The following is a 57,671-nucleotide window of genomic DNA, read 5'->3' as shown; positions in this document are numbered from 1 at the left end:
TCTACCGGGTGATTCCCACGCTCTGAAAGCCCGTCAATCACTTCTTCATTCGACAACACGGTACCGAGTGCTGGACACCAGTTTACTGGCACTTCGTCAATGTAAGCGAGGCCCATTTTGTACATTTGAATGAAAATCCATTGCGTCCATTTGTAATATTCAGGATCTGTCGTATTAATTTCGCGGTCCCAATCGTAAGAAAAACCGAGCTCATTCATTTGGCGTTTGAACGTTTGAATGTTGCGCTCTGTAAATTCAGCAGGGTCGTTCCCTGTATCTAATGCATACTGTTCTGCTGGAAGACCGAATGCATCCCATCCCATCGGGTGAAGAACATTATAGCCTTTTTTGCGCTTATATGAACTTAAAATATCCGTCGCGATATACCCGAGCGGGTGACCGACGTGCAAACCTTGTCCTGACGGATAAGGAAACATATCTAACGCATAAAAATTCGGTTTATCTTCGTGTTGTGTCGTTTTGTATGTTTTGTTTTCTAACCAATAATTTTGCCATTTTTTCTCAATCTTCTTGTGATCATAAGCCATTGTGTAAAATCCTCCTTCAAATTAAAAAACTCCCGCCCCTTGACTACGCAAGGGGCGAGAGAGTTATCCCGCGGTACCACCCAAATTGACATCATTCATGTCCACTTCAAATCCTTAACGCGGATGAGACGTATTCGCTCCGTAGGTGAGTTCGTGAAGTTCATTTTACAGACTCGCACCGACCGTCTGCTCTCTACAAAAATGGCACTCCTTACTAGTCTACTTCATTGCGATGAATTATTTTGACTACTATGTAGTGTAACTGAATTTTTGACAATTGACAAGCTTTCACAGAATGTTTTTACTATTGTCGCAATTGTTCCGCTTTTCGCAAAGGACGATCATACACGACGGTCGTTATGAACGTAATGAGTAAGAGCGACGTTAACATTAAAATCATCGTATGCATATCGTACAAGTCGACAAATACTCCTCCTGCGACGGGACCGATCATTTTACCGATCGTTGCGGCTGAGTTGACGATTCCTTGATAGAACCCGTTGCGGCCTTTCGGTGCGAGTTGATTCGCAATCGTCGGAATGGCAGGCCATAATAAAATTTCACCGAATGTTAAGACGACCATCGCCATTAAAAATTGTCCGAACGTTTCAGCAAAGCTGACAAAAATAAAGGAACCGAAGAAAATGGTTAACCCGATGAGCATTTGCACTTTTAATTGATTTTCAAAACGTTTCACAATCGGTGCAATAATCGGCTGACCGAGTAAAATGACGACTCCGTTCACCGTCCAAATTAAACTATATTGCGTTAACGTCACACCGAGCGATAAAGCATGTGTCGAAATCGTCGTCGACCATTGTGAGTAAATGATCCACGTGACGAGATAACCGAGCGAAATGATGAGCAAAGCATAAAACGGCGCTTTTTGTCGAATTTCTTTTCGCTGATTAAGCACAGTTGCAGGTCCTGTATCTGCCACTAAATTGCGATAACCGAAAAAGGCGAGAAATAAAAAGCCGATGTAAAACGCTAAATTCGCACTGAAAATCGCATCGATATTACGTGCAGCGACAAGCCCCGCAACAGCAGGACCGATCGCGACACCGATATTGTTCGCTAAATACATCGCATTAAACGCTTTTCGTCCCCCTTCAGGCCAAACCGCTCCAATCATCGCGTACAAACTCGGAAAGACGATACCACTACTAAATCCGAGAATCGTTAAAAAAATCACATACGGTACGAAGTCGTGACGAAAAACGAGCACGATGAGTGCCAAAATCGAAATGACGCTCCCGAGCATCAACGTCCGATAACCCCCTAACTTATCGAACAACATGCCACCGAGTAAATTTCCGATCACTCCTGCCCCGGCATTCGCCATTAAAACGAAGCCGGCAACCGTCAATGTTTTTCCTAAATACTCGTGCATATAAATCGTATTGAGCGGCCATAAAAAAGAAGCCCCTACAATGTTAATAAACATCCCAAAAATTAAAAGCCACGCGCGCTTCGGCATTATTTCGCCTCCCTAACTAAAAAGATTCTTCAAACAGTTTAAACGTTCTATTCGAAAAGAAAAAGCCTTTCTGAAAATGTTCTTCATTTCAGACGATTTTCTGTGCAAATAATGATACAATTTTGTCGAGGAGTTGAAGAAAGTGAACGGATTATTCCCCTTTCCATCAGAAGGAAAACGGTATTATACATTATCGAAACATTTGAAAGAAGTGTTCGGTGAAAAAACATTTAAAGTGTCACTCGATGCAGGATTCGATTGCCCGAACCGAGACGGTACCGTCGCACACGGTGGGTGTACATTTTGCAGCGTAGCAGGGAGTGGAGATTTTGCGGGAGACCGTGTCGACCCGATCGACGTTCAGTTTCGCGAAATTGAAAACCGCATGCAAGATAAGTGGAAAGGTGGCAAAACGATCGCCTATTTCCAAGCGTATACGAATACGCACGCACCGCTTCCCGTTTTGAAAGAAAAATTTGAAGCTGCGCTCGCTCAACCCGGCGTCGTCGGATTATCGATTGCGACGCGTCCCGATTGCTTACCTCCTGACGTCGTCGACTATTTGGCAGAGCTCAATGAACGGACGTATTTATGGGTGGAACTCGGCTTGCAAACGGTCCACGAAGAAACCGCAACGCTCATTAACCGTGCGCACGATTTTGAAACGTATAAAGAAGGGCTCGACAGTCTTCGCAAACATGACATTCGAGTGTGCAGCCATATTATTAACGGATTGCCTGGCGAATCGCTCGACATGATGATGGAAACGGCACAAGAAGTCGCAAAGCTCGACATTCAAGGGTTGAAAATTCATTTGCTTCATTTATTGAAAGGGACGCCGATGGTGAAGCAATATGAAAAAGGAAAATTAAACTTTTTAACGGAAGAGGAATACGTCCGTCTCGTCGTCGATCAATTAGAAATCATCCCATCCGATGTCGTCATTCACCGCATTACAGGCGACGGTCCTGTCGAAGATTTGATCGGACCGATGTGGAGTGTGACGAAATGGGAAGTGCTCAATGCGATCGACCGCGAACTCGAAAGACGCAATAGTTATCAAGGAAAAGGAGTAAAACGATGAATCAAAACATTATCATCCATCGCGTTTTGCCGATGACGAAACGACTCATTCAACGCGTGACGAATGAAGGGGACGTCGTCGTCGATGCGACGGCAGGTAACGGCAATGATACGCAATTTTTAGCAGAAACCGTCGGACCGAATGGGCGCGTTTTTGCTTTCGATATTCAACAAGAAGCGCTCGATGCGACAAAAGAACGGCTCGAACAAAATGATTGTTTAACGCAAGTTCAACTCATTTGTGACAGTCACGCCAATGTGAAAAAATATGTCGAAGCCCCGATTAGTGGCGCGATGTTCAATCTCGGCTATTTACCGTACAGTGAAGACCTCTCTGTCGTCACACGAGCCGAATCGACAATCGCTGCGATCGACGCCTTGCTCGACTTATTAAAAAAAGACGGTATCATTACGGTCTCGGTATACGACGGACATCCAGGCGGCCCCGAAGAGCGCGACGCCTTGCTTGAATACGTGCGCACACTACACCAAAAAGACGTCCATGTCGCACGCTACGAACTAATCAATCAACGAAATAATCCACCGTTTATGCTCGCCTTTGAAAAAATGCGCGACTTTACGACACATGAACGAATTGAATGCTGACAAATTTGTCAGCATTTTTTTGTAACGAAAATGCATCCGTCGACACTAACTAATGAGTCAAATGGAAAAGGAGGGGTTATGTGAACACGTTAGAACGCGCGTATATGGACGTCCAACCGAAATTGTATCGCTATTTTCTCGCACAATTGTACGACCGAGAAATGGCGGAAGATTTAACACAAGATGTATTTTATACCGCTCTTAAACGACTCCACACATTTCGAGGAGAAGCTTCTTTGGAAACGTGGCTCTTTTCCATCGCCCGCTTTCATTTACTCAATTACATTCGTTCGAAAAAGAAAGATCCAATTTTACAAGAAGAATGGGCATTGCAATTAGCACGGGAAAGTACGGAAGAGGAATGGCTCGCCAAAGAAGAAACACGCACCATTCTCGCCTTCATTCAAACATTGCCCTCTCCACCTAAAGAAGTGATGACATTACGGTTATTCGGAGAACGCTCTTTTGCTGAAATTGGTCAACTGCTCGGAAAAAGTGAAACATACGCCCGCGTCACGTTTCATCGAACGAAACAAAAAATGCAACAACGATTGGAGGAGTAAAGATGAACCGATGTGCGATTGTGGAAGATTTACTTCCTTTATACGTCGACAACTTGTTACAAGAAGAAACGAAACAGTGGGTAGAAGAACATTTGCCACAATGTCCTTCTTGCCAAACCGCTTTAGCTCAAATGGAAGAAGTGATTACCGTCGACTTACCGAATCCGAATGAAGAAGCGGCGAAGACGATAAAAAAAGTGACACGTCAAATGAAACGGTATGAATTTATACTCGTCACACTCGCCTTTTTACTCGCGATGCGAACGACAATCATTCCGGAGCTGACCTTTAATGGCTTATGGGCATACGCTTTGCTCGGTGGCTTACTATACGCCTTTTACAGAACGTGGCTACCCCCGATTGTGCTAAGCTTCGTCCCTTCTTTCTTATATTACGTACAAGATGATTTCGGAGATGCTTCCTTTACAGAAATTATCATCAGTGTCGCAAGTATGGGGACCATTTACACGCTCCTCTCACTCATCGGCGCTTTTATCGCTTACGCTTGGATTCAAGCTTTACAAAAGGAGGAACAACGATGAAAAAGAAAATTTGGCTCGGCATCGCGATTACCGTTACACTCGTTTTCGCATTCATTGCCAATGCATTCACTGGCAATCCGCTTTCCAAAATGATTGCCAAACAAAATACGGAACAGTTTTTACAAAAGACGTACCCTGAAGAAACGTTTCATATTGAAAGAGGATGGTACAATTTTAAAACAGGAACGTATGACTTTATCGTAACAGGCAATCAACTGCCTCAAGAAGTGGAGATGATGCGCGCTGGATTTTTCGGTCAACACCCTCATTATGATGGGGTGCGAGATAGCCGTATGGATACGTCATTAAATCGTCGCCTGAACGAACAAGCAGGCGCTTATTTAGTGGAAGCCTTTCGGTCAGGTGCGCCAAATGTCCGCGGAGTCGACATGACGTTTTCCGTCATGCGAGGAGAATTGCCGACGCATACCGATTGGTCACCGACTTTATCTTTCGTTGAAGAGCCGTGGCTCATGATTATGATGGACGCGACGAATGTTTCGGTCGAGCAGTTTGAAGAAGAAGTGCAATTTATGCAACAAACACTCGAAGACCTCGGCATCCAATACCGCTCCGCTTCCGTCAATGCCCAACTATGGGACGAGGACACGTACGAACTGAACCGACAAGAAGCGGAAACGAACCCCGAACTCGAGATTGACCGCGACGACTTCTGGTACTTACGCTACTTCGCCTCATTCCATCCAAAAACGAAAAAAATCGAAACAGAAGTGTACGATCAATAACACACAAAAAAACGACCGCTCATCCATTCCATGAGCGATCGTTTTTATTTACTTTAAAATAGAAGGCTGAAGTTCAATGATGACGTATTCACTTTTCGTCCCGATGCGAATCGGGGGGCCCCAGAAGCCTGCACCAGATGAGACGATGGCGACGCTACTATTTTCTTTCTGCAACATGCCATAGTCAATCGGAAAGATTTTTTGCGTAATGAGATAAAAAGGCCACACTTGCCCGCGATGTGTATGCCCGGAGACGATCAAGTCGATGCGGTCGTCGTAATCGAGCACGGTCGACGGTTGATGGTCGAGCATAAATACCGGCTTTGACGAATCGATAGCATCGAGCGCTTGTGCAATGGAATGGCGCACGCCGCCTTGGTCACCGATTGGACGGACGTCTTTTCTTCCACCGACGACGAACGGTCCGACATCGACGACTTCATCTTCTAATAAATGAATGTTCGTCTGTAAAACGAGCGCTCTCATTTTATCAAAATTGTCGCCTGCATCGTGATTGCCCCACGCTAAAAATGTTCCGTATGTCGATTGAAAAGTTGAGAGTAATTCCTGAATGCGTTCAGGATGTCGTATCGCTTCAAAATTACTGTCAAATAAGTCACCCGCGAGCAATACGACATCCGGCTGTTCCTCATTCACACGTTGTACGATGCGCTCAAGTTTTCTAACCCCATTCACATAGCCTAGATGGATGTCGCTCAGCAAGGCGATGCGTACAGGTTGTTCTACCGGAATCGTCTCGACCTTGTAAGATGTCTTTTGCAGTCGTTCCGCTTGCCAAATGCCTCCCGCAAACAATAACACGATACATGTTGTACTCCACCAAAAAGAAGGAAACGGCAAAAAATGAAAGAGCGCATAAATGACGAATGCTAACAAGCCGAGTGCCATCCAATAACTCCCGAGCTGTCCGAAAAAGGAGCCGATACTTTTCGTCCGTACCGCTACGACAGCGATGCTCATCACCGTGAAGACGAAAATGATGCCATAAATCGGTAAAGCAAACCGTGGAAACTGTTTCGCTAACGTCCAAGCGACGAAGCCGTGCATACTTCCGTACAGCGCTAAAATGAGCGTGAGGACGACGTACATCATTACTCGACGTCTCGCACGTCAGCGATGACACGTTCATTCATCCATTCGCTACGCAAAAACGTAAGCAAGCGTGCTGCCGTTTCTTCAGGTGTCGCAAGTGCACCTGTTTCTTTATAGTCAATAAAGTGCTCTAAAAGAGGAAAATGCGATTCATCGCTCGAACGAATCACCTCTTGCATATTTGTATCGATAATCCCTGGCGCAATGGACACGATTTGTACAGGATGCGCTTGTTTTTTCTGTTCTTCATGAACGATCGTTGAAAAATGGTCAAGCGCTGCTTTCGTCGTTCCGTACACCCCCCAACCGTCATACTGTTTGCGCCCTGCACCCGATGAAATATTCATAATACGCTTTTCAACGTCTTCTTCTTGCAATGCGGAAATAAATGCATTCGCTAATTGAATCGGTGCTGTTACGTTCACCTCAATGGCACGCGCAATGGCTTCACGGTCTAATAAGCCGACAAGTCCAATCGGTTCGACGATCCCTGCATTATTAATTAACGTAAAGGACGTTGCTTCTTGAAGATGACGCTTGATGAATTTTTCCACTTCAATCGTGGCAACATCCGCTGTCACGTCGACTTTCACTAAATTACGTCGCGCTTTATCATTCGTGCGCGCTAAGCCATAAACGATATGCCCTTCATGCTCCAGTTGATCCATTAACGCTTTCCCAATCCCTTTTGATGCTCCTGTTACGATGTATACTTCCATTTCATTTCCTCCTTTTGTTGAAAAAGCCCCCTTCCACATAGCGCGGAAAGGGTACTTTTATTCTTCGTTAAACCAGAGGGGATCATTATTCTCTTCTTCCCCATTATAATTAATTAACACTTCTTCTCCCGCTTCAATATCCGTATATGCATAAAAATCGAATGTTTCGTTATCGAAATCAATCTCATATGTCACATTCGGTGTGTACGAATGGTTAAAGAGCATCCCGTATCCTAATAAAATCGCCGTACGGCCAATGCCGTATTCAAATGCGTAATCCGCGAGCAACGTTTTTTCAATATGTTCATGTTGTTCATTTGGATACGCAAGGACAGGAGCTTTATGCAAAAGTGTTCCTTTTTTAATATTTTCTGTCGCAAACACACCGCGTGTGTAATCTCCATTACTTAATGGAGAGTTTTTGATTTCGATCATCATTTCGCCTACTTACATTTTAGATTTATTGTCTCACTATACCATAGTTGAGAGCGACAATCTCTTAATTTGTAATGACGCGCAATTCACTATGACCATCTTTCGTCTTGTTCACTTCGATGCGAGACGGGATGGCCTGCTTCAATTCCTCGACGTGAGAAATGACACCAATCATACGTCCTGACTTTTGCAAGTCGATTAATACATCGATCGCTTGGCGTAACGATTCATCATCGAGAGAACCGAAGCCTTCGTCGATAAATAATGTTTCGACCGAGATTGCTCCTTGGAAACTTTGAATGACGTCACTCATGCCGAGCGATAGACAGAGAGAGGCCAAAAATTTCTCCCCCCCACTCATCGTTTTCACATCGCGCGCTTGCCCTGTGTAGCTATCATAAATATCTAAATCTAATCCACTTTGACGGTTATGTTTCGCTTTTTCTTCGCTGCGCACGAATTGATATTGCCCGCGCGACAATTGATGGAATCGGACATTCGCCGCTTGAATGACGCGTTCTAAATATTCGATTTGAATGTAACGTTCAAACGACAATTTTAAATGGTTTTGACCGCGTAATAAATCGTACATTTGAATGAGTTCGCCTACTTCTTTTTCTAATGCAACGAGTTTTTCCGCACGTTGTTCTACTTCTTTTACGGTCTCATCAATTAAGGCGATGCTTGAACGCATAAGTAAAACGAAAGCATTCATCTCTTTTAATTGTTCTCGCACTCGTGCGACATGATATTGCCATTCTGTTTCGTCTACTTTCTCTTTCCCTTTTAAACGCTCTTGAAGTTGTGCAATCAATGTTGTCGTCATATGACAATCCGTTTCATATTGCTGAATCGTTTTGCGCAACGATTCAATTTCAGGAACGTCTTGAAGCGCTCGTTCATAGTCTGCTTCATCTTGAAACTCTGCTATCCTTAATTGTTCATCGAAAATAGCACGCGCCTCTTTTCCTTCTTCGATTACACGGTGCCAACGCTTTTCTGTTTCCGTGACACGTTCTTGCGCTAATGATTTTTGTTCGCTCCATTTTTTCCACGCTTCTTCTGCTCGCTCGCGGTCTTTTTTCATCTGGTCATAGTTTAACTGCATGCGATGCAGTTCTGACGTGAATGCGCGAATGTCGCGTTGTTCTTCTCCAAGCGATTGCTCCACTTGTTGTAAAACGGCGCGTTGTTCAACGTACGCACCTTCACTTTGACGCGCCCTTTCTTCCGCTTGACGTACCGCCTGCTCCGCTTCTTCTACTCGCTTATGCAACGCTTCAACTTTCGGTTCCAATTGTTCGACTTTTTGACGCTCTTGTTCAATATGTTGTAATGCCGCTAATGTCGTTTCAAACATTTCTCTTAATTGAGGTAATGTCGCATGTACTTCTCGCTCTACCCGCGCCACTTCATAACGGTTGTACTCACTTACCGCATGTTGATATTGTTGTTCATATTGATAATACGTGCGCTCTGCTTCCTGCAACAATTTCCGCTCGCTTTGTACGACACGTTCATCGACCGATGTTTCTTCTTCTTCCGTAATGAAATGATCTAAACTTCCGCAAACTGGGCAAGGTTCGCCCCCTACTAAATGTTTACGCAAGCGAATCGCTTCATTGCCGAGCCATTCTTTTTCGAGTTTTTCCACTTGACGCGTCAATTGTTGCACTGCTTGGCGTTGCGTCACATAATCTGTTTCTAACGACTGTGCACGCGCTCTCCACTTTTCAAGTTGCTCTAACAATTCAATCTGCTTTTCATACGCTTGACGTTCGACCAGTTTCTTTTCATACGGACGCACTTCATGACGCGCTCGTTTTAACTCTTTTTCATACACTTTTCGTTCGTTCGTCAATTGTTCGAGTTTAGTTCGCGCTCGTTCTGCGACTGTTTTCGCTTCCATCCAATATTGTTTCGCTTGTTGTTTTGCTTGTGTCGTTTCTTCTACTTTTTCAAAGAGGGGGAGGCGTTCTTCCATTTGAACAATCGCACGGTGTAAATGCGCGAATTCTTCCTCTCGCGCACGCCACTCGTTCACCCGTTCCGCAGCATGACGTTCTTCTTCTGTCGCTCGCTCTAATTCGGCGCGTAATGTTTTGAGTCGTTGTTGTTCTTCTTTCGCTACTTCTCGTAAACGGTTGAGCTGATTGCGGTATTCATTTAACGGACGAGCTTTTTCCGCTCGTTGCAACCTCACACGTTGATCTTCAATCGTTTGTCTTTCCTGCTTCAGCTGTTCTTCTCGTTTCAACTGTTCGGCAAGCTTCGCAAAATCGGCATTTAAAGCTTCCGCTTCCGCTAAACGTTTCATCACTTCTTGTTCGCGCTTTTCTAACTCATGAACTTTCCCTTCCCCGCTCTTCAACTTTTCGACGTACATGCGACGTTCATTCGCCACGAGTTTCGTCCAATGGTTCACGTGCAATGTTGCCTGTTCGTGCAGTTGCTTCAATTCTTCATTCGGATAAGTGAGTTTTTCGACGCGGGAAGCGGTCATTAATAAATCGCGTTGGCTCGATTCATACGATTGTCTTCCCTCTTTCACTTCCTCTTTCATCACTTCAATTAACGCCTCGTACCGCTCCGTTTGGAATATTTTTCGCAACATCGCTTCTTTTTCATCCGTCGTCGACGTTAAAAACTTGCGAAACTCCCCTTGAGGCAGCATGACGAGTTGTTTAAATTGCGTTGCCGTAAAACCGATCAACTGCTCGATTTTATCGTTCACTTCCGTAATAATTTGACGATCCACCGCTTGGCGCAATTCTCCGTCTACCATTTCATACAGTTCCGCTTGCGCTTTCGTTTCATTTTTATTTCCTAGTTTCGTATACGGTAGTTGACGCGTCACTTCAAAGATTCGATTTTTAATCGAAAATCGCAATGTGACAATGGACGGTTCGTCACCTTTTGCGAAGTCGCTACGCAAACTGCGCGCATCATCTTTCCGGTCCTCTCCACTCGCTTCTCCGTAAAGCGCATACGTTAAAGCGTCAAAAATCGTCGTCTTACCTGCCCCTGTCGAACCGGCAATAACGAATAATTGCTGGGCAGCGAGTTTTGTGAAATCGATTTCTTCCGTCCCTTTATATGGGCCGAATCCCGTCATTTTTAAATAAAGTGGCTTCATCGTTCACGTTCCTCCTTTAAAACACGATCATTCAAACGTTCAAATAAAGCGAGCATCGTTTCTGTCGGCTCTTCGTCTGCAATATTGGAGAAAAAAGCCGTAAACAATTCAGTATCCGTCATCTTTTCCGCTTGCACGTATTCGAGTGCTCCTTCTGTCGGACGATAAAACAATTTACGTTCAACGTGCATCGCATTCGGGAATACTTCACGAATTTTTTCCATCGGTTGCAATACTGTCTCTTCATCAAGTAGCGTGACGAACATATAATCTTCTGAGCGCTCTTCTTTTAATAAATCCGCTAAATAACCTTCCACACTTCGCACATCACGTCGTATGTGAAACGAACGTTTTTCGATTATGCAGTTTCCTACTCCATCTAATTCAACGACGAGATAACCTTTTTGATGGTGTTGTTCAGATAATGAATATTTTAGCAATGAGCCGGAATAACGAATCGTTTCATCGCCGATATGATGCGCTTGATGTAAGTGACCAAGTGCCGTGTAATGGAATGCTTTAAAACGCTCACTGCTCACATATTCCGCGCCCCCAATCGATAATGGACGCTCAGAATCACTCCGCATCGTGTCGTCTTCTTCTCCAGTTTTCGTAACGAATGCATGACTGACTGCTACGTGGCGAGCTTGTTCGTCTAAAGTTGAGGTCAGTCGTTCAATAATCGCTCGCATCGCATCATCATGTGTGTTAATCGTTTCATCATCATAAGCAAGTCTTGCGATACTCGGGTCGACATACGGAATTAAATGAAAGTGAACCGCTCCATATTCATCTTCTAAGATGACAGGTTCTAATTCATCGTCAAGCGAGCCTGAAACGAAATAGCGTCCTCCTCTCATAAAAGAACGACCAAATTGCAAACGTGTCGGGCTGTCGTGATTCCCCGCAATCGCTAACACAGGAATACGTAAATCATAGGCGAGCGCAGTTAATACTTCGTCGAATAAATCGACTGCCTCTACCGGTGGAATCCCCCGATCATAAATATCTCCTGCAATAATAATCACATCGGGACGCTCTTCTTTCATCTCTTCAATAAATCGTTCTAACGCATAACGTTGATCTTCTGTCATGTAGACGCCTTGAACGAGTTTTCCTAAATGCCAATCAGCAGTATGTACTATTTTCATCATGAGTCACTCCTTTACGATCTTCCTTTCATTATACTATTTTACAAGTACATATTTATGTTTTTACACAAAAAGACAAAATGAGAAGCATAATGCCTCTCATTTTGTCTGTGTGTGTCCATCTCATTGAAATTATTTTGTGAGTCCTGCGTGAATCGTTTCAATGTTTGATTTTAAGAAACCTGTGTATGTTTCTCCTTCGCTACCTGGTTTCCCAAGCTCATCTGAATAAATTTCAGCGAAAATTTCTGCACCTGTTTCTTTCGCTACTGTCTCCATCGGACGTTTATCAACGTTCGATTCGACAAATAACGTATCGATATTATTTTCTTTAATGAATTCAACTAATGACTTAATTTGTTCAGGTGTACCGTTTTCTTCCGTATCAATTGCCCAAATGTATCCTTCTTTTAAGCCGTAACGATCTGTCATGTATTGGAATGCACGCTCACTCGTTACGAGAATACGTTTTTCTTCTGGAATTTCATTGATTTTTTCTTCGTACATTTTATCGATTGCTTTTAATTCTTCTAAAAACTTCGCACCATTTTCTTCATATGTCGCTTTATTATCTGGGTCGATCTCGATTAAACCTTTCATTACATTCTCCACCATTTGAATTCCGACTGCTGGTGATAAAAATGCGTGTGGGTTAATTTCTTCTTCTTGTCCATCATCTGAAGTTAAATACATCGGCTCTACGCCTTCCATCACTTCAAATACTTGGTCGTCTGATTTTTTCACAGTGCTCACTAATTTTGAGAACCAACCTGAGTCTCCACCTTCAAGATTTAAACCGTTATAAAATAATGCATCTGCGTCTGTCGCTTTTTTAATATCTTCTGGCAATGGCTCGTATTCATGTGGATCTGTACCGATTGGCACCATTGAGTGAACGTCTACTAACTCTCCACCGACTTCATTTAAAATATCATGAATGATTGAAAACGTTGCGACGAGTTGTAATTTTTCTTTATCATTAGAAGGTGTGTCCCCTTCTTCTTTTTCACTTGTTTGTCCTTTGTCATCATTGCTGCAAGCGGCGAGTAAAAATACTGCCATGATTGACATGAGACCGAACTTCCAAAACTTCTTCAACATGTTAAAACTCCTTTTCCTAAAAAATTATTGTCCAACTGCGGTTTTATTTTTTCGCACTTTTAACGTACGCCATACAATCCCGTGTTTCGGTGAAAAGAGTAAGGCCGTAACGAAAAAGGCTGTTGTGACTAAGACGATTGCAGCCCCTGAAGGCCAATTGTAAATAAAACTAATGTATAAACCAATGGTAGCCGATACTGCACCGAGCACCGACGAAATGAAAATCATATGCGATAAACGATTCGTTAATAAATACGCTGTCGCTGCTGGTGTGATGAGCATCGCGACGACTAAAATGATTCCGACCGTTTGCAAAGATGCTACTGTAACGAGGGTAAGTAATACCATTAACCCGTAATGAATCCATTTATTTGATAATCCGAACGATGCTGCCAATGTCGGATCAAATGTACTGATGAGAAACTCTTTAAAAAAGAGCGCGATGATCGATAAAACGAAAATACCGACACCGAGGGTAATCCACATATCGGAATCTCTTACAGCGAGCACATTTCCGAATAAAATACTCGTCAAATCTGTACTCGTATTCGCCTTCCCAATCAAAATAATTCCGACGGCGAAAAAGGCAGAAAATACAATACCGATGGATGTATCATTTTTAATTCGGCTATTTTGTGTGATGAACCCGATCCCGAAAGCCGTCATTAAACCGAAGACGACCGCTCCGTAAAAATAGCTAATGCCGAGCATGTACGAAATCGCGACACCAGGTAAAACAGCGTGACTAATCGCATCTCCCATTAAACTCATCCCACGCAAAATGATAAATGAGCCGAGTACGCCGCTAATGATGCCGACGATAATCGCTGTAAATAACGCTTTTTGTAAAAATTCGTAGTTTTGAATATCTTGAATAAAACTCATGAGCTCGCCACCTCTAAAGAATCCCATAATGAATATTGAGATTTGAATGCGCGCTTCATCGTTTCAGGCTGCATCACATTCTCAACAGTGCCCGCTCCGACAATTTCGCGGTTCACGATAATTAAATCGTCAAAATACGACTTCACTTTCGTCAAATCATGATGGACGACGAATGCTGTCTTCCCCTCATCTCGAAGCTCTTTCAATAAACCGATGATGAGCGCTTCACTCGTCACGTCAATCCCGACAAAAGGTTCGTCTAAGAAAAAGTATTCCGCTTGTTGAGCGAGTGCACGCGCTAAAAAAACGCGTTGTTGTTGCCCGCCTGAAAGCTCACCGATTTGGTGGTGAGCATAAGATTCCATGCCCACTTTTTCTAAACATTCATGTGCCCAAGCACGCTCTTTCTTACCGGGTCTTTTAAAGAGACCGAGTGACGGATATGTACCGAGGACGACAGTTTCAAGAACAGTGATTGGAAAATCCCAATCGATTGTCGCGCGTTGCGGAACGTATGCGATTGCTTTACGCATCGATCTCACGTTTTTCCCGTCGATCGTCACTGTTCCACAATCAGTCGGAATGAGGCCTAGCATCCCTTTCATCAACGTAGACTTCCCTGCGCCGTTCGGTCCGATAATTCCGATTAAGCGGCCGCTTTCCATGTTGAAGGACACTTTATTTAATATTTGATTGCCGTAATACGATACGGATAAATTGTTTACTTGTATGGCATTCCCCATACACTCACCTTCTCATTTAACATTTTTATTTTCATTTAGGAAAAACTGTTTCCTTAGCACAACTTCATTTCAAAAATAAAACTTGCGCTCATGCAACTCAAGAGCAAAAAAACAATCTTTCCCTCGAGCAACTATAACGCTATACTAAATCATTCTTTTTAAAAAGTAAAGGATAATTGATTATTTTTCTCAATCGCTTGCACTGTCAGTAGGAATATGTTGACATTCGTGGTAAACTATTCTCATATAACGACAGGAGGAATAACGATGGCTGAAAACGTATTCATTATTAAATTTGAAGAAGAAAGTAAATCGTATCAAACCTTTTCTGAATTAAAGCAAATGCATGCGACGAAACAAATTGTTGGAGAACAAATGGGCGTTATTTTAAACGATGCGGATGCTGGTATTCAAATAAAAGACTTTTTAGACTTTACAGGAACAGATAAAACAGCACGCGGAAGTATTATCGGAGCGCTCGTCGGAATTATCGGTGGACCGCTCGGCATTTTACTCGGCTGGATGGGTGGTACTTTTATCGGAGCGACAGGTGACGCACGCGAAATAAAAAACGCGATGAACGTCTTCGAACAAGTGACGTCATTTATCGCACATGGTCAAACGGGTGTCATTATACTCGCACGCGAAGAGGATTTCAAAACGATTCAAGATTACACGTACAATCTGGGTGGACAAGTCGTTCGTCTCAACGGAGAATATGTAAAAGACCAAATTAAACAAGCACAACTCGCACAGTTCGAACTCGAACGCGATGCGCGAAAACGTTGGAAAGATCAAAATAAATAAAATGAAAGACCATCCCACACAAATTAGCGGGATGGTCTTTTTTACTCTTGTAATTCTGCTTGAATGCGACGTAAATAGTCGCCGATTTTTTCATTTTTAATACAACGATCAGCGAAAGCATCGTACTGTGTTTCACCTTGATTGACGATAATTAATGTCGCATCATGTTCAACTGCAATAAGCGGGTATTGATTCGCTGGGGAGACGGTCAATGAAGAACCGAGCACGAGAAATACATCCGCTCCTTCGCTCACAAGTGCTGCTTCCATTAAAGCGCGCTCATCTAACATTTCGCCAAATAAGACGATCGATGGGCGTAGGGGACCGCCGCATTCACAGTAATATTGTTCGTCTTCATACCGTTTGTTGCTATATACTTTACCGCACGTTTCACAATGCACTTCTTTCAATGTTCCATGCAATTCAATGACGTGGCGTGAGCCCGCCTCTTGATGAAAGCCGTCGACATTTTGTGTAATGATCGATGTCACATACCCTTTTCGTTCCCAATCAGCCAAAATATAATGGCCTTCATGCGGTCCGTATTCATTCACCCCGATAACACGATTGCGATAAAATTCGATGAACGTATCAAATTGACTGTTCAATGCATCGACGGTCGCCACTTCTGACGGATCGTATTTCGTCCACATTCCATCTTTTGCTGAGCGAAAATCTGGTAAACCACTTTCCGTCGACATGCCCGCCCCAGTGAAAACGACAACCTTCTTTCCTTCTTTTATTAACTGTGCTAACATTTCATCACATCCTTATTTCCATTCCTCTATATAGTAGCACGAGCGAATGGACTTTTCGAACAATTGAAGGGAGAATGAATATGAGCAGAACGACGTATCAAAGTTTACTCGACCAAAAAGTGTATATCGGAGGAATCGATGCCGTTGAAACAGCGGATGCCCAGCACGATATCGATGCGTTTTTCGATTTGCGCGGCACACGTGACGGAGACGTTCACGAAAAAAGTGTGTACACGCCACTCATAGAAGGTGAAGAAACAACGAGTTTACAGCGCACAGTACGACAAATGAAAGAAGCGGTTGAATCAGGTAAAACGATTTACATGCATTGCAATACAGGACGCGGTCGCACAGGCGCAGCCGCTACCGCGTTACTGCTAGAGCTCGGTGTCGCATCTACCATTGAAGAAGCCGAACAGATGGTGAAGGAAACACGTGATGTGATCGATATCCGCCCAAATTTCCTTGAAGCACTACAACAGCTTTACAAATAACGAAAGAGCCGTATCCTTTAACATGAAAGGAACGGCTCTTTTGCTATTTTTTATCGCGCTGCTTTTGCGCTTCTTTCCTCACTTTTTCAAACTGACGAATATCTTCCGGTCTCACCGTAATCGGCTCTCTCCTTAATAATTTACCCATCGCAAACATTAAAATAACGAGAAATACCGTAAACGGCAATGCGGATACGAGCGATGCTGTTTGTAGCGCACTCAGTCCCCCTGCAAATAAAAGAACTGCAGCGATTGCCGACATGAGCACACCCCAGATTGTCTTGACAATCATCGGCGGTAATAAATTACCGCGCGTCGTCATACTCGCTAAAATATACGTCGCTGAATCCGCACTCGTCACTAAAAATGTAATGACGAGAATGATCGCTAGTACGGATAATACATTTGTAAATGGTAACTGTTCCATCGTGACAAATAAAGCGCTCGTCACATCGAGGTCAACCGCTTCCGCAATCGCTGTACCATTATTTAAATCGCTATATAAGGCAGTTCCGCCGAGCGTTGCCACCCACATCATCGCAAATACTGGAGGGATGATCATCACCCCTGTAATGAACTCACGAATCGTACGTCCTCTCGACACACGAGCGACGAAAGCTCCGACGAACGGGCTCCATGCAATCGCCCACGCCCAATAGAAAATTGTCCAATCGCTCACCCACGTTCCACCTTGATACGGCTGAAGGCGCAAACTATATTGAATGAAGTTCGTAATATAATCTCCGACTGCTACCGTAAACGACTCCATAATGAATACTTTAGGACCCATAATGAAGAAGAACACGAGCAACGCAATCGCGAGCGCTAAGTTAAAATTCCCTAAATAACGAATGCCTTTATTTAATCCAGTCGACGCAGATAACATGTAGGCACCAAAAACAAGCACGATAATCATGAGCTGAAGCTTGAAATTATTTTCCCATCCGAAAACAGATTCCAATCCTCCGCCCATCTGCATGACACCGAGTCCAATTGACGTCGCAATTCCCATCACAGTCGCAATGACCGCAAAAGAATCAATGCCACCTTTTAAATATTTATTCGATCCAACGACCGGTTCTAAAGCTGTCGAGATGAGACCGTCTTTCTTTTTTCTAAACTGCATAAATCCAATAACGAGTCCGACGAGTCCGAAAATCGCCCATTGTGAAATTCCCCAATGGAAAAAAGCATAGCCCATCGCAACGCGTGCAGATTCCGCTGATTGGTCAGGTACTCCTTGAAATGGCGCATTAAAATAATGGCTCATCGGCTCTGCGACTCCCCAGAACACGAGTCCAACACCGAATCCTGCTGAAAACAGCATCCCAATCCACGTAAAAAATGGATAATCCGGTTTCGCGTCGTCTGATCCGAGACGAATCGCACCATATTTACTAATCGCTAATGCAAATAGAAAAACAATTAAAATAAAGACAGTTAATAAATAAAACCACCCGAAGTTCACTTGCGTAAAATCATATAAAATTGTAGCGACACGTTCAAAACTTTCTTTCGCCACCGCTCCAAGTACGACGAGTACAAAAACTGTAATCGACGAAATTAAAAATACCGGGTTTTTCCAAAACCTGTCATCCAAACAAATCGACTCCCTAATGTTTTAAAGTATAAAGGTACTTACCCTTTATAAATACATTAAAACATAAAAGTGCGATTCATTACAATTTTATTATACAATCTTTACAAACGTGTCTCTTCTAATTGCCCATCTTTCGGTAAAAACAGACCGACCAACCCTAACAATGGTAAATAACTCGCGACGATCATCGTATCCATCACACCGATGCGGTCCATTAAATTTCCGATAAATACTGCGCCAACCGCTCCCATACCGAATGCAAGTCCAACTGTTAAACCCGCCATCGTTCCAATCTTACTCGGAATTAACTCTTGCGCATAGACGACTGTAACGGAGAAACTCAACATGATGAAAAATCCGATAATCGCTAAAAACACGCCGATCCAACTTGCTGAAATAAACGGTAATCCAAGCGCAAATGGCAATGGAACGAGCAATGATAAAATGATGACATTTTTCGTTCCGATACGATCGGCAATCGGCCCGCCGAAAAATGTTCCGATTGCACCGAATGCTAAAAACAAGAAAATGTAGAGCTGTCCTTTTTCAATCGTATAGTCATAGTTTTGGATAAGATGGAAGACATAAAAACTAGACATGCTCGTCACATAAAATGAACGAGCGAAAATGATAATCATTAGAAGTCCGAGTGCGATTCCGATTTTTTTCTTTGTTAAATGCCCGAGTGTTGAAATGAGCACTTTTTTCCGTTTCGACGTTCGCTCTTTTTCAAGTTGTTCACGATACCAAAACGACACACGCGTCAATAATAAGACAGCTGCGAATGCGACAAGTACGAAAATAGCTGCCCCTTTCTGCCCGAGACGGACTAAAACGAAGGCGCTAATTAAAGGAGCGAGCGCTTGACCTGTATTTCCCCCAACTTGATAAATCGATTGAGCAAGACCACGCTTCGAACCTGCTGATAAAAAGGATACTTTCGAGCCTTCCGGATGGAATACAGCAGACCCTAATCCGAGCAACGCCACCGATGCGATAATAAGTTCATAACTCGAAGCGAACGCAAGCCCTGCCATCCCAAACGCTGACAAAATCATCGCGAGAGGCAAAGCAAATGGACGCGGCTTTTTATCGCTCATATACCCGACGACCGGTTGCAAAAGTGCCGATACCATATTTAATGTAAAAGCAATAAATCCAAGTTTCGTATATGAAATGCCGTGCGACTTTTCTAAAATTGGAAACATCGCGGGAACGACTGCTTGAATCGCATCGTTAAATAAATGCGCAATCCCGATTGCGACCATGATCGCATACGTCGGTTTCGTAAAATATTGATTTTCCTTTGTCATAATCCACCTCTTTCTCTTCCATTCCGTTATTATAACAAAACAATTATGAATTGCGTGAAAATATGTATTTTATGTGAACATCAAACATCTATTTTTTATAATGTTTTCACAGTCTCTTTTCCGTTCATATAAATCATTTAAGCTTATAGTAGAGAAGGAGTTGGATGATACGATGAACGATGTATTAAAAGAAGCGATTCATTTTTTACACACATATTATGAAGAAAATAAATTACCGATAAATGAGCGAGATGCTCGTATTGAAGCTGTCACAAAAGAAATTGAGGAGACGAAAACGTACACTCATACGTTTGAAGAATTGAGTTACGGTGCTAAACTTGCATGGCGCAATAGCAATCGCTGTATCGGACGACTATTTTGGAATCAATTGCACGTCTTTGACGAGCGAGATACGACGAATTTAGAAGATGTGATGAACGCTTTATTTCGCCATATCGACTATGCGACGAACGACGGAAAAATCCGTTCCACAATTACAATTTTCCCTGCTAAACGCCCAGATGGCACTGAGCCTATCCGCTTACGCAATCATCAGTTATTACGCTACGCAGGCTATGATACGACGGGGGATCCGGCTTCTCGCACGTTCACGAAGTTTTGTGAATCTCTCGGGTGGCAAGGAGCTAAAACTCCCTTTGACATTTTACCGCTCGTCATTGAAAATGAACATGGGGACTGTTTATGGCGTAATATCCCTTCTTCCATCATTCGTGAAGTGCCGATTACACATCCTGAGTATGACTTCACATCACTTCAATTGCAATGGTATGCCGTCCCGATCATTTCAGATATGATTTTGGAAATCGGGGGGATTGAATATACAGCGGCTCCGTTCAACGGATGGTATATGGGGACAGAAATCGGCGCACGCAATTTTGCAGATACCGACCGTTACAATCAACTTCCTGCTGTCGCTCACTTACTCGGACTCGACACATCTTCAAACCGTGCGCTTTGGCAAGATCGCGCACTCGTCGAATTAAACATCGCCGTTTTACATTCGTATGAACAACATGGGGTCACACTCGTCGATCATCATACGGCAAGCAAACAGTTCGAAATTTTTGAAAAGACGGAAGAAAAAGCATGCCGACACATCACGGGCAACTGGACATGGCTCATTCCGCCACTGTCACCTGCAACGAGTCACATTTTTCACCGACCATTTGACAACACAACGCTAAAACCGAACTTCTTTTATCGGAAAAAAGAACAGACAGGATGTCCATTTCATACGAAATAAGCCGTCCATTTTTTAACAAAATGCCGACATTTCATCAAATTCAGTGCAAACCCTTTCCGAAACGTGTAAACTATGGCACATTAAAGTGAAACAAATTATGACAAAGGAGACACGGATTATGAAAATTGCAGAAATAGGAAACATCATTGAATTTAAAGAAGGGCTCCAAGGTGTTGTCGAAAAAGTAAATGAAAATTCGGTTATCGTTGATCTCACGTACATGAAAAATTTCGAAGAACTCGAAATGGAAGAAAAAACAGTCATCAATCATAAACGTTATAAAATTATCGCTGAATCGAAAGATGCAACGAAATAGTTTTTAAAACGTCTCTATGTATGTAAAGAAAGGATGAGATTTTGTATGAAAACTAAAGTAGCACTCGCCCTATTCGCTTCACTTCTCCTCGTTCTCGGAGCATGTGGAACAGAAAAGGAAGAAAAAGAACAAGAACAAGAGAAAGACAAAATTGAACTTGAAGAACAAAACGCTGCTCAATCTGATGAAATAGAGCAAGAAAAACCAGAAACTCCAGTAGAAGAGCCAAAAGAAGAGAAGCCAGCAACGAAACCAGCTGAAAAACCTGTTACTCAGCCGAACAAAGAAGAATCAAAACCAGCAGCTCCTGCCCCACAAGACGGTGAAGTGATTCAAACGGACCGCTATGCGATTACATTGTTAAAAGGGTATACATTTATGGAAGAAGAACCAGGACGTGATATCGTATCACTCTCAGCAGATGGTCAAACGTTCATGCGTTTAGAAGTGGAAAACTTCACACAAGATGCCTACGACTTCTATAAACAAAATGGCTTAGAATTAGCGCAAGCAATCGCTGGTGATGCAGAGATTAAAACGAATGATCCAGTGAGCTTACAAAATGCGAAACAAGCCGTGAGCTATCAAACGAAAATTAACGAATCGACTATTTCAATCTTCGTCTTTGAGATGAATGGCAAAGTCGTCCGTGCAACAATTTATGACGAACCGACAGAAAAGTATACGAATGAATTTACAGAAATGTTAACAACGATTAAATAATAAAAAAATGAGCGGCCGTATATGGCTCGCTCATTTTTTATTTTATTACAATTGTCGAATCGACAATCCGAGTTTTTTCGTTAAATGAATCAATGTATCCATTTCTTCATCCGATAACTCATTCATCAATTCTGCTAGTTGCCGCTCATGAGCGGGGAATATCTTTTCGATGAGCGCATGTCCTTCTTCTGTAATATTAATATGAATGACACGGCGATCTTCTGGACAACGCTCGCGACGTAGCAATTGCTTTTTCTCCAATTGATTAATCACATATGTCATCGAACCACTTTGCAACAATATTTTTTGTCCGATTTTTTGAATCGGCTGCGGGCCTTTATGATATAAGAGCTCTAATACAGCAAACTCCGTTGGATTCAAACCGTGCGCTTCGAACACACCGTTTGCCGACTCCATTAACACTTTACTCGCGCGTGATAAGACGACGAATAATTTCAATGATTTTTCAATTCGTGCTTCTTCCATATCACACTCTTCCTTTCTTAACCGATAATCACTCGCTCTTTCGGATAACGATAAGCGATTTTATTCTCTTTTCCACCTAATGTGTATAAAAATGAAATTAATCCGACACGACCGATAAACATGAGCAACATTAAGATGACTTTACCAATCATACTTAAATCACTCGTAATGCCGAGCGACATCCCACAGGTTCCGAACGCTGACGTAATTTCAAATAATAAAGCGACGACAGGTACATCTGGTTCTGTTAACAGCAATGTAATAAGCGCTGTAACGACCATAACTCCTGCTAAAATAATGACCGCATACGAGCGAAATACATCGACTAATTTAATTTGACGCTTAAATACGTGAATGACATCATTTCCTTTTGCGAAATTAATTAAAAACAAAATCGCAATCGCTAATGTCGTCGTACGAATACCGCCTCCGACTGAGCTTGGGGAAGCACCGATAAACATGAGCGTACTAATGAAGATGTCTGAAGCCTCCGTAAATTGGGTCACGTCAAATGTCGTCAATCCTGCAGACCGTGCAGAAACCGAGTGAAACAATGAAGTGAATAATTTCTCATGCCATGCCATACCTCGAAAAGCGTTCGATGATTCGATCGCATATAAAACGACCGTTCCAAACACGAGTAAAATACCGAATGTCACTGTCGTTATTTTTGTAAAGAGAGAAAAACGAAAACGTACAGTGTCATGGCGTCGTTTCACAAAGCTTTTCACTTCAATTAACACAGGGAATCCGATTGCACCGAGAACGATTAAAATCATGACGATTGTCTGGACGAAGTAATCTCCGAAGTAAGGCATGAGAGACGCTTCTGTAATGTCAAATCCAGCATTCGTCGTCGCTGAAACGGCCATGAACATCCCGTGTAAAAAAGCTTCATTCCACGTCGCATAAAACTGTTTCAAATAAATCGATAAAATAAGTCCACCTGTCAACTCAATGACGAAAATAATTTTAATGATTTCTTGAATGAGATGAACGACACCTTGTAAAGAGTATTGATTATGGTCTACCATGATGAGCTGACGTTCTCGTAAACCGATGCGCTTTTTAATTAATAGCCAAAAAAACGTACCGAGCGACATAATGCCGATTCCACCGAGCTGCAAGACGAGCATTAACATGACAAGACCGAATGTGGTATATGTCCCTCCGATACTGATCGTCGATAATCCTGTTACACTGACTGCACTCACTGCAGTGAATAAGCTATCGATAAAGGTGACGTGAACACCAGGTAAATAAACACCAGGTAAATTCAATAAAATGTACGATACGGTAATCGCCATAAAGTAATAGAACACAATCAATTGGGCAGGCGTATATTTATTAATTTTTTCAGGCGAAATCCGCATCCGTTTCATGACCGACCTCTTCCTTTCTAAAGAGTTGCTATTCAAGTATTTTAATCAACTTCACTCCAAAAGGAAAGAAAAAAAGAGAAAAGACGTTAAGCCCCTCCTCTCTTACTCACTAAATCGCTGTAACGCCACCGTCTACAGGGAGTTCTACACCCGTGATAAATGATGCATCATCCGACGCTAAAAATAGCATTGCTTTTGCAATTTCCTCAGGTTTTCCGTAGCGCTTTAACGGGGTGTTCGCCATAAACCATTGCTTATACTGCTCCGCTTCCAAATATGGCTCACTCATCGGTGTCATAATGTAACCAGGATGAATCGAATTTACACGAATATTTTCTTTTCCGTAATCGTTCGCTAACGCTTTCGTCAAACCGCGTAATCCCGATTTAGAAGCAGTATATGCTCCTGCACCAGAGCCACCTGTCAGTCCCGCGATTGACGAAATGTTCACAATCGATCCTCCACCTGCTTGACGCATCGCTGGCAATGTCGCTTGCACGCCGAATAAAATGCTTTTTAAATTAACGTCCATCACGAAATCCCACTCGTCCGCCTTCACATCTTCAAATGAAATGCTTTGTGAAACACCTGCATTGTTGACGAGTATGTCCACTTTTCCATACTTCTCAACGGCTTTTTTCACAATAGTATGCCACGTCGCTTCATCCGTCACATTATGTTCAAACGCTAAGCCTCGTCCACCAAACGCTTCCATTTGTTGAACGACTGCTTCAGCTCCTGCACCATTCATATCGGTCGCAATAATGATGGCTCCTTCTTTTGCAAACAACAATGCCGCTTCTTTCCCCATCCCGCTCGCCGCACCTGTAATGATGGCCACTCGATCTTGTAATCTTCCCATACAAAATCCCTCCTTCAATTCGATACATTCAGTATATCGCACTTACGTCTAAAAAACGAAAGCGAACGTGCATCAAAGGATACACATTCGCTTTTCATTCATCATTTAGTCACTTTTAAGCGGCTTTTTTATTTTGACGGACACTTGAAAGATAACCGTACACAACGAGACCGATTAAGACGATCCAAAATGTCATTTTCCACAATGTAGAGTGTGGGAATGCAGGGTCGATAATTTGTAAGCTGTCATGGGCGAGCGTTAAGACGAGCAATTTCACCCCGACCCATCCGACAATTAAATACGCAGCTACTTCTAATTTTGGGTACTTTTCAAGCAGAACGATAAATTTACGTGCGGCAAATCGAATTAAAATTAATCCGATAATCCCGCCGATAAAGATAACCGCAAACTGGCCACCGTTAATGCCACCAATTTCAAAATCTCCAAGTGCTGGTAACGTAACAGCAAGGGCAACAGCCGCTAACATCGAATCGAGCGCAAACGCAATATCCGCCAATTCTACTTTCAATACCGTCATCCAAAATCCTGATTTTTTACGTGGCTTCTCTAATAAATCTTCAGCAGTTTCACTCGATTCATGATATAAATCATATAAGCTTTTAGCCGACATGAAAAGTAAATAAGCTGCTCCGAGTGCTTGAATCCACCAATATTTGACGAGTGTCGTAATTAAAAAGAGTGCTGCAAATCGGAAGACGAACGCTCCGAGCAAGCCGTAAAATAATGCTTTTTTCTGTTGAACTTTCGGTAAATGACGCACCATAACCGCCATGACGACAGCGTTATCTGCCGATAATAAACCTTCCAATAAAATGAGCACGAGCAATACCCATGCATACTCCAATAATATCGTTTCCATTAAATCTTCCTCCTTTTTTGCAAACAAAAAGAGACCTCGCCTAATAAATAGGCAAAGGTCTCGCTAATTTAGATTTAATCTAAGCTCTCAACACCGATGACTTCCGTCATGTATTGACGACATTGAGATAGGATTTCTCCTAAAGCTACTCCCCTTTGACAACCGTCAAAGTGATATGAAATTGTCGGGATCTTGTTTGTACAATTAGTATACCACAATCTTCCGACTTGCAAACATTATTTTACGTCTTCCGGCCAATTTTTCTTACTTCTCGTCTGACTATCAAACAAGCTGTACATGACAGGAACGATATACAATGTGAGCAATGTTGATGTGAGCAATCCACCGATGACGGCGATTCCCATCGGTTGGTTCATCTCCGTTCCCTCTCCAATGCCGAGTGCGAGCGGTAATAAACCGAGAATCGTCGTTAAAGCTGTCATTAAAATCGGACGGACCCGCACTTCAGCGGAGTGAACGATCGCATCATATGAATGCATGCCTTTTTCTTTTTGTTGATTAATGTAATCAACGAGCACAATTCCGTTGTTGACGACAATCCCGACGAGCACGAGCACTCCGATGACAGCTGTTACGCTGAGCGGTGTATTCGTTAAGAATAACCCGAGCGCTACCCCAATGACCATCAGTGGTACGGAGAACATGATAACGAACGGATATTTAAACGATTCGAACTGCGCTGCCATCACGATATAAACGAGCACAACTGCGAGAACGATCGCTAACAACATATCATTGATTGCACTTTCGAACAGTTCACGATCCCCACCGTAATTCATGTCAATTTCTTCTGGTAATTTTAACTTATCAATCATATCGTTCACTTGTGTCGTCATTTCACCGAGCGAGCGATCTGATTCGTATTTTACTGTGAACGAGACAGAATGCGCTTGATCGACACGCTGAATCGATACAGGTGCTTCTGCGATTGCGACTGTCGCAACATCCTCTAAATTGATATACGTTCCGGCAGGTGTTAACAATTTAATTTGTTTCAATTGATCGATACTATCGCGGAATTTTTCATCGTATTGGACATACATCGCGAGCACTTCTTCATCTTCTCCGACGATTTGAGTCGCGAATGTACCTCGTGTTACCGAGTTGACCGTTTGTGAAATTTGAGCAGGTGCTAATCCTTGTTCTGCTGCTTTTTCACGATCTACCGTGACGTGAACTTCCTCAACTGTATCTCCTAATGTGTTCGACACTTCAAGTACTGATTTCATATCTTGAAGTTCTTCATCGACTTCCTTCACTGCTTTTTCTAAGCGAGATTCATTCGTATCACTTAAAGAGAATGTGACCGTATTCGGCTCAGAACCAGCTGCTGTTTGTAAGTTGAAGTTCACTGTCGCACGATCTTCTAATAAATCGACAATTTCAGGTTGAACCTCATCGACAAATTCAAAAACAGAACGGCTTCGATCTTCGAGTGGCACCATTTTAATATAAATTTCAGCGACGTTCGTTTGCGCAGTGCCTTGCGCCATATTTTGTTGCGTACCGCCGACTAAGCTGACATACACTTCAACGTCTTTTTCACGCTGTAATTCTTCTTCAATTTCTTTTACAATTTTATCCGTTGATTCGATCGAGGCACCATTTGGCAATTCAACCGCTACGGAAACGAATCCTTCATCGGTCGGCGGTAAAAATTCTGTGCCGACACGTGTCAATCCGAAAATACTCGCACCGAGCATGATGATTGTTGCTAATAATACGACCGGACGGTTATCGAGCGCCCAGCGAATCGTGCTTCCGAAACGATTGCTCTTTTTCGTACGACGCTTGCGTGCTGCTAACAATTCTAAATCTGGCGTTTTTAACATTTTGCTCGCCATCATCGGAACAACCGTTAAAGCGACGACGAGTGAGGCGAACAAACTAAAGGAAATCGTCAATGCGAATTCAGTGAAAATTTGACCGATTAGACCGCTAATGAAAATAACAGGAACGAAGACGGCTAATGTCGTCAATGTCGATGCCGTAATCGCACCGCCAATTTCTTTCGCTCCGTCGCGAGCAGCAATGTTCGATTCCTTCCCCATCGCTAAATGTCGCTCGATATTTTCGATGACGACAATCGCGTTATCGACGAGCATCCCGATACCGAGTGCGAGTGCACCGAGCGTCATAATGTTGAGTGAGAAGTCCGCGAAAAACATGAGCACGAACGTCACGATGACAGAATATGGAATCGCTACACCGATAATGATTGGACTTTTAATTCCGTGCAAGAAGACGAATAAGACGATCATCGCGAACAATCCACCGAGTAGTAACGATTGTCCGATATTGCCGATCGCTAAATTGACGTAATCTCCTTGGTCAAATAAAATGTCCGCTTCGACTTTTTTATATTCTTTTTTATCAAGCAAATCATCGAGCGTCGATTTAAAATCTTTTGAAACGCTTGCTGTATTCGCTCCTGATTCTTGCAATACGTTGACGAGAACAGCACGATCATCATTCGCACGTGTAAGTGCTCCTGAATCCGCATCGTGAATGTCGACTGTTGCGAGGTCTTTCACACGAAGCATCTCTCCTGCTTCTGTACGACCTACGACGACATCTCGAACATCATCTAATGTCGTCAGTGAACTAATAATTCGCGTCGTTAATTGCTTTCCGTCATCCGTCTTAATCGGCTCACCTGGCATCGAAACGTTATTCGCTTGAATCGCTTGCACGACGTCCGATTGAGCGAGACGATTTTTTTGTAATTCTTCTTCGTTTAATACGACTTTAATTTCTTCTGTCACCTTTCCTGAAACGGTAACACTTGCGACACCTTTCGTCCGGCGCAACTCCGTTTCTAGTTCTTCGGCGAGCGGTCGAATGTCGACATCTTTATCCGTTGAACGCAATGTCAATTGAATGACTGGGAACTGCGACGGGTCAAACTTCATAAAGCGCGGCGATGAAGCTCCTTCAGGCATCGGCACTTGATCGACGCGTTGCATGATGTCTAATTGCACATCGTCAATGACGGTCGACCAGTCAAACATGAGCAAAATGAAGTTTGATCCTTCTTGTGAAATCGACTGCATCGTCTTTAATCCCGGTGCGGTCGACAAACTTTGTTCCAGTGGCTTTGTTACTTTTTCATTCACTTCTGTCGGTGAAGCACCATCGTAATTGGAAACGACGACCGCGACAGGAGGATTTAATTCTGGTATTAACGTCACCGGTATTTTGAAGAAAGAGACCGCTCCTAAAATGATGACGAGGAACATTGTCACAATCGTAAAGACCGGACGTTTTATCGAAAACTCACTAATTTTCATATCGGTTATCCTCTCTTTTTAAACATTACTTATCATTTTATGCAAACTGACCTCTTAGTTCAATGAACTTCCCTTCAATCATACACGATGTAACAAATTCGTCATACTATCTGTACATATTTTGTACTTACAGTAAACTATAAAGACGAATGTCTGGATATTTATCATTGAACCAACGTAAAGCGAACTCATTTTCAAATAAAAAGACGAGATTATCATAGCGGTCTTTAACGAGCATAGAGCGAGGTCCTGTCATCGCATCTGTCACATCTGCCTCATTTTCAATCCAACGCGTCACTTTTGAACCGATCGGTTGCATTTGTACTTCGACATTGTATTCATTGCGCATGCGATGTTCGAACACTTCGAACTGTAATTGTCCGACCGCTCCGAGCATTACTTCTTCTGTATACAATGTTTTATAATATTGAATCGCACCTTCTTGTACGAGCTGCATAATTCCTTTATGGAACTGTTTCGATTTCATCACGTTTTTTGCGGATACTTTCACGAACAGTTCTGGTGTAAATTGTGGAAGTGGCGCAAATTCATAATTGCCTTTTCCACCGATGATCGTATCGCCGATTTGGAAGTTTCCTGTATCATACAATCCGATAATATCACCAGGTAGAGCCGTATCGACTGTTTCTCGATCATCCGCTAAAAACTGTGTCGTTTGTGCTAATTTAATATTTTTATTTAAACGGGGTACATGTACGCTCATTCCTCGTTCAAACTGTCCAGAAACGATGCGGACGAAAGCGATACGATCGCGGTGGCGCGGGTCCATATTCGCTTGAATTTTAAAGATGAACCCAGAGAAGTCCTCGTCCATCGGATCTTTCATCTCTTCCGATTTCAATTCACGTGGCTGCGGTGGTGGCGCAAACTGTAAAAAGGTTTCTAAAAAGGTTTGCACGCCGAAGTTCGCAAGCGCACTTCCGAAAAATACAGGCGTTAATTCACCTTTTGCGACGCGTTCTGGATCAAATTCGTTACCCGCTTCATTTAATAGCATGACATCTTCCATCGCTTGTTCATAATAACTCGTATCCATGAACGCATCATGAACTTCCGGCTCACCGTCTTCATTTAAAGCGATGAAGCGTTCATTTTCTTCCGCACGTGCTCGTTCAATTCGGTTATTATAGCGATCGATGACACCTGCAAATTCTTTCCCCATACCGATCGGCCAGTTCATCGCATACGATTCGATTTCTAACACTTCTTCTAAGTTTTCCATCAATTCGAGCGGTTCGAGTCCTTGACGGTCCATCTTATTCATAAATGTGAAAATCGGAATACCGCGCATGCGACATACTTGGAACAATTTAATCGTTTGTGGCTCGATCCCTTTCGCGGAGTCGACCATCATCACGGCAGCGTCGACGGCCATCAATGTACGATACGTATCTTCCGAGAAGTCTTCGTGACCTGGCGTATCCAAAATGTTGACACGTTTACCGTCATAATCAAACTGCATGACGGAAGATGTGACGGAAATTCCACGTTGTTTTTCAATTTCCATCCAGTCACTCGTCGCAAATTTCCCAGTCTTTTTTCCTTTTACTGTTCCCGCATCACGAATCGCTCCACCGAAGTAAAGCAGCTTTTCTGTCATCGTCGTTTTCCCTGCGTCAGGGTGAGAAATAATCGCAAATGTGCGTCTTGATTCAATATCTTTTTTATTCATCCATATACTCCTTCTATTTAAAAAACACCTTGAGCGCACTGTTTGCCCTCAAGGTGACAAATCGTTTATTTTGTAAATTGTTTTTTCGCTTCATCTAAAGCAATCGCTGCATCAGAATGGGGTAATTTTTCGTTGCCGACGACTTGAAAATCTTCATGACCTTTTCCTGCGAAAATAATAATGTCATTCGGATTCGCTTCTCGCACGATATGGCGCACCGCTTCTTCACGGTCTCCGATCGTCGCATAACGATTATGCGTCATCCCTTTTTCAAGTTCAGTTAAAATCGTCTCTTCCCCTTCAAAACGTGGGTCGTCCGTCGTCAATACGACATAGTCTGCAAGGGACGCCTTCTTCGCCATAACGGGACGTTTCGCGCGGTCGCGATTGCCACCAGTGCCAATTAAAAACAATAAACGTTGCGAAGCTTCTTTATAAGGTAAAATCGCTTCAATCGCTTTTTCAATCGCATCAGGTGAATGCGCGTAGTCGACGTATAATGTGATCGGTAAATCCGTCTCCACTTTTTCCATGCGCCCTTTAATCGCAGTTACTTCTTGAATTTTTTCAATAATGGCTGGCCACTCATATCCTCGACTATGTACTGCGAGCATCGCCGCCACGACATTTAATACGTTGAAATCTCCAACGAGTTGCGTCTTCACTTCAAATGTCTCTTTCGGTGTCGTAAGTTCAAAAATCGTATGTGCCGGGTCCATTTCAATAATGCGCGCTCGGTACATCGCGCCCTCCGTAAAGCCATATGACCAAACGGGATAAGGAGTCATTTGACGGTAGCGCTCAGACCAAGCATCATCCGCATTTAAAATAACATACTTTTCCTTCGTTACATCTTGCCCGAGTTGCGCAAATAATAAACCTTTTGCATATCCGTAATGTTCCATCGTTCCATGAAAATCGAGGTGATCATGCGATAAATTAGTGAAAATGGCCGTATCGAACACGACTCCTGCAAGTCGTCCTTCAATGAGACCGTGAGAGGACACTTCCATCGTCGTCGTTTCGATGCCACGATTTTTCGCTAATTGCAGTAATCTTTGCGTTTCTAAAACATTGGGCGTCGTATTGTCCGTATCGATTAATTCATCTTCGACTTGAAAACCGATCGTTCCCATCGCTGCACTTTTCTCACCGAGTTTTTGAAGCAGTTGATGAATGATATTCGCAATCGTCGTTTTGCCATTCGTACCTGTCACACCGATCATATGCATCGCTTTCGATGGCATTTCATAAAAGAAAGGTGCGAGACGTTGCAATGTTTCTTTCGTATTTTTCACATAGACGACAGGAGCTTCCACATCGATTTCTTTTTCAGCGATGATGAGTGATGCTCCACGCTCTACTGCCTGTTTCGCATATTGATGACCATCTACTGTAAACCCTTCGATACAAATAAATGCTGTACCGACTATTGTTTTTCTTGAGTCAATTTCGAGCGTTTCGATCGATTGAGGTAGCTCACCAACGATTTTGTCGTACTCGAATATATTTAACATCGTCATCGTGTTCATCGTCATCTCTCCTCAGTTGATCATTTCTGTTTGAACGTATGCACTTAGTAACTCAAATGTCGCACGTAATGAATCGACATTCGTTCGTTCATTCGCATGGCTCGATTCAATGCCTGGACCGAATAATGCGTGACGCACGTCATGCCCTGCACGAATCGCTGCGGAAGCGTCCGAGCCGTAATACGGATAAATGTCTAAACGGTACGGAATGTTTCCGTCGACACATAATTTTTTCAAAAAGCGAGTGAGTCCGTAATGGTACGGTCCGCTAGAATCTTTCGTACAAATCGAAACCGTATATTCATCCGAAGCTTGTCCGTCTCCTAATGCGCCCATATCAACCGCGATATATTCAACCGTTTCTTCTGGAATGTTTGAATTCCCACCGTAGCCGATTTCTTCATTGTTTGAAATGTAAATATGTGTCGTTTGAGGCAACGAGATCTTTCGTTCTGTCACTTGTTTAACGAGCGCTAGCAGTAACGAAACACTCGCCTTATCGTCGAGATGACGCGATTTTACGAAGCCGTCATCCGTCAGTTGAAAACGCGGATCGAATGAGACGAAATCGCCTACTTCGATACCGAGCTCTCGCGTTTCTTCCGCATTCGTTGTACGCGCGTCGATTCGCACTTCGATATGTTGCTCATCGCGCGGCAACGTACCAGAATTCCGGTAAACGTGAACGCTCGCTTCATGCATTAAAATTGTACCGGTATACGTTTTTGACTCTGCATGAATCGTACAATATTCCCCTTCTACGGCATTCCAATTGAATCCTCCGACCATCGCTAATTTCAAACGACCGTCACTTTTTATTTCTTTCACCATCGCGCCTAGTGTATCGACATGCGCCGTTAATAAACGGTGGCGCGTATCGTCTTGACCTTGTAATGTCGCGATGAGTGCTCCTTTATTCGTACGCTTCGTTTCAACACCGAACGTTTCGAATTGACGCTCAATCTCCTCGATCACCGCTTCCGTATATCCAGAAGGGCTCGGTATTTCGACTAAACGTTGTAATGTTTGAAGTGTCCACTGTTGATTAAATTGCATCGTCACATCAAACTCTCCTTTCTTCACTATCTTCTTATTATAAGCTCATTTTTTCGAGTCGTCACTTCTATTTTAAAACAGAACGGACGAGCGGAAGTTTTCCTTTATAAGGCGGGTACGCAATTTTCGGTGCGATCGTCGTACTTTTTCGCATCATCGATTTCGCATGTGTAAACGTCTCGATATTGGCATATCCGTGGTAACGTCCCATCCCGGATGGTCCGACACCTCCGAACGGTAAATGAATATTGCCGACATGCGACAATGTATCATTAATACAACCGCCTCCAAATTGTGTATACGTCGTAAAGTAACGAATCGCTCGTTCATCTTCACTAAACATGTACGCGGCGAGTGGTTTTTCACGCAAACTGATGAGATGGACCGCTTCTTCTAACGTCTCATACGTTAAAATCGGCAAAATCGGACCGAACAATTCATCTCGCATGAGCGCATCACTTTGCGTGACATTCGTTACAATTGTCGGTGCGATGTATAAGTCCTCGCGGTCGACAGCTCCTCCTACAAATAATTCACCTTTCGTTTCACGGAGTAAAGAGACAAGTCGTTCCCAATGGTGCGGTTGCGCAATTCGCCCGTAGTCTTCACTTTTCTGTGGATCTTTCCCGTAAAAACGGACGATCACTTTTTCTAATGCTTTCGTCAGCGCCTCCGCTTTTGACTCATGAACGAGCACATAGTCGGGTGCGACACACGTTTGCCCCACATTCGTAAATTTCCCCCAAATAATGCGTTCCGCTGCGATATCGATTTTCGCTGTTTCGTCGACGATGACTGGGCTTTTGCCGCCGAGTTCTAACGTGACCGGCACGAGTCGCTCTGCCGCGGCTTTCATGACAATTTTCCCTACTTTTTGACTGCCTGTGAAAAAGATTTTATCGAAGTCGGCATGAATAAGCGCATCCGTTTCTTTAACAGCCCCTTGTACGACACGGACATATTGAAGCGGATAAATTGATTCGAGTAATTGCTCCACGACTTTCGCTGTCTCTGGCGCTTGTTCAGAAGGTTTCACAATCGTCGTATTCCCTCCTGCAATCGATCCAATGAGCGGTTCCATCACGAGTTGGAACGGATAGTTAAATGGGCCGATAATTAAGACGACACCGTACGGATCTCGAACAATCGAACTCGTCGCTTTCTGTAAATAAAGCGGTGTTTTCACCGTTTCGACTTCGAGCCATTCATCTAAATTTTTAATCGTGTAATCGATACTCGCCAAAACAAAACCGATTTCCGTCACATATGATTCAAAGGCAGACTTCCCCAAGTCTTTTTGGAGCGCTTCTAAAATGAGTTCTTCTCGTTGTTGAATCGCTTCTTTTAATTGTTCCAACATTCGTTTTCGAAACTCGATTGGATACGTTAATCCTCGCTCAAAATAGTGACGTTGCTCTGTCATATACGTTTGTACATTCATCGTCATTCCCCTCTCTTTTTTCTTCTTTCAAGTGTATCATTTCTAAGCGTCATTCGTCGAAAGGAAGCATTGACATTTTTGTACTTCTCGCCTATACTTTTTGAATGTTTTCTTTTCAAGAAAGGAGAAAAAATGGTGCGCTCATTTCAAACGAAACGACTTCTTTTATCTTCCATTCATCCGAGTGATGCGATTCACTTGCTTCCGATTTGGGCGGATCGAGATGTCGTCCAATTTATGAATATTGAACCGATGCATTCTATCGATGAAGCGACAAAGATGATTACGCTCCTCACCGAATTAACACGTGAGCGAAAAGCAGCCCGCTACACAATTTTTAGAAAAGATATGCAAGTAGCGATCGGTTCTGCTGGTTTCAATGTAATCCAAGATGGCCAAGCAGAAATCGGATACGAACTTGGTAAAGCTCATTGGGGTTTAGGATTCGGAACAGAAATATTATACGCTTTGGAAGAAATGGCAGCGCGCTATTTTAACCTCCGTTATTTATACGCATTCGTCGATTTAAAAAATGAACGGTCCATTCATCTTTTAACAAAACTCGGATATAAGTTTCAAACAACCGAACAAGATGGTTTACAAAAGTATATAAAAAAGATCGAAGCATAATGCTTCGATCTTTTTTAATCCCATTGTTCCCGTTGCATATCTTCTTGAATGAGTTGCAATTGAAACGCATCAATGATGAATAATTCGTAAGGATGCTGTTCTTGAAACTGTTCAGCCGCTCGTTTCGTAAACTTTGGAGAACCTTCATTCTCTTCATCATACACGAATAAAATCCCGTCCGAATTTTCGAATAAAAACTCATCTTTCTTTTGAAATTGCCACGGTCCTGCATACGGCCGATTCGTTAAATATGTGGAAAAGTCCGCCTTCAATACCATCTCTTCAAATTTCGCACGACATCACACGTCCAAGCTTCTACACCGAGTTGACCGCTCACGATGACCCATTCTAATCCTTCATCGAGCTGGGCTAGCAACTGTTGACGCAATGCTTCTTTAATGATGGCAACCCCGGGATGCGTTTCGTTAAAAATCCCGAGTTCATGCGGACGATATCCGGTGACGACGAGTCGTTTAACCAAGTATGTTTTTCATCTCCACAATTGCCGCTTTTGCTGTATTTGCAATCGTCATATCGTCCATCGGTGGGTTATGAAGCCCAGCGCGCACGTCGCGATACATTTGTTGAAGTGGATTTGACATTTGCAAACTGCGTGCACCGACTAAACGCATCGCACGATCTACGACAGAAAGCGCACCGTTTGTCACCGTATATTTCGCAACAGCCATTTCAGTCGTGACATTTTCTTTCCGTGCATCATCGTCTAAAATGTCCGCCACTCCGTACAATAAATGACGCATTTGCATCAATTCAATATCCATTTGTCCGATATGTTGTTGCACATTCGGCAACTCACAAATCGGTGTATTAATGCTATTCGGTTGATACGTCACAGCAAAACGCAACGCTTCATCGCGCGCCGCTTGTGCAATGCCTAAGTAACATGCTGGAATGTGGAGTGACCACGGATTCAATGCATCGTTACGGCTTTTCGGATCGCGCTCTACGTAGTAAGCATCCGACACTTCAACGTTTTCTAACAATAAGTCATGGCTTTCTGAAGCACGCATGCCGAGCATATCCCATGTTTCAATAACCGTTACACCTTCCGCTGCTTTCGGGACGAGGAATGTTCCGATTTGTTGATTTTCTTCAATCCATGCTGAAACGAGGAAATACGTAACTACTGGGGACATCGTTGTGAACGATTTACGTCCGTCAATTTTCCATCCGTTCTCTGTACGTACTGCTACTGTTCCTGGCTTTCCACCACGTGTCGGGCTGCCTGTCGCTGCTTCACTTAATGCGCGGTTAATAAGAGCGCCGCCTCGAATTTCATCCGCTAAAAACTGCGTCATTTCATCGTTCCACAATTTTTTATCGAAAATCTCACCTGAAATTCCTTGATGCCAACCGATCGATAATGCTGTTGCGCTATCCATCGCACCGATCGTCTCTTGAAACGATACGAAATCACGCATCGTCATGTCATTCTCACCGAGTGCTTTCTCCATCGGAAGACGCGTATAGCCCATTTCCACTAATTGTGCTACATTGCGTTTTGGGAATGAAGAATTGCGATCGTTCTCTGCACGATGTTCTTTAAATGCTTCGGTTTGTGCTTCTAAACGTTCCACCCACTCGCGTTGAAATTCATTCGTCACCATCATTTTCTTTGACATTTCGCCACCTCAATTCATATAATCGTTTCCTACAATACCATAATTGACGAAGTATCATATAGTATTTTCATCATAAAATTCATCTTTCATTCTTAATTTTTTCACTAAAACGTAACAATGTAAGCTTTTCAACATTTTTCTTCTTTTGTTTTCATTTAGGTGTTTACTTTTAAATAAAGCTGTGTTAATATATAAATTGTGCTTCAGATGAAGCCATCCCAGAACTTTGATTCCGTAGCTCAGCTGGGAGAGCGCTACCTTGACAGGGTAGAGGTCGCTGGTTCGAGCCCAGTCGGAATCATACTTTAAAAAGAGCCTTAAACGTTGATATGATTACGTTTAAGGTTTTTTTATTCGGTATCGAAAAGGTAGTTTACGGATATGAAAAAGAATTTTATAATGATGGTTTCAAGTTGGGATAAAACCTCTAGAAACCCTAAAAACGCATGCAATCAAAAGTTAAAACCTCGATTGCATGCGTTTTCTATTTTAGGAATTTTTGTTTTTCTATTAATTTTTAACTTATGTCCCAGCCTTAAACCCCTCACTGCCTTGTGTTTGAATGTATGGTTGAATTATCTCTTTGCTAACATTGCCCCTACTACATTTGACCATTATAAGGGTTAACTATTGATGAATTGTTATATTTTTAATATATTAATAGGCATATGCTGCAGGGGGTGGAAAATCACTGGTAGTTAATCACGCATATAAATTTCGTATCGATTATAGCCGAGAACAAGAAACTTTAACCGCTACAACGATGGGTTGCTCTCGCTTTGTATTTAATCCTTTTCTAGCAAAGTGGAGCGACACATACAAAGAAAAGGGAAAAGGTCTTACTTACAAGGTTTGTTCGCTTCAATTAACACAACTCAAGAAAGAACTCGTTCGCTTTGCGAAAAGTCGAGAAGTGGAAGGTCGCGTTTTAAACGCTACGATTAAGCGAAATCCAACGGATAAATATTTTGTCTCTATTTTAGCGGAAACAGAAGTTCAACCATTCCTAAGTCAACGCTACTGTTAGCATTGACTTAGGACGGAAAGACTTTGCCATTCTGTCTGATCGAACGACGTATGTTAACCCTCAATTTTTCCACACTCTGTACTTAGGAATCCACTACACTTTTAGCCTAGAGGTAGTTTCGTAAACGAATTTTTAACCAAAATGGAGGTATACACAATGTCTGAAAAACTAGAGAGTACATCTAAAAAAACAACAAATGATGCATTGGAAAAAGTGGCGAAAGAGAAAGTAGAAAACCCCGCGATTATTAAACAAAAAGAACGTAAAAACGTGAAATTATATGAAGATGCTTTTAATCAACTAGCCGCTTATTCGGGAATGAAACGCATGACACGAGATGAAGCCATTTTAGACCTTATACAAATCGCAGTAGATAACATGGTAGACAGCGAAAAAAATGTTTTTGAATTTATGATGAAACAGCAAGAAGCAGATAATAAATAATAGGAAGTAGCAAAGATGAAAAATAAAGTTACTTTTAAAAAGACACTCATTCATTGGGTGTTTTTTTATTAGGTATTCGGATTATCCTATGGGAATTCCTCTTGTTTAAATTTAATTCATCTCTTATCTTCCTTTACAAAACTTATGGGATTCCACTTATCGCCAACTATGTAATACAAATTACATTTAACTATAACTCTTATCTTGTAATTTTCCGTACTCTGGTAAGTCAATCACTACAACAGCTTTTTTACTTCTGCCAATTATATATTTCATTCGTAAACCGATATCTATCTGCTAAAACATCCATTACTTGCGCAGTGGTAGTAGTACTTTGAACTAAGTCTGTATATCCTTGGGCTCTCCAATATTTAATAATATTAGCCTCTAATGTCGGGGCACAATCTCTAATCAGGAACGCCAGAAATTAGCTTATAGGAATCATCTGATGCTACAAAAAGAGTCATCATGTGTTCATCAAATATTAAAGAAGTCTCTTTAGATAATTCTTTAATATTTTTAAATTTGCATTTTTCCAACCTTCATAAAAGTTTTCCGACACCATTTGCAAATACTTTACCGCACAATCTGCTTGACCTGTAGGAATGTACTCTTTTTGGACAAGTTCCTAATCTGAAGTTTCGGCAACTCGAACATTAAAGAAAAGACTAAAACATAGCATCGACGACAGCGATCGTCGTAAACACTGTTCAAAAATATATTCACTATTTTAACAATGTCCAAGTTCAACTTAAACTAAACAACCAGTCCCCGGTCACATACCGAAAACTGGTTGCTTGTTGCTTTTTCAAATCGTTCCCTTTAAAGGGAAATCTTTTATATTTTATTTTGTTTTTTTACCGAATAAAAAGTAAGCAGCGGGTCCGACAAATTTCCCGAATGTGACGACCGGTGTCCAAATCCATTTATTCCCGACTTTAAATTCTTTCTGCTTCGCCACGTCTTGCACTGCATACAATGTAATCGCAGTTTCTGCAGCTTTCATCGCATTGCTCATCATCGTATTTTCTTTTTTATGTTTCGCCATGTTTATTCCTCCTATTCATTCTTACTTTCTCTTTTCCACCTTTCCTTCTATTTTAAACAAGAATGAAACAAAATATATGCTTTCTCTTCATTACTGATCAATCAAAGGAGCCCTCTCTCCAACCATTATTTCTTAAATTAACTGAACATTCATATTGTTATAGAATTTCAGACATTAATGTGATATGATTTTAAAATATTATTGTTTAGGGGGAATTACATGAAGAAACAGTGGTGGCTTGGCGTTATGTTCGGTGCACTTATGCTCGTACTCGCAGCATGTAGTGGCGGATCAGATAATGAAGAAAAGCCGAAAGAAGAAGGACAAGATTCAGAAGAAAGCGCAGAAGGTGGAGAGCTTGTCATCGGTAACTTACTTGACGTCAACACGTTAGACCCAGCCGGTTCAAACGACGTCCCTTCAGCAGCAGCGCAAGCAAGCATTTATGAAACACTCGTATACCGCGATGAGGAAACATCTGAAATTACAGGTGGACTTGCGACAGAGTGGGAGCAAGTCGATGACTTAACGTGGCGCTTTACAATTCGTGATGGTGTTACATTCCATGACGGTGAAAAATTAGATGCCGCAGCGATTAAAGCGAATTTAGACCGCGTGCGCGATCCTGAAGTCGCAGCATCTGCAGCCTTTTTATTCGAAATGATCACAGAAGTAACAACACCGGAAGATATGGTCGTTGAAATGAAAACAGACGCACCATTCGCTCCATTATTATCGAACTTATCACACGGAGCTGCCGGAATCGTTAGTCCGAAAAGCATCGAGGAAGATTATGCCGCGATGAAAGAAGGCAAAATGGCAGGTTCTGTCGTTTCTAGCAATCCAGTCGGTACAGGTCCATTCAAATTTAGCGAATGGAAAACGGGCGACTATGTAAAATTAGATCGTTACGATGAATATTGGGGAGAGAAAGCGAAAATTGACTCTGTTAAATTCGCCGTCATTCCAGAAGCAGCAACTCGTGAAGCAGAACTTCAAAACGGTGGCATCGATATTAGCATTCCAATTCCACCGACAGACGTCGCTTCATTAAATGAAAGTGATTACGCAAGCGTGTTAGAACAAACATCAACACGTATTACGTACCTCGGCTTTAACGTAGAGAAAGAACCGTTCGACAATGTGAAAGTCCGTCAAGCAATCACCTATATGCTCGATCAACAAGAAATTATTGACGGCGTGTACGAAGGTTTCGGCGTTCGTGCAACAGGTGGTTTATCACCGGATATTTTCGGATTCGATAAAGATTTAACAGCGATTGACAAAGACGTCGACAAAGCGAAAGCATTAATGAAAGAAGCTGGACTTGAAGATGGCTTCAAAACGACATTATGGACGTATACAGACCCACAAAACGTGGAAGTTGCCGTCCTTTTACAATCAACATTAAAAGAAATTAACATCGATGTTGAAATCGAACAGATGGAATTCGGTGCATATTTAGAAAAAACAGCGAATGGCGAGCACGATATGTTCATGCTCGGCTGGAGTAACCCGACAGGAGATGCAGACTACGGATTGTATTCACTCTTCCACTCTTCATACTTCGGAGATCCTGGCAACCGTTCATTCTACAAAAACGAAGAAGTCGATAAGTACTTAGACGAAGGACGCGACAATGCGGACCCTGAAGTTCGTCTCGCCGCTTACAAAAAAGCGCAAGAACTCATCCGTGAAGATGCGCCAGTCGTCTTCATCCAACACCCTCAACACTTAGTCGGCATCAGCAATAAAGTAAAAGGTTTCGAAATTGACGGAACTGCACTTTACAACTTACGCAACGTCACAATCGAAAAATAATACAAAAAATATCCAGCCTTTTATAGAGCTGGATATTTTTTATGCCGATAATCGCTGTAATAACTGCACGACCATTCGACTTTGTTCCGCTTGTAATAAACGGTTCGCAAGCTGTGCTGACGTCGACAATTGCTTAAAGTGCTCTAGCCAATTTAAACGCTCTCCCTGCTTTTGCTTCGCTTCAAAAATTAAATGTAAATAAATCGGCTTCTCAATTAATCGCGCTTCATATAATTTATCTGCAACATCATGCACTTCTTCCCCTAAAGCATAGGTAAAATCATAACGTGCCGCTACTTTTTGAAACACCGATTCATCTTTTTCCCCACGATCTTCCTCTTCTTCTGTCACTTTAAAAGACTTTTCTTGCTCATCTCTCGCCTTTATTCGTTCTGTTTTCTTTAAACGATAAGGCGAATTTGTTGGATATACACCGTGAATTCTCATTAAACTTCCCCCTTTTTTCCAATTCCCTTTCACTTTACATCGGCTGCCCCCGCTATTCTTTTAGTCATTTAGACTTATTTTATTATTTTTCCACTCTTCTTTTTAATATTTCAAAATAATAAAACACGAACAATACATGTTCGTGTTTTTACTACTTTTTCTCATAACAGTGCGGACAAGGTTTGTAAATCATCGGGTAAAGTTCCACATAATCTTCATCCGTCATTTCCATATTATTCGGGTGTATAAAATTCACCTTACATTCTGGTTGAATCGTTTCTTGACGGTGAACGACTTTACGATTCCCTGTATTCACAATAAATGTAGCCATCTAAATAACCTCCCTCTCTTTATAGGGTAAAGCGACTTTTCGTAATATGCAAATTTTTTCTTAATTAATATCCCAAAATAACTTCTCTGAACGATACTTTTAAAAAGATTGTTGACATTTATTTTTTTCGTTGCTAAGGTTGTAGCTGTGATTGAAACTAAATAACAGTTCCTCGTTAGGTGAGGCTCCTGTATGAAGATATGCTACTGCCCAGAAACGTCCAAAGACGCCAACGGGTCAGCAGGAACGATCGAGTTAAGGTCGTTTTTAATGTAGCTGTAACTTTACTATGTCATGCAGTGCTAAAGCTCTACGAAGGAGGCGTTTTAAATATGCCTATTTTTAATAAATGACGACACGTTCGCTCGTTTATTAACGTATGCTTTTTTTAGACACCCTTCTTCGTATGAGGGGTGTCTTTTTTTCGATTAAAATGATCTATGGAGGTGGTGGAATGGACATTCCGAGTTGTAGGTTTACGTTCAGAGTATTCGAAGTATTCAGGATTTTAATAATGAGCAATATCCATTTTGCCCCCTTCATTGCGGTGGATATTGCGTAAGGAGGATTGCGCAATGGTTAAAAAACAATTTAAATTAGAATCAACAGGTAGCTTAATGGATCGTGCATTTTTAACGCTGCAAGAAAGCTTTACGGTTGAACAAGCGGTACAACATGTACGCAATAACGTAGAAAATAAAACAAATATTCATTACTTATATGTGACAGATGCAGATGGAATGCTAAAAGGTGTTATGTCTTTACGTGAATTATTAAGTGCTAGCGGAGAATTACCACTTAGTGCAGTAATGAAAACAAATGTTAAGTCGCTTCCGACGGATCTCGATCAAGAGAAGGCAGCGAAGATTTTCCAAAAATGCGATTTCGTTTCGATGCCCGTCGTAAACGAATTTCGACAAATCGTCGGTGTTGTTCATGTAGAAGATATTTTGGACGTTATGGAACAAGAAGCGACGGAAGACTTCCACAAAATGGCGCCTGTCTCTTCTTTAGAAGTGAGCTTAAAAGATGCGAAAGTGACGACTTTGTATCGCAAACGTATCGTTTGGCTCGTCGTACTCGTCTTTATGAACGTCTTTTCTGGTGCTGGAATCGCCCATTTCGAGGATATTATCGAAGCAAATATCGCACTCGTCTTCTTCTTACCGCTCCTCGTCGATAGTGGTGGTAACGCAGGTAGTCAGGCGTCAACACTCGTCATTCGAGCGATGGCAGTCGGACAAGTACGCATGACCGATTGGTTGAAAATGTTCACCAAAGAAATTTCAGTTTCTATTTTACTCGGTGTAACGATGGCAGCAGCTGTCGCAGGTGTCGGCATGTTCCGCGGTGGACCTGAAATTGCATTAGTCGTCGCATTAACGATGGTCGCAGTCGTCATCGTCGGCAGTTTAATCGGAATGAGCTTGCCGTTCATCTTCCGCAAATTAAACTTAGACCCAGCGACAGCGAGTGCACCACTCATCACGTCAATTGCAGACATTGTCGGTGTACTCATCTACTTCTCAATCGCAAGCACATTATTATCATTATAAAATCAATTTGGACTTATCGTTTACCCTCTTATAAATAAGTCAGTGTACGAAGTGCTTTCACGCGCTTTGTACACTTTTTCTTCTTTTTGACAGATTCTCTTTTGAGTTATACAATATTTTGGGCGCAACTCGCGCTACAATTTGAGTCTCTATAGACTGATTATAGGAGGTATGTCGACGATGTGGTTCATCTTTGCGGTCCTCACAGCATTCGCTTGGGGCGCAGCTAATTTATATTATAAGAAAGGTTCCGACCCTGGAGACCCGACGAGTCACTTAAAAATCGTCGTCATGATCGGTTTTGTCATGGGGATTCATGCCGTTTCTTACATGCTCATTAAAGGAATTACATTCGATGTGTGGAATATGGTGTTATATTTCCCTGTATCGTTCATGTATATTTTATCGATGACATTAGGTTTTGTCGGATTGCGTTATATCGAGCTATCGATCGCCGCTCCTGTCCAAAACTCAGCAGGAGCCATTACAGCTGTTTTATTAATGGTCTTCTTCCCTACTTCTATTTCCGCTCTTGAAATTTTTGGGATTGTTATCGTAACTGTAGGCGTTATTATGCTTGCTCGTTACGAACAAACACATGAACATAAAATTATGTTGCAAAATGGAGAAACGTTTGACCCGAAATATAAACTCGGGTTTTTAGCCATTACCTTCCCGATTTTATATGCGCTAATCGACGGAGTCGGCTCGTTTTTAGACGGCGTTTACTTAGATAAAAAACAATGGATGAGTGAAGATAATGCATTGCTCGCTTACGAATTCACCTTCCTCATTTGTGCGATTCTCGTCTATTTATATTTGAAGTTCATTAAAAAAGAAGACTTCAAAATCTTCAAGCAAAAAGACCGTGGAATTGCCGCTTTGCTCGAAACAGCTGGACAATTTTTCTACGTGTTTGCGATGGCAGGTAATGCGATGATCGCAGCGCCACTCATCGCATCAAGCGGTATTTTCTCCGTTTTATTATCGCGTATTTTCTTAAAGGAAGTATTATCGAAAAAACAGTACGTGCTCATCGCCGCTGTAATGATCGGGATTATCGCACTCGGGATTGCCGAGGAGTTATAAAAAGGAAAGCACTCACCCTACATACGGATGAGTGCTTCTTTTATTTCACATATTGCAAAATTTGTTTAAATTCAGCCGTTCCTGCTCGTTGCAACAATTCATATAAAATCGTTTCCACCCCGACGATTTTCACTCCTTCATGACGCAACATACTCATCGCACGCTCTTTATCTTCCGCATAGCGTGACGACACAGCATCTTCTACAACCGCTACATCATATCCTTCACGTTTCAAAGAGAGCGCTGTTTGGTATACACAAATATGCGACTCAATGCCCGCGAGTACAAATTGTTTGCGGCCTAATTGTTCCACCGCTTGTCGAATCCCTTCATTCAACATGCCGTTAAACTCGATCTTTTCATACGTTGGTACACCTTCTAAATGTTGACGTAACTGCTCTTTCGTCGGACCGAGCCCTTTCGGATATTGCTCCATGCAAAGGATTGGAATATCGAGTGTGAACATTCCTTGAATGAGTTGCTCTTGCTTTTGTAACATACGCTCACTATTTTGAACGATGTCTGCCAATTTCCCTTGTACGTCGATCAACATAAATGCCGTTCGTTCTACTGTAAACATTTCTTCCCCTCCTGTAACTTTTTTATACGATTTCCGTATATACTATTATAACGAAAGGTGTGAGGTAATTGGAAAACATATACGCTCATTTAACAGGAAAACTTTCTCCTTCCTATACGAAAGTGCTGAAAGTAAATGCGATGATCGAATTTATCATTGAACTCGTCGTCGTCGGTATTTTATTAGGCGTAAGCTATTATTTTCATTGGTTTAACTGGATTAATATCGTTTTATACGTCGTCGGAGCACTGATTATTCTCGATAATTTATGGGATTTTTTCTTCCAGTCCAAATTCACGGTCAATAATTGGGCATATGAAGTCGATGAACAATATATCCAATTAAAGCGCGGTCGTCTCTTTGAACATTATGAGATGATTCCGATGACGAAAGTACAATTTGTCGCAACGAATCAAGGACCTATTTTGCGCAAATACGGTTTATATACATTGCGCATCGGAACGATGGGATCGGAACATTCTATTCCAGGGCTCCCTGAAGATGAAGCATTACGTTTACGAGAGGAAATTGCCCATTACGCTAAAGTGAAGGAAGTGGAAGTGTAATGGAAAATAGACGCTTTCATTTTTTATCAGTCATTCTTCAAATCGCTTCCTTTTTTAAAAGTTGGTTTTTTCCGCTCCTTCTTATTTTCGTTTTCAACTTCAACAATGATGCGTTATTGTGGACAATTGCGCGCTACGTGGCGCTATTTTTCATCATCTGGAGCATCGTTGAAGCGATATTGACGTGGCGCACGACGACGTATCGTTTCGAAGAAGAACAAGTCGTTTTAAAACATGGCATTTTTTCAAAAACGAGACAAACAATCGACTACGATCGGATTCAAAATATTCAGCGCAAAACGTCTGCGCTCCATAAAATACTCGGTTTGACGACATTGACACTCGAAACAGGCGCAACTGGAGACGATGCTTCCATTGAACTCGATGCGATTCGTCCTGAAGAAGCGACGGAAATCGAACAAAAATTGCATGCGAAACAAAAACAAATGACATTTGGCCCTCCACTCCCTAATGTTCAGTGGGATATGCGATTAAATCGTGAAAGCACACCGCCTCTTGAACTCGACACGAAAGAACAACGTAAGCTTCATTTCGAACCGACAGAGCGTGATACTGTCCGAGCGACATTCGCATCGCTCAGTTTTTTCGCACTCATCCCGATTTTAGCGACATTATTTTTTAAAGCGATCGACTTATTCAAATTAGAAGATCAAGCGAGTCGTTGGGTCGATTTATTCAGTGGGAATTGGTTACTCATTACAGCAGCTTCTATCGCTCTTTTACTTATTTCACTTGTTTTCGGACTCATTATTACGTACTTCCGTTTCGGCCGCTTTATGATTGAATCAGACGATGAACGCGTCTATATTCAACGAGGTATTTTCTCGGAACAATCGTTTACGATGAAAAAGAAAAATGTACAAGGGATTCAAATCGAACAAACATTTTTAAAACGATTGCTTAAACTTTCCCAAATTAAATTAATTAGTGTTGGGAAAATAGGAGACCTCGAACAAGAAGCAAATTCTCTTTACCCTTTCTTGCCCGTAAAAAAATCAGCATCATTACTAGCTGATATTTTACCCCAATTTGCCATTCAACCGACATTAGAAAAATTACCGAAAAGCTCTCTTTGGATGAAACTGATCCGCTTGCCGATTTTTGCAATTATCGTGTTTATCATCATCCACTTTTGGGGTAAAAGCTACTGGTGGGGAGCGCTCGCGCTATTCCTTACGTACGCAGGACGCCTACTTGAATATATATTTACACGATACCAAATTGATGGTGAACATATCGTATTGAAAACGGGAGCTTGGACGACTGAAACATTTATTACAAAACGAAATTTAATCATCGAAATCGAAGTGAAACGCTCCGCTTTCCAAAAAATGTTCGGCCTTTGTACCGTCGTCATGACGAACCGTTCAAAGCCGATTCACGTTCATACGATTCAAGATGTTCCGACAGACTTTGCGGAAACATTTATCCATTGGTATGCAAACCGTCAAGTAGAAACGCTTGAAAGTTGACATTGATGGTATTCTTTGGTATATTACTAGATGTGCTTCAATGCACAAGCCCTCGTTAGGTGAGGCTCCTGTATGAAGATAAGCTACTGCCCAGAAACGTCTAAAGACGCCAACGGGTCAGCAGGAACGATCGAGCTAAGGTCGTTTTTAATGTAGCTGGTTTTCGCCTATGTCATACAGTGCTAAAGCTCTACGAAGGAGGTTATGGAATCTGTTTTCTGATTCGCTTTTTTAGCGATTCAGTCACTATGTCATGTAACATCCTTCTTCGGAGGGATGTTTTTTGTTTTTTAGAAAGGAGGTTATGCAAGATGACGCATTACGAAATGATTTTCAAATTATTTTTTGCCCTCATACTCGGTTTCTTCATCGGACTCGATCGACAGCTCAAACATAAACCACTCGGCATGAAAACGTCGATGATTATTAGCGTCGCGAGCTGTCTCATTACGATTGTATCGATTCAATCCTTTTTGACTTATGCAACACCGACTTTCCGCAATATGGATCCGATGCGCCTCACTGCTCAAATTGTCAGTGGAGTCGGCTTTTTAGGTGCTGGTGTTATTTTGCGTCGCACGAATGATGTCATTTCAGGATTGACGAGTGCCGCACTCATTTGGTCAGCCTCTGGGCTCGGTATTGCAGTAGGCGTCGGCCTTTACTTAGAAGCGACATTCGCTGTTATTTTATTCATTTTATCCGTAAACGTCTTACCGTTCATCGTGAAACGATTCGGCCCGAAACGATTGCGTGAACGTGAAATTGCGGTACAAATCATTATGAATCCTAATTCAAAGATGACTGAATTACTACAATCAATCGAAGGAAAAACGACGAGTTTAGCAGGCAATATGAGCAAAGATTTAACAGTCCGAAAAATGCGGATTCAAGATATCGAAAACGGTCAACAAAAAATTAATCTCGTGCTCTCCGCACCTGAAGATGAATATACGACCGAAATTTACTACATGTTTAAAAAAATCGATGACGTCATCGGTGTGAAAATCGAACGTTTATAGGAGGTATTTCAATGAATTTAACAATTAAAAACTGGGAGGAGTATACGTATTACTTAACGATTTATTTAAAAGAAAGCCCTTCACAATTTCTCGTCGACTTTGAACAATTGCCTTTACACTATCAATTAAAATATTTTAAAGAATTAACACGAGAACGTCGCCAACTATTTTACGGCATCGTTCCGAGCGAACTCGTTTCTCAAATTTTCGGGAAACTATCGATTGAACATCAAGCAATCATCGTCGAAGAGCTCGATAAAGAATTGCGTTCCGAAATGTTCAAACAACTGCGAACAGACGAATTCGTCACATTGCTTGAACAAGTGAGTCCAGAAGAGCGTGAATCCTTTTACACATTGCTTCCAGAGAAAAAACGAGCGCAATTGGAAGAGATTTTATCGTATGACGAAGACTCCGTCGGCTCTATTATGACGACGGAATTCGTCTCAATTTCAGAAAATGCAACAGCAGATGAGGCGTTACAACATATCCGCAACGTCGCAAAAGATGCCGAATCAATCTATTACCTTTTCGTCGTCAATGACGACAACAAATTGATGGGTGTCCTCTCTTTGCGCGAATTGCTCGTCATTAAAGATGGTGCGACACCGCTTCATTCCGTCATGAAAAAACAAGTGATTGCCTTGCATCCACACGTCCATCAACAACTCGCAGTAGAAGCAATCTTTGAACATGATTTATTATTGCTTCCTGTCGTATCGATGACGAATGAATTAATCGGGATTATTACGGTTGACGATATTGTTGATGTGAACGAAGAAAGTAAAAAGCAGACGAAATCACGTTTTTCTTTTACGCGTCTTTTCTCCGCTTTACTGTAATAAAAAAACGTCCGATCCTTAAAAAGAATCGGACGTTTTTATTAGAGAAAATGTTTGACGATTGGATATTGATACACTTCGTCGTTCATCGTTTTAATCGCGCCAATAATCGGTACTGCAATTTCTACAATTCCGAAGAAAATTAAAAATGGAATCCCGATAATAAACCAAGAGAAAAATGTTGAAACGGCGATACATATCCACATAATCGCGTTAAAAATCATCGCTTGTACAGCGAGCTTTTTCGTTAAAGCGTCGTCTTGTACGAAATAAATAATGAGCGGCCCTAAAAACGGTACGAACAGTGCACTTAAATGTAAAATGATTCTTGTTCCTTTATCTTGAGAAGTCATATTAATCACCCTTTTCTCTTTTACTTTGTATCTTATATACGAATAGATTCTCAATTGGTTTCATTTTTCCTTTACTTCTTTTCAAACTTTTTCGTATACTACAAGTAGTTCGAATTTCGAAATAATAAGGAGGAAATAGATTATGGTTCAACAATTACCCTCACGTGACCAAGTTAAACTGGAAGAAACGTGGAATTTACAAGATTTATTCGCTTCAGAAAAAGAATACGAAGAAGCGATTGAACGTTTAACAACAGCTGTCCAAACATTTCATGATGAATACGTCGGAAAAATGAAGGATGCTTCTTCTGTCGTTACAATTGTTCAAGCGTACGAACAAGTGCTCATGCAATTCGTGCCGATCGGAGCTTATGCGAGTCTCGCTTCAAGCGTTGACGAAACGAATACGGACGCTCAAATGCGTGCGAGTGGTTTCAGTCAACTCGCTTCACGCCTCGCAAGCCAGTTATCATTTGTCGAAAGTGAACTTGCGACATTAGATGAAAGCGTTTTACAACAAGCGATTGAGCAAGAACCGACACTCGCAGCATATTTAAATGAAGTGATCGCTTTTATCCCACACCAACTTCATCCCGAAGTCGAAAAAACGTTAAAAGCATTCGGCTCAACATTTAGTTCACCGTACAGCTTATACAATACGACGAAACTCGTCGATATGACGTTCGAGCCGTTCCAAGTGAACGATGAGTCCTTCCCTTTAAGCTACGTCTCTTTTGAAGGCGTATGGGATTCACATCCGAACTTAGAAAAACGTCGTGAAGCGTTCCGCGCCTTTTCGAATAAATTACGCGACTATCAACATACGACAGCGAAAACATACGATATGCACATTCAACGTGAAAAAACAGAAGCGTCGTTACGTAAATTTGATTCGGTCATCGACTACTTACTATTCGACCAACAAGTCGACCGCTCGATGTACAATCGTCAAATCGATGTCATTATGGAAGAACTAGCACCGCATATGCGAAAATACGCAAAATTATTGCAGCGTGTTCACGGCATTGAAAAAATGACATTCGCTGACTTAAAAGTGCCGCTCGACCCGAACTATGAACCGACCGTTTCAATCGAACAGTCGAAACAGTACATTTTCGATGCGCTTTCGATTATGGGAGACGACTATCACTCTATGTTAGAGCGCGCTTACGATGAGCGATGGATCGATTTCGCACAAAATATCGGGAAATCGACAGGTGCGTTCTGTTCAAGCCCATATGGCAGTCATCCCTATATTTTAATCTCATGGACAGGAAGTATGGAAGATGTTTTCGTCCTCGCACACGAACTCGGACATGCCGGACATTTTTACACAGCTCATCAACATCAAAGTTATTTCAACGCTCGCCCTTCTCTCTACTTTATCGAAGCACCGTCTACGATGAACGAAATGTTAATGGCGAATCATTTATTGAAAAATTCAACCGATCCGCAATTTAAACGTTGGGTCATCTCTTCTATCGTTTCACGAACGTACTATCATAATTTTGTGACGCATTTATTAGAAGCACATTACCAACGTAAAGTCTATGAACTCGTTGATACCGGTCACAATGTGAACGCGAGCTTACTCAATAAATTGAAAAAAGAAACATTAGAACAGTTTTGGGGTGACGATGTCGTCATCGATGACGATGCGGCGCTCACGTGGATGCGTCAACCTCATTACTACATGGGCTTATATCCGTACACATATAGCGCAGGATTAACGATTTCGACAGCTGTTTCCCAACGCATTTTAAAAGAAGGCGAACCGGCTGTTGAAGATTGGTTAAACGTCTTGCGTGCGGGTGGAACGAAAACGCCTGCACAACTCGCACAAATGGCGAAAGTCGACATTACGACAGATGCACCACTTCGTGAAACGATTCAATTTATCGGTTCATTGATCGATGAACTGATTACATTAACAGACGAAATCGAACAAGCTTAATGAATGTGAGGAACGAATTTTTTCGTTCCTCATTGTCGTTTTCAACAATTGTCTGTATACTTTGGTCAAACTAAAAAAGCAGGTGACTTTTATGAAACAGTCGAAACGATTACAACAATTACCAGAACATTTCTTTTCCACGCTCGTTGGCAAAGTAGCCGAACAAATTGAAGCTGGACATGACGTCATTTTACTCGGACGAGGCAACCCTGATCAACCGACTCCTCCCCATATCGTCGAAGCGTTGAAACGGGCAGTAGACGTTCCTGAAAATCACGGATACTCGCCTTTCCGAGCACTCCCTGAATTAAAGGAAGCCGTCGCTAAATTTTACAAAAGAGAATACGACGTCACGCTCGATCCTGAAACAGAAGTAGCTGTTTTATACGGGACGAAAACAGGACTCGTTGAAATTCCGCTCGCTCTACTAAATGAAGGAGAAACGATTTTATTACCAGACCCGGGATATCCTGATTATTTATCCGGTGTCTATCTCGTCAATGCGACATTAGAGACGATGCCACTCCTTGAAAAAAATCAATTTTTACCCGATTATGCCGCACTGTCTGAACAAGTAAAAGAAGCCGCTAAAATGATGTATTTAAACTACCCAAGCAATCCGACAGCAGCTGTCGCACCGCTCTCGTTCTTTGAAGATACCGTCGAATTTGCGAAAGCGCGCGACATTATGGTCGTCCACGATTTCGCTTACGGTGGAATCGGCTTTGACGGTAAAAAACCGGTGAGCTTTTTACAAGCGGACGGAGCGAAAGACGTCGGAATCGAAACGTATTCGATGTCGAAAACATTCAATATGGCCGGATGGCGTGTCGGATTTGCGGTCGGCAATGCACAGATGATTGAAGCAATTCATACGCTACAAGACCATTTATTTATCGATATTTTTCCTGCCATTCAACATGCAGCTATCGAAGCACTAGGCGAAGATCAATCTGCCGTAGATGAACTCGTCGCCATGTACGAATCGCGACGCAATGCGTTCGTTCGAGCTTGTCACGACATCGGTTGGAACGTTCACGCGCCAGAAGCGTCATTTTTCGCTTGGTTACCTGTTCCTGCTCCTCATACGAGTGAGTCGTTCGCCGACCTTTTACTGAAAGAAGCTCATGTCGCTGTAGCGCCAGGGCACGGCTTTGGAACATACGGAGAAGGTTACGTCCGAATTGGTCTGCTCGAAAGTGAAGAAAGACTCGTCGAAGCAGTACAACGCATCGCTAAACTCAAATTATTTTAAACGTAAAAAACGAAGTCACCTCACAAGGAGGGACTTCGTTTTTTAGCGTAATTGATGAATGCGTTCAAACATGCGGTCCGCATACGTTTCATCGATATAGTTGTATTCATCCATAATTTTACCTTGTCGATTCACTAAAAAGAAACTAACACTATGAATGACTTGATCAGAATGATCCGGCTTTTGAACGATTGTACGGAAACTTTCTCTCGCAAATCGTTCAATTTCTTCCTGTGTATATCCTGTAATCGCATGCCAGTTCGACGGATCATCGGTAAACGTCTCGACATATTGTTTCAATACAGCAGGCGTATCAATCGTCGGATCTACCGTAAACGAGACGAACTCGATATCGAGATTTTCTTCTTTCGCTCGCTTTTGTAGTTTTGCCATTTCAGCAGACATGGGGGGACAGACGGTCGTACAGTTCGTAAAGACGAAATCGGCCACCCATATCTTCCCTTCTAATTGTTCCATTCCGAACGGTTGATCGTGTTGATCGATATACGTAAATGGTTGGATTTGATGCCCTTCTTCTGGTGGCGCACAGCCAACGAGAATGAGCGATAAACTAATGACTACTCCCCACGCGAATTTGTTCACGCTTCTCCCTCCTCAAACTCAATCGTTACCGTCGTCCCTACTTTAGGAGAACTCGTAATTTCGAACGTTCCATTATGGAGACGAACAATCTCTTTAACGATTGATAATCCAAGTCCAGTGCCTCCCGTCGTCCTTGTCCTAGCCTTATCCGTGCGGAAAAAGCGCTCGCCAATGCGATGGATATCTTCTTGTGAAATCGTCACGCCACCATTCGTTACACGGTACGTTACGCGATAATGCTCTTCTTGTAATGACACATTCAATACGCCATCTTCCGCCGAATACTTAATCGCATTATCTAACGTATTGTAAAACACTTGTTGCAAACGTTGTGCATCTCCAGACATAATGATATCTTCATCGATATTTGTCTGTAATGTCAATCCTTTTTGCACGATATGAATCGAAAATAGTTCGAGCGTATCTAGCAGCAATTGCGCGAGCGCAATCGGTTGTTTCTCCAACGTATACATATCTTCTTGAAGATGATTTAACTCGACTAAATCCGTCATTAATTTATTTAAACGTTCGGTCTCTTTTTGAATCGTCACTAAATATTGTTTCGCTTCTTCGGGCGATTCATAAATATTGCTCTCTAATGCATGCGCATATCCACTAATGTATGTAAGGGGTGTGCGCACTTCATGCACGATATTCGACGTAAATTCTTTTTTTCGTTTCTCTTGTTCTTCCAACGATAAACTCATCGCATTAAACGCATTCGCGAGTTGACCGACTTCATCTTCACGATCAAGTTGCAGACGGCTCGAATAATTCCCTTTCGACACTTCTTTCGATAACACTTGAAGCTGTCTGAGCGGCTCGAACATCGATACCCAAACGCGATTGACGATTAAAAACAGAAGCAAGAAAAATAACGTTCCGACAAATGCAAGCAGTGGAATACTTTGTTGGAAAACGACTTGAATCGTCGCTAACGGGATGTACATGTAAATAAACCCGACGAGCCCTTGTTCTCCTTTGATTGGGAAAATGGCCCCCAATATTTCACGATCCAATTCTTCTACGAAACCATTTTTCACGACATACGTTCCTCGTTCTAACTGTTCACGGTCATGATCATCGATTAAATTTTCATAATTAATTTGATAGGGGAAATAAGTAGACAATTGCTCTAAATCATCTACTGCTATTACTTCATACTCTGAAATGACATTGAACCATTGAATTTTCTCGATAATATCATCGCTTAACTCTCCGTAATGATAATGTGAGGCTGTACGTTGCCCTTGATAAACGAGAGATTCTTCGATGCTTTTCAAATAAAGTTCGGAGTATAAAAAGTGGATAAAGAAAAAAGAAAATAAAATCGTAAAGGCGACACTTACGACGAACATGAGCAATATTTTTTGACTTAAATTTAACTTTTTCATCTTTAGCCTTCTAGCTTATAGCCAATTCCCCAAACCGTTTCAATCATACTTCCAGCGCTCCCCATTTTTAAGCGGAGCGTTTTAATATGCGTATCCACCGTTCGTTCGCTACTTTGATGATCTTCTCCCCATACGAGATGAAGCAATTGCTCACGCGAATAGACGCGCCCTTTATTTTTCGCTAAAATATTAAGCACACCGAATTCTTTCAATGTGAGGGATAAAGGTTCCCCATTTAATGTGACCGTATGCGCATCGTTATCGATGACGATTGGTCCTACTTTTAACGTATCCGTCGTCGGCTTATCATTGTATGAACGACGCAAGACCGATTCGACACGCGCTAACAGTTCACCAGGTAAAAATGGTTTCACGATATAATCGTCTCCGCCTAATTTCAACCCTTGAATTTTATCCCATTCTTCTCCTTTTGCTGAGAGGAAGATGAGTGGGATATCGGCGATGTTTTTCACTTCGCTTGCGAATGTGAAACCATCCATATAAGGCATCATTACATCGACGATGAACAAATGGGGTGAAAATTTTTCAACGAGCGATAATGCATGTGCCCCATCCGTCGCTTCTACAACGGTATACCCTTCTTTTTCTAAAAAAGTGCGAATGAGTTTTCTCATTTGCGCTTCATCGTCTATAATCATAATTGTGTAACGTTTCAAATTAGACACCTCGTCTTTCAAATTTTGTTACGATATTACGATTTTCACAAAAAAATGTGAAGCTGATGTGAAACAGACTTCACGAAGGAAACGTTTGTTCATGTTACTATCGTATCATGAAAATATTTAAAATCGGAGGAATGTGTTTGAGAAAATTAAGTTGGTTATTCGCGCTGCTTGCGATCGTTTTAGTCGCGTGTTCAAATGATTCAAAAGAAGAAGTAGAAGAGGATTTCATTCCCGATATTATCGAAGTCGATCTGCAAACGCCCGAGCGAGTTGAAGCTGGTGAGACGATTACATTACACACTGTCGTCACACAAGGCGATGAAACAGTCGACGATGCGGACGAAGTCATTTACGAAATTTGGGAAGAGACGAATAAATTAGAAAGTGAAATGATGGAAGCTGTACCAGAAGGTGATGGCGTTTACACGCTCGACTACACTTTCGGTGAAGATAGCATCATGAACGTGCAAATTCACGTAACCGCTCGTGGCATGCACAATATGCCCGTGAAACAAGTCATTGTCGGTGAAGGGAAAGAATACGAAGAAGTAGAAGAAACAGCGTACGCTGCTTACGTCCAAACCGATGATGTCGAAAGTGGCAAAGAAGAAACACTCATCGTCCATATTACGGAAAAAGGGATTCCGAAAAATGAATTACCTGCAACATTTATTTTACACATAGACAATGAAGAGCTTGTTGAACTGGAAGTGACGAATGAAGAACGTGGTGAATACCGCGCTAATTATACATTCCAACAAGCTGGTTTTGCAAAATTGGAAGTCGTTGTACCTGTCGAAGATGCGACATTCCGAGCGATGCAGACGATCAATGTGCGCTAATGTACAAAACATTTATCTTTTTGCACATCGTTTCAGCCATTTTAGCAACTGGGCCACTATTTATGATTTTTCCACTTTTGCGATACGCTGAACGCGAACGAATCGATCAAAGCGATACAATCATCGTGCCGATTCAAAAAGCAGTCTGGGTCGTCATGCACGGTGGACATCTCGTCGTCACGACAGGCGTCCTTTTAATAATATTCGGCCCTTACCCTTGGCATACGTCTTGGGTCGTTCTCACCGTTCTCGTCATGCTGCTCTGTTCGTTCTTTTTAGCGACTGCTTACTCGAAACAGTGGAAAGCGTTCGAACGAGAGCATTGGACGAACAAACAGCTTTGGTCGAATGTGCGACGCGTCACGTGGATCTATATCGGGATTATGCTCATGATGCTTTGGCTCATGGTGACAAAACCTGTATTATGGTCATTTTAAAGGAGGGGTACGATGCGCACGACGATTCAATATTCAACCGTTGCTCGTTCAATCGATAAATTGTCCGCAGCTCATACGACAGATATTCATGAACTCCAACTTTCTTTAACTTCTATTGAGAGCGCAGAACGTTCATTTTCCTTTACGTCCATTATCGATGTTTCTTACAAACCGTTCTCAAACGGATCCGGGTTTTTATATGTCCATACGGATGAAGGGGTATTTTCCTTTCACGTCATCGAAAGCCCGAACACATTTATTCAAACGTTCAAAAAAATTACGAAACGCAAATGAAGAAAGGAAGTTACGACATGAAATGGCATGAAAAATATGGGAAGATTGGCTTTTTCGTCGGATTGACGACGCTCGTCCTTCTCATACTCGGCGTGCGAACGATACTCGGAGTAGAACTCGGCTGGAAAAACTATTTAGCCTTCTCGATTTTCGCTTTCACCGTCGGCGTCATTATGACATTGCTTTTATTTTACAAATGGATGATCGCTTTTTGGATTTTTTCTGCTGGGCTCTTCATCGGATTTTTAGAAATGTACCGCAACTTTTTATTTTCTAACGCCGAACATGCGGACTCTTTAGGAATGCTCGGTTTGTACAGCATTTCCGCCCTCGGTTGCGGTCTTGCCGTCATCGTTCAACTCATTCAAATTTTAATGAAACGAACGTAAAAAAATGAGTCTAGGACATAACTAGTTAGAATTGAGGGCGGGACAAAACCTCTCGAAATCCTCAAAACGCATGAAATCAAAAGTTAAACCCTTGATTTCATGCGTTTTCTGTTTTAGTAATTTTTTCTATTCTATTTTGACTTATGTCCCAGCCTC

57 protein-coding genes, 1 tRNA gene, 2 pseudogenes, 2 riboswitches and 1 other annotated feature (1 of these 63 running past the window's edge) are annotated in these 57,671 nt (G+C 42.1%); of the genes and pseudogenes, 28 read left to right on the top strand and 32 right to left on the bottom strand.

Annotation, left to right across the window (positions count from 1 at the left end):
• Positions 1 to 548 carry the 5' portion of a leucine--tRNA ligase gene (leuS, locus tag IRY55_RS00295; protein WP_194561266.1) on the bottom strand. It extends 1,867 nt beyond the left edge of the window, so the window shows 548 of its 2,415 coding nt (coding positions 1-548); its start codon is at positions 546 to 548; its stop codon lies beyond the left edge, outside the window.
• 47 nt (positions 549 to 595) lie between these two features.
• Positions 596 to 785: a binding site (T-box leader), on the bottom strand.
• A gap of 67 nt (positions 786 to 852) precedes the next feature.
• Positions 853 to 2,028, bottom strand: a complete 1,176-nt coding sequence (locus tag IRY55_RS00290; protein ID WP_194561265.1) for an MDR family MFS transporter — start codon at positions 2,026 to 2,028, stop codon at positions 853 to 855.
• Between the two features lie 142 nt (positions 2,029 to 2,170).
• Here IRY55_RS00290 and IRY55_RS00285 point away from each other — a divergent pair, with 142 nt between their 5' ends.
• The 5 genes from IRY55_RS00285 (at position 2,171) to IRY55_RS00265 (ending at position 5,568) form a co-directional block, all read left to right on the top strand.
• On the top strand, positions 2,171 to 3,112 hold the full coding sequence (locus tag IRY55_RS00285; protein ID WP_194561264.1) for a TIGR01212 family radical SAM protein: 942 nt from the start codon (positions 2,171 to 2,173) through the stop codon (positions 3,110 to 3,112).
• Entirely contained in the window at positions 3,109 to 3,717 is a 609-nt protein-coding gene (locus IRY55_RS00280) for a tRNA (mnm(5)s(2)U34)-methyltransferase (RefSeq protein WP_194561263.1), read from the top strand. The genes IRY55_RS00285 and IRY55_RS00280 overlap by 4 nt, the downstream gene beginning before the upstream one ends.
• 80 nt (positions 3,718 to 3,797) lie before the next feature.
• Positions 3,798 to 4,280, top strand: a complete 483-nt coding sequence (locus IRY55_RS00275; RefSeq protein WP_194561262.1) for an RNA polymerase sigma factor — start codon at positions 3,798 to 3,800, stop codon at positions 4,278 to 4,280.
• Positions 4,281 to 4,282: 2 nt separating this feature from the next.
• The gene (locus IRY55_RS00270; protein WP_194561261.1) at positions 4,283 to 4,822 is read left to right on the top strand and encodes a zf-HC2 domain-containing protein; all 540 of its coding nucleotides are present in this window, start codon (positions 4,283 to 4,285) and stop codon (positions 4,820 to 4,822) included.
• Positions 4,819 to 5,568 carry a YfjL-like protein gene (locus tag IRY55_RS00265; RefSeq protein WP_194561260.1) on the top strand — a complete coding sequence of 250 codons (750 nt, stop codon included), beginning with the start codon at positions 4,819 to 4,821 and terminating at the stop codon, positions 5,566 to 5,568. The genes IRY55_RS00270 and IRY55_RS00265 overlap by 4 nt, the downstream gene beginning before the upstream one ends.
• Before the next feature lie 48 nt (positions 5,569 to 5,616).
• Here the strand turns inward: IRY55_RS00265 and IRY55_RS00260 are convergent, their stop codons facing one another.
• From IRY55_RS00260 to IRY55_RS00225, 8 genes are all read right to left on the bottom strand, one after another.
• A complete protein-coding gene (locus IRY55_RS00260) occupies positions 5,617 to 6,681 on the bottom strand; it encodes a metallophosphoesterase (RefSeq protein ID WP_194561259.1) in 1,065 nt (354 codons plus the stop codon).
• Positions 6,681 to 7,400, bottom strand: coding sequence for an SDR family NAD(P)-dependent oxidoreductase (locus tag IRY55_RS00255; protein ID WP_194561258.1), 720 nt, complete (start codon positions 7,398 to 7,400; stop codon positions 6,681 to 6,683). The genes IRY55_RS00260 and IRY55_RS00255 overlap by 1 nt, the downstream gene beginning before the upstream one ends.
• Before the next feature lie 57 nt (positions 7,401 to 7,457).
• Entirely contained in the window at positions 7,458 to 7,835 is a 378-nt protein-coding gene (locus tag IRY55_RS00250) for an SET domain-containing protein (RefSeq protein ID WP_194561257.1), read from the bottom strand.
• Positions 7,836 to 7,899: 64 nt separating this feature from the next.
• Positions 7,900 to 10,971 carry an AAA family ATPase gene (locus tag IRY55_RS00245; protein WP_194561256.1) on the bottom strand — a complete coding sequence of 1,024 codons (3,072 nt, stop codon included), beginning with the start codon at positions 10,969 to 10,971 and terminating at the stop codon, positions 7,900 to 7,902.
• Complete coding sequence (locus tag IRY55_RS00240) at positions 10,968 to 12,122, bottom strand: exonuclease SbcCD subunit D (protein ID WP_194561255.1); 1,155 nt, start codon at positions 12,120 to 12,122, stop codon at positions 10,968 to 10,970. Before IRY55_RS00240 ends, IRY55_RS00245 begins: the two co-directional genes overlap by 4 nt.
• Before the next feature lie 132 nt (positions 12,123 to 12,254).
• Positions 12,255 to 13,223 carry a metal ABC transporter solute-binding protein, Zn/Mn family gene (locus IRY55_RS00235; protein WP_194561254.1) on the bottom strand — a complete coding sequence of 323 codons (969 nt, stop codon included), beginning with the start codon at positions 13,221 to 13,223 and terminating at the stop codon, positions 12,255 to 12,257.
• 24 nt (positions 13,224 to 13,247) lie between these two features.
• Positions 13,248 to 14,108: a metal ABC transporter permease gene (locus tag IRY55_RS00230; RefSeq protein ID WP_194561253.1), complete on the bottom strand. Its 861-nt coding sequence runs from the start codon at positions 14,106 to 14,108 to the stop codon at positions 13,248 to 13,250.
• A complete protein-coding gene (locus IRY55_RS00225; protein ID WP_194561252.1) occupies positions 14,105 to 14,851 on the bottom strand; it encodes a metal ABC transporter ATP-binding protein in 747 nt (248 codons plus the stop codon). Before IRY55_RS00225 ends, IRY55_RS00230 begins: the two co-directional genes overlap by 4 nt.
• 267 nt (positions 14,852 to 15,118) lie before the next feature.
• On the opposite strand from IRY55_RS00225, the gene IRY55_RS00220 reads away from it, so the two are divergent.
• Positions 15,119 to 15,658 (top strand): DUF456 domain-containing protein, encoded by a 540-nt coding sequence (locus IRY55_RS00220; protein ID WP_194561251.1) that lies wholly within the window; start codon positions 15,119 to 15,121, stop codon positions 15,656 to 15,658.
• Between the two features lie 41 nt (positions 15,659 to 15,699).
• Here the strand turns inward: IRY55_RS00220 and IRY55_RS00215 are convergent, their stop codons facing one another.
• On the bottom strand, positions 15,700 to 16,416 hold the full coding sequence (locus IRY55_RS00215; protein WP_194561250.1) for an NAD-dependent protein deacylase: 717 nt from the start codon (positions 16,414 to 16,416) through the stop codon (positions 15,700 to 15,702).
• A gap of 80 nt (positions 16,417 to 16,496) precedes the next feature.
• Between IRY55_RS00215 and IRY55_RS00210 the strand changes: the two genes are divergently transcribed.
• On the top strand, positions 16,497 to 16,910 hold the full coding sequence (locus tag IRY55_RS00210) for a dual specificity protein phosphatase family protein (protein ID WP_194561249.1): 414 nt from the start codon (positions 16,497 to 16,499) through the stop codon (positions 16,908 to 16,910).
• A 43-nt stretch (positions 16,911 to 16,953) separates the two neighbouring features.
• On the opposite strand, the gene IRY55_RS00205 is transcribed toward IRY55_RS00210, so the two are convergent.
• On the bottom strand, positions 16,954 to 18,510 hold the full coding sequence (locus IRY55_RS00205; protein ID WP_194561248.1) for a BCCT family transporter: 1,557 nt from the start codon (positions 18,508 to 18,510) through the stop codon (positions 16,954 to 16,956).
• Between the two features lie 101 nt (positions 18,511 to 18,611).
• Positions 18,612 to 19,823, bottom strand: a complete 1,212-nt coding sequence (locus IRY55_RS00200) for an MFS transporter (RefSeq protein ID WP_194561247.1) — start codon at positions 19,821 to 19,823, stop codon at positions 18,612 to 18,614.
• A gap of 172 nt (positions 19,824 to 19,995) precedes the next feature.
• On the opposite strand from IRY55_RS00200, the gene IRY55_RS00195 reads away from it, so the two are divergent.
• The 3 genes from IRY55_RS00195 to IRY55_RS00185 all read left to right on the top strand — a co-directional run bounded on the left by IRY55_RS00195 (position 19,996) and on the right by IRY55_RS00185 (position 22,126).
• Positions 19,996 to 21,087 carry a nitric oxide synthase oxygenase gene (locus tag IRY55_RS00195; protein WP_235960991.1) on the top strand — a complete coding sequence of 364 codons (1,092 nt, stop codon included), beginning with the start codon at positions 19,996 to 19,998 and terminating at the stop codon, positions 21,085 to 21,087.
• 118 nt (positions 21,088 to 21,205) lie between these two features.
• Positions 21,206 to 21,403: a YkvS family protein gene (locus IRY55_RS00190; RefSeq protein ID WP_194561246.1), complete on the top strand. Its 198-nt coding sequence runs from the start codon at positions 21,206 to 21,208 to the stop codon at positions 21,401 to 21,403.
• A 45-nt stretch (positions 21,404 to 21,448) separates the two neighbouring features.
• Positions 21,449 to 22,126 (top strand): hypothetical protein, encoded by a 678-nt coding sequence (locus IRY55_RS00185; protein ID WP_194561245.1) that lies wholly within the window; start codon positions 21,449 to 21,451, stop codon positions 22,124 to 22,126.
• A 45-nt stretch (positions 22,127 to 22,171) separates the two neighbouring features.
• On the opposite strand, the gene IRY55_RS00180 is transcribed toward IRY55_RS00185, so the two are convergent.
• The 9 genes from IRY55_RS00180 to IRY55_RS00140 all read right to left on the bottom strand — a co-directional run bounded on the left by IRY55_RS00180 (position 22,172) and on the right by IRY55_RS00140 (position 34,769).
• On the bottom strand, positions 22,172 to 22,612 hold the full coding sequence (locus IRY55_RS00180; protein ID WP_194561244.1) for a MarR family winged helix-turn-helix transcriptional regulator: 441 nt from the start codon (positions 22,610 to 22,612) through the stop codon (positions 22,172 to 22,174).
• 17 nt (positions 22,613 to 22,629) lie between these two features.
• A complete protein-coding gene (locus IRY55_RS00175; RefSeq protein ID WP_194562334.1) occupies positions 22,630 to 23,985 on the bottom strand; it encodes a TrkH family potassium uptake protein in 1,356 nt (451 codons plus the stop codon).
• A 118-nt stretch (positions 23,986 to 24,103) separates the two neighbouring features.
• Positions 24,104 to 24,856, bottom strand: a complete 753-nt coding sequence (locus tag IRY55_RS00170) for an SDR family NAD(P)-dependent oxidoreductase (protein ID WP_194561243.1) — start codon at positions 24,854 to 24,856, stop codon at positions 24,104 to 24,106.
• Between the two features lie 115 nt (positions 24,857 to 24,971).
• Positions 24,972 to 25,736, bottom strand: a complete 765-nt coding sequence (locus IRY55_RS00165) for a TerC family protein (RefSeq protein ID WP_194561242.1) — start codon at positions 25,734 to 25,736, stop codon at positions 24,972 to 24,974.
• 236 nt (positions 25,737 to 25,972) lie between these two features.
• Positions 25,973 to 29,047 carry an efflux RND transporter permease subunit gene (locus IRY55_RS00160; RefSeq protein WP_194561241.1) on the bottom strand — a complete coding sequence of 1,025 codons (3,075 nt, stop codon included), beginning with the start codon at positions 29,045 to 29,047 and terminating at the stop codon, positions 25,973 to 25,975.
• 127 nt (positions 29,048 to 29,174) lie between these two features.
• A complete protein-coding gene (locus IRY55_RS00155; RefSeq protein WP_194561240.1) occupies positions 29,175 to 30,740 on the bottom strand; it encodes a peptide chain release factor 3 in 1,566 nt (521 codons plus the stop codon).
• Positions 30,741 to 30,805: 65 nt separating this feature from the next.
• On the bottom strand, positions 30,806 to 32,272 hold the full coding sequence (locus IRY55_RS00150) for a UDP-N-acetylmuramoyl-L-alanyl-D-glutamate--2,6-diaminopimelate ligase (protein WP_194561239.1): 1,467 nt from the start codon (positions 32,270 to 32,272) through the stop codon (positions 30,806 to 30,808).
• A gap of 12 nt (positions 32,273 to 32,284) precedes the next feature.
• Positions 32,285 to 33,328, bottom strand: coding sequence for a M42 family metallopeptidase (locus IRY55_RS00145; protein WP_194562333.1), 1,044 nt, complete (start codon positions 33,326 to 33,328; stop codon positions 32,285 to 32,287).
• A gap of 67 nt (positions 33,329 to 33,395) precedes the next feature.
• A complete protein-coding gene (locus IRY55_RS00140) occupies positions 33,396 to 34,769 on the bottom strand; it encodes an aldehyde dehydrogenase (protein WP_235960990.1) in 1,374 nt (457 codons plus the stop codon).
• A 135-nt stretch (positions 34,770 to 34,904) separates the two neighbouring features.
• Between IRY55_RS00140 and IRY55_RS00135 the strand changes: the two genes are divergently transcribed.
• On the top strand, positions 34,905 to 35,399 hold the full coding sequence (locus tag IRY55_RS00135) for a GNAT family N-acetyltransferase (RefSeq protein ID WP_194561237.1): 495 nt from the start codon (positions 34,905 to 34,907) through the stop codon (positions 35,397 to 35,399).
• A 14-nt stretch (positions 35,400 to 35,413) separates the two neighbouring features.
• On the opposite strand, the pseudogene IRY55_RS00130 reads toward IRY55_RS00135, so the two are convergent.
• Together IRY55_RS00130 and IRY55_RS00125 are read right to left on the bottom strand one after the other, a co-directional pair.
• Positions 35,414 to 35,880: pseudogene (locus IRY55_RS00130) on the bottom strand (SLOG family protein).
• On the bottom strand, positions 35,873 to 37,042 hold the full coding sequence (locus tag IRY55_RS00125; protein ID WP_194561236.1) for an acyl-CoA dehydrogenase family protein: 1,170 nt from the start codon (positions 37,040 to 37,042) through the stop codon (positions 35,873 to 35,875). The pseudogene IRY55_RS00130 and the gene IRY55_RS00125 overlap by 8 nt, the downstream one beginning before the upstream one ends.
• Before the next feature lie 228 nt (positions 37,043 to 37,270).
• Here IRY55_RS00125 and IRY55_RS00120 point away from each other — a divergent pair.
• From IRY55_RS00120 to IRY55_RS13605, 4 genes and pseudogenes are all read left to right on the top strand, one after another.
• Positions 37,271 to 37,343 (top strand) — tRNA-Val (locus IRY55_RS00120).
• Positions 37,344 to 37,733: 390 nt separating this feature from the next.
• Positions 37,734 to 38,148: pseudogene (locus tag IRY55_RS00115) on the top strand (helix-turn-helix domain-containing protein); the annotation flags it as partial.
• 77 nt (positions 38,149 to 38,225) lie between these two features.
• On the top strand, positions 38,226 to 38,513 hold the full coding sequence (locus IRY55_RS00110) for a hypothetical protein (protein ID WP_194561235.1): 288 nt from the start codon (positions 38,226 to 38,228) through the stop codon (positions 38,511 to 38,513).
• Between the two features lie 675 nt (positions 38,514 to 39,188).
• Positions 39,189 to 39,419 carry an IS3 family transposase gene (locus IRY55_RS13605; protein ID WP_408015128.1) on the top strand — a complete coding sequence of 77 codons (231 nt, stop codon included), beginning with the start codon at positions 39,189 to 39,191 and terminating at the stop codon, positions 39,417 to 39,419.
• Here the strand turns inward: IRY55_RS13605 and IRY55_RS00105 are convergent.
• Positions 39,358 to 39,561 carry a PLD nuclease N-terminal domain-containing protein gene (locus tag IRY55_RS00105; RefSeq protein WP_194561234.1) on the bottom strand — a complete coding sequence of 68 codons (204 nt, stop codon included), beginning with the start codon at positions 39,559 to 39,561 and terminating at the stop codon, positions 39,358 to 39,360. The genes IRY55_RS13605 and IRY55_RS00105 overlap by 62 nt on opposite strands.
• 219 nt (positions 39,562 to 39,780) lie before the next feature.
• On the opposite strand from IRY55_RS00105, the gene IRY55_RS00100 reads away from it, so the two are divergent.
• Entirely contained in the window at positions 39,781 to 41,382 is a 1,602-nt protein-coding gene (locus IRY55_RS00100; protein WP_194561233.1) for a glutathione ABC transporter substrate-binding protein, read from the top strand.
• 39 nt (positions 41,383 to 41,421) lie between these two features.
• On the opposite strand, the gene IRY55_RS00095 is transcribed toward IRY55_RS00100, so the two are convergent.
• Both IRY55_RS00095 and IRY55_RS00090 read right to left on the bottom strand, forming a co-directional pair.
• Positions 41,422 to 41,829 (bottom strand): hypothetical protein, encoded by a 408-nt coding sequence (locus IRY55_RS00095; RefSeq protein ID WP_194561232.1) that lies wholly within the window; start codon positions 41,827 to 41,829, stop codon positions 41,422 to 41,424.
• Positions 41,830 to 41,980: 151 nt separating this feature from the next.
• Positions 41,981 to 42,160 carry a hypothetical protein gene (locus IRY55_RS00090; protein ID WP_194561231.1) on the bottom strand — a complete coding sequence of 60 codons (180 nt, stop codon included), beginning with the start codon at positions 42,158 to 42,160 and terminating at the stop codon, positions 41,981 to 41,983.
• A 164-nt stretch (positions 42,161 to 42,324) separates the two neighbouring features.
• Positions 42,325 to 42,488: riboswitch (M-box (ykoK) riboswitch) on the top strand.
• Positions 42,489 to 42,735: 247 nt separating this feature from the next.
• Between IRY55_RS00090 and mgtE the strand changes: the two genes are divergently transcribed.
• Positions 42,736 to 43,716 carry a magnesium transporter gene (mgtE, locus tag IRY55_RS00085; RefSeq protein WP_194561230.1) on the top strand — a complete coding sequence of 327 codons (981 nt, stop codon included), beginning with the start codon at positions 42,736 to 42,738 and terminating at the stop codon, positions 43,714 to 43,716.
• Between the two features lie 171 nt (positions 43,717 to 43,887).
• Positions 43,888 to 44,805, top strand: coding sequence for an EamA family transporter (locus IRY55_RS00080; RefSeq protein WP_328799584.1), 918 nt, complete (start codon positions 43,888 to 43,890; stop codon positions 44,803 to 44,805).
• Between the two features lie 40 nt (positions 44,806 to 44,845).
• Here IRY55_RS00080 and IRY55_RS00075 read toward each other — a convergent pair whose 3' ends face one another.
• The gene (locus IRY55_RS00075) at positions 44,846 to 45,385 is read right to left on the bottom strand and encodes an isochorismatase family protein (RefSeq protein WP_194561229.1); all 540 of its coding nucleotides are present in this window, start codon (positions 45,383 to 45,385) and stop codon (positions 44,846 to 44,848) included.
• A 68-nt stretch (positions 45,386 to 45,453) separates the two neighbouring features.
• Between IRY55_RS00075 and IRY55_RS00070 the strand changes: the two genes are divergently transcribed.
• The 4 genes from IRY55_RS00070 to IRY55_RS00055 all read left to right on the top strand — a co-directional run bounded on the left by IRY55_RS00070 (position 45,454) and on the right by IRY55_RS00055 (position 49,308).
• A complete protein-coding gene (locus IRY55_RS00070; protein ID WP_235960988.1) occupies positions 45,454 to 45,951 on the top strand; it encodes a PH domain-containing protein in 498 nt (165 codons plus the stop codon).
• The gene (locus IRY55_RS00065; protein WP_194561228.1) at positions 45,951 to 47,444 is read left to right on the top strand and encodes a PH domain-containing protein; all 1,494 of its coding nucleotides are present in this window, start codon (positions 45,951 to 45,953) and stop codon (positions 47,442 to 47,444) included. Before IRY55_RS00070 ends, IRY55_RS00065 begins: the two co-directional genes overlap by 1 nt.
• Positions 47,445 to 47,488: 44 nt before the next feature.
• A riboswitch (M-box (ykoK) riboswitch) is annotated at positions 47,489 to 47,652 on the top strand.
• A 103-nt stretch (positions 47,653 to 47,755) separates the two neighbouring features.
• A complete protein-coding gene (locus tag IRY55_RS00060; protein WP_194561227.1) occupies positions 47,756 to 48,466 on the top strand; it encodes an MgtC/SapB family protein in 711 nt (236 codons plus the stop codon).
• Positions 48,467 to 48,477: 11 nt separating this feature from the next.
• Positions 48,478 to 49,308 carry a magnesium transporter MgtE N-terminal domain-containing protein gene (locus IRY55_RS00055; RefSeq protein ID WP_194561226.1) on the top strand — a complete coding sequence of 277 codons (831 nt, stop codon included), beginning with the start codon at positions 48,478 to 48,480 and terminating at the stop codon, positions 49,306 to 49,308.
• A 41-nt stretch (positions 49,309 to 49,349) separates the two neighbouring features.
• Here IRY55_RS00055 and IRY55_RS00050 read toward each other — a convergent pair whose 3' ends face one another.
• The gene (locus tag IRY55_RS00050) at positions 49,350 to 49,661 is read right to left on the bottom strand and encodes a DUF4870 domain-containing protein (RefSeq protein WP_194561225.1); all 312 of its coding nucleotides are present in this window, start codon (positions 49,659 to 49,661) and stop codon (positions 49,350 to 49,352) included.
• A 142-nt stretch (positions 49,662 to 49,803) separates the two neighbouring features.
• Here IRY55_RS00050 and pepF point away from each other — a divergent pair, with 142 nt between their 5' ends.
• Entirely contained in the window at positions 49,804 to 51,615 is a 1,812-nt protein-coding gene (pepF, locus tag IRY55_RS00045) for an oligoendopeptidase F (protein WP_194561224.1), read from the top strand.
• Positions 51,616 to 51,706: 91 nt separating this feature from the next.
• Positions 51,707 to 52,870 carry a pyridoxal phosphate-dependent aminotransferase gene (locus IRY55_RS00040; RefSeq protein ID WP_194561223.1) on the top strand — a complete coding sequence of 388 codons (1,164 nt, stop codon included), beginning with the start codon at positions 51,707 to 51,709 and terminating at the stop codon, positions 52,868 to 52,870.
• Positions 52,871 to 52,912: 42 nt separating this feature from the next.
• Here IRY55_RS00040 and IRY55_RS00035 read toward each other — a convergent pair whose 3' ends face one another.
• From IRY55_RS00035 to IRY55_RS00025, 3 genes are read right to left on the bottom strand one after another with little or no spacing between them, the layout of a single operon-like run.
• Entirely contained in the window at positions 52,913 to 53,473 is a 561-nt protein-coding gene (locus IRY55_RS00035; protein ID WP_194561222.1) for an SCO family protein, read from the bottom strand.
• Positions 53,470 to 54,867: a sensor histidine kinase gene (locus IRY55_RS00030; RefSeq protein WP_194561221.1), complete on the bottom strand. Its 1,398-nt coding sequence runs from the start codon at positions 54,865 to 54,867 to the stop codon at positions 53,470 to 53,472. Before IRY55_RS00030 ends, IRY55_RS00035 begins: the two co-directional genes overlap by 4 nt.
• Before the next feature lie 2 nt (positions 54,868 to 54,869).
• On the bottom strand, positions 54,870 to 55,544 hold the full coding sequence (locus tag IRY55_RS00025) for a response regulator transcription factor (RefSeq protein WP_235960987.1): 675 nt from the start codon (positions 55,542 to 55,544) through the stop codon (positions 54,870 to 54,872).
• Positions 55,545 to 55,690: 146 nt separating this feature from the next.
• On the opposite strand from IRY55_RS00025, the gene IRY55_RS00020 reads away from it, so the two are divergent.
• From IRY55_RS00020 to IRY55_RS00005, 4 genes are read left to right on the top strand one after another with little or no spacing between them, the layout of a single operon-like run.
• Positions 55,691 to 56,395 carry a FixH family protein gene (locus tag IRY55_RS00020; protein WP_194561220.1) on the top strand — a complete coding sequence of 235 codons (705 nt, stop codon included), beginning with the start codon at positions 55,691 to 55,693 and terminating at the stop codon, positions 56,393 to 56,395.
• Positions 56,395 to 56,832 (top strand): DUF2269 family protein, encoded by a 438-nt coding sequence (locus IRY55_RS00015; RefSeq protein ID WP_194561219.1) that lies wholly within the window; start codon positions 56,395 to 56,397, stop codon positions 56,830 to 56,832. The genes IRY55_RS00020 and IRY55_RS00015 overlap by 1 nt, the downstream gene beginning before the upstream one ends.
• Before the next feature lie 12 nt (positions 56,833 to 56,844).
• On the top strand, positions 56,845 to 57,126 hold the full coding sequence (locus tag IRY55_RS00010) for a hypothetical protein (protein ID WP_194561218.1): 282 nt from the start codon (positions 56,845 to 56,847) through the stop codon (positions 57,124 to 57,126).
• Between the two features lie 17 nt (positions 57,127 to 57,143).
• The gene (locus IRY55_RS00005; protein WP_194561217.1) at positions 57,144 to 57,515 is read left to right on the top strand and encodes a hypothetical protein; all 372 of its coding nucleotides are present in this window, start codon (positions 57,144 to 57,146) and stop codon (positions 57,513 to 57,515) included.
• Positions 57,516 to 57,671 lie beyond the last annotated feature (156 nt).

The organism is Savagea serpentis (genome assembly GCF_015351395.1).
Classification (GTDB): domain Bacteria; phylum Bacillota; class Bacilli; order Bacillales_A; family Planococcaceae; genus Savagea; species Savagea serpentis.
This window is presented reverse-complemented; position numbering and strand designations above follow the sequence as displayed.

What these genes read in the sequence shown, in the direction of transcription:
- IRY55_RS00090 (WP_194561231.1), bottom strand. Translation starts at nt 42,160, where the DNA reads ATGGCTACATTTATTGTGAATACAGGGAATCGTAAAGTCGTTCACCGT.
- IRY55_RS00060 (WP_194561227.1), top strand. Translation starts at nt 47,756, where the DNA reads ATGACGCATTACGAAATGATTTTCAAATTATTTTTTGCCCTCATACTC.
- IRY55_RS00230 (WP_194561253.1), bottom strand. Translation starts at nt 14,108, where the DNA reads ATGAGTTTTATTCAAGATATTCAAAACTACGAATTTTTACAAAAAGCG.
- IRY55_RS00210 (WP_194561249.1), top strand. Translation starts at nt 16,497, where the DNA reads ATGAGCAGAACGACGTATCAAAGTTTACTCGACCAAAAAGTGTATATC.
- IRY55_RS00015 (WP_194561219.1), top strand. Translation starts at nt 56,395, where the DNA reads ATGTACAAAACATTTATCTTTTTGCACATCGTTTCAGCCATTTTAGCA.
- IRY55_RS00040 (WP_194561223.1), top strand. Translation starts at nt 51,707, where the DNA reads ATGAAACAGTCGAAACGATTACAACAATTACCAGAACATTTCTTTTCC.
- IRY55_RS00155 (WP_194561240.1), bottom strand. Translation starts at nt 30,740, where the DNA reads ATGAATAAAAAAGATATTGAATCAAGACGCACATTTGCGATTATTTCT.
- IRY55_RS00150 (WP_194561239.1), bottom strand. Translation starts at nt 32,272, where the DNA reads ATGAACACGATGACGATGTTAAATATATTCGAGTACGACAAAATCGTT.
- IRY55_RS00255 (WP_194561258.1), bottom strand. Translation starts at nt 7,400, where the DNA reads ATGGAAGTATACATCGTAACAGGAGCATCAAAAGGGATTGGGAAAGCG.
- IRY55_RS00200 (WP_194561247.1), bottom strand. Translation starts at nt 19,823, where the DNA reads ATGACAAAGGAAAATCAATATTTTACGAAACCGACGTATGCGATCATG.
- IRY55_RS00265 (WP_194561260.1), top strand. Translation starts at nt 4,819, where the DNA reads ATGAAAAAGAAAATTTGGCTCGGCATCGCGATTACCGTTACACTCGTT.
- IRY55_RS00280 (WP_194561263.1), top strand. Translation starts at nt 3,109, where the DNA reads ATGAATCAAAACATTATCATCCATCGCGTTTTGCCGATGACGAAACGA.
- IRY55_RS00050 (WP_194561225.1), bottom strand. Translation starts at nt 49,661, where the DNA reads ATGACTTCTCAAGATAAAGGAACAAGAATCATTTTACATTTAAGTGCA.
- IRY55_RS00215 (WP_194561250.1), bottom strand. Translation starts at nt 16,416, where the DNA reads ATGTTAGCACAGTTAATAAAAGAAGGAAAGAAGGTTGTCGTTTTCACT.
- IRY55_RS00195 (WP_235960991.1), top strand. Translation starts at nt 19,996, where the DNA reads ATGAACGATGTATTAAAAGAAGCGATTCATTTTTTACACACATATTAT.
- IRY55_RS00220 (WP_194561251.1), top strand. Translation starts at nt 15,119, where the DNA reads ATGGCTGAAAACGTATTCATTATTAAATTTGAAGAAGAAAGTAAATCG.
- IRY55_RS00140 (WP_235960990.1), bottom strand. Translation starts at nt 34,769, where the DNA reads ATGAATGTACAAACGTATATGACAGAGCAACGTCACTATTTTGAGCGA.
- IRY55_RS00055 (WP_194561226.1), top strand. Translation starts at nt 48,478, where the DNA reads ATGAATTTAACAATTAAAAACTGGGAGGAGTATACGTATTACTTAACG.
- IRY55_RS00105 (WP_194561234.1), bottom strand. Translation starts at nt 39,561, where the DNA reads ATGGCGAAACATAAAAAAGAAAATACGATGATGAGCAATGCGATGAAA.
- IRY55_RS00225 (WP_194561252.1), bottom strand. Translation starts at nt 14,851, where the DNA reads ATGGGGAATGCCATACAAGTAAACAATTTATCCGTATCGTATTACGGC.
- IRY55_RS00185 (WP_194561245.1), top strand. Translation starts at nt 21,449, where the DNA reads ATGAAAACTAAAGTAGCACTCGCCCTATTCGCTTCACTTCTCCTCGTT.
- IRY55_RS00125 (WP_194561236.1), bottom strand. Translation starts at nt 37,042, where the DNA reads ATGTCAAAGAAAATGATGGTGACGAATGAATTTCAACGCGAGTGGGTG.
- pepF (WP_194561224.1), top strand. Translation starts at nt 49,804, where the DNA reads ATGGTTCAACAATTACCCTCACGTGACCAAGTTAAACTGGAAGAAACG.
- IRY55_RS00075 (WP_194561229.1), bottom strand. Translation starts at nt 45,385, where the DNA reads ATGTTTACAGTAGAACGAACGGCATTTATGTTGATCGACGTACAAGGG.
- IRY55_RS00065 (WP_194561228.1), top strand. Translation starts at nt 45,951, where the DNA reads ATGGAAAATAGACGCTTTCATTTTTTATCAGTCATTCTTCAAATCGCT.
- IRY55_RS00260 (WP_194561259.1), bottom strand. Translation starts at nt 6,681, where the DNA reads ATGATGTACGTCGTCCTCACGCTCATTTTAGCGCTGTACGGAAGTATG.
- IRY55_RS00110 (WP_194561235.1), top strand. Translation starts at nt 38,226, where the DNA reads ATGTCTGAAAAACTAGAGAGTACATCTAAAAAAACAACAAATGATGCA.
- IRY55_RS00270 (WP_194561261.1), top strand. Translation starts at nt 4,283, where the DNA reads ATGAACCGATGTGCGATTGTGGAAGATTTACTTCCTTTATACGTCGAC.
- IRY55_RS00245 (WP_194561256.1), bottom strand. Translation starts at nt 10,971, where the DNA reads ATGAAGCCACTTTATTTAAAAATGACGGGATTCGGCCCATATAAAGGG.
- IRY55_RS00095 (WP_194561232.1), bottom strand. Translation starts at nt 41,829, where the DNA reads ATGAGAATTCACGGTGTATATCCAACAAATTCGCCTTATCGTTTAAAG.
- IRY55_RS00180 (WP_194561244.1), bottom strand. Translation starts at nt 22,612, where the DNA reads ATGGAAGAAGCACGAATTGAAAAATCATTGAAATTATTCGTCGTCTTA.
- IRY55_RS00145 (WP_194562333.1), bottom strand. Translation starts at nt 33,328, where the DNA reads ATGCAATTTAATCAACAGTGGACACTTCAAACATTACAACGTTTAGTC.
- IRY55_RS00190 (WP_194561246.1), top strand. Translation starts at nt 21,206, where the DNA reads ATGAAAATTGCAGAAATAGGAAACATCATTGAATTTAAAGAAGGGCTC.
- IRY55_RS00170 (WP_194561243.1), bottom strand. Translation starts at nt 24,856, where the DNA reads ATGGGAAGATTACAAGATCGAGTGGCCATCATTACAGGTGCGGCGAGC.
- IRY55_RS00290 (WP_194561265.1), bottom strand. Translation starts at nt 2,028, where the DNA reads ATGCCGAAGCGCGCGTGGCTTTTAATTTTTGGGATGTTTATTAACATT.
- IRY55_RS00250 (WP_194561257.1), bottom strand. Translation starts at nt 7,835, where the DNA reads ATGATCGAAATCAAAAACTCTCCATTAAGTAATGGAGATTACACACGC.
- IRY55_RS00165 (WP_194561242.1), bottom strand. Translation starts at nt 25,736, where the DNA reads ATGGAAACGATATTATTGGAGTATGCATGGGTATTGCTCGTGCTCATT.
- IRY55_RS00030 (WP_194561221.1), bottom strand. Translation starts at nt 54,867, where the DNA reads ATGAAAAAGTTAAATTTAAGTCAAAAAATATTGCTCATGTTCGTCGTA.
- mgtE (WP_194561230.1), top strand. Translation starts at nt 42,736, where the DNA reads ATGGTTAAAAAACAATTTAAATTAGAATCAACAGGTAGCTTAATGGAT.
- IRY55_RS00160 (WP_194561241.1), bottom strand. Translation starts at nt 29,047, where the DNA reads ATGAAAATTAGTGAGTTTTCGATAAAACGTCCGGTCTTTACGATTGTG.
- IRY55_RS00240 (WP_194561255.1), bottom strand. Translation starts at nt 12,122, where the DNA reads ATGAAAATAGTACATACTGCTGATTGGCATTTAGGAAAACTCGTTCAA.
- IRY55_RS00175 (WP_194562334.1), bottom strand. Translation starts at nt 23,985, where the DNA reads ATGCGGATTTCGCCTGAAAAAATTAATAAATATACGCCTGCCCAATTG.
- IRY55_RS00080 (WP_328799584.1), top strand. Translation starts at nt 43,888, where the DNA reads ATGTCGACGATGTGGTTCATCTTTGCGGTCCTCACAGCATTCGCTTGG.
- IRY55_RS00005 (WP_194561217.1), top strand. Translation starts at nt 57,144, where the DNA reads ATGAAATGGCATGAAAAATATGGGAAGATTGGCTTTTTCGTCGGATTG.
- IRY55_RS00010 (WP_194561218.1), top strand. Translation starts at nt 56,845, where the DNA reads ATGCGCACGACGATTCAATATTCAACCGTTGCTCGTTCAATCGATAAA.
- IRY55_RS00235 (WP_194561254.1), bottom strand. Translation starts at nt 13,223, where the DNA reads ATGTTGAAGAAGTTTTGGAAGTTCGGTCTCATGTCAATCATGGCAGTA.
- IRY55_RS00100 (WP_194561233.1), top strand. Translation starts at nt 39,781, where the DNA reads ATGAAGAAACAGTGGTGGCTTGGCGTTATGTTCGGTGCACTTATGCTC.